Annotated in this window: 54 protein-coding genes (2 of these 54 running past the window's edge); 42 read left to right on the top strand and 12 right to left on the bottom strand. The window is 64.4% G+C overall.

Translation table 11 applies throughout. The annotated features are described in order from the left end of the window. From AC1TXO_RS25920 to AC1TXO_RS25815, 22 genes are all read left to right on the top strand, one after another. Nucleotides 1–864, top strand: the 3' portion of a protein-coding gene (locus AC1TXO_RS25920) for a polyamine ABC transporter substrate-binding protein (protein WP_486404355.1). The gene continues 231 nt to the left of window position 1, outside the view; the window shows 864 of its 1,095 coding nt (coding positions 232–1,095); its start codon lies off the left edge, out of view; its stop codon occupies nt 862–864. A 69-nt stretch (nt 865–933) separates the two neighbouring features. Then, entirely contained in the window at nt 934–2,076 is a 1,143-nt protein-coding gene (gene potA, locus AC1TXO_RS25915; protein WP_486404354.1) for a polyamine ABC transporter ATP-binding protein, read from the top strand. Then, nucleotides 2,073–2,993: an ABC transporter permease subunit gene (locus tag AC1TXO_RS25910; RefSeq protein ID WP_486404353.1), complete on the top strand. Its 921-nt coding sequence runs from the start codon at nt 2,073–2,075 to the stop codon at nt 2,991–2,993. The genes potA and AC1TXO_RS25910 overlap by 4 nt, the downstream gene beginning before the upstream one ends. Then, nucleotides 2,990–3,883 carry an ABC transporter permease subunit gene (locus tag AC1TXO_RS25905; protein ID WP_486404352.1) on the top strand — a complete coding sequence of 298 codons (894 nt, stop codon included), beginning with the start codon at nt 2,990–2,992 and terminating at the stop codon, nt 3,881–3,883. Before AC1TXO_RS25910 ends, AC1TXO_RS25905 begins: the two co-directional genes overlap by 4 nt. Nucleotides 3,884–4,101: 218 nt before the next feature. Beyond that, nucleotides 4,102–5,190: an efflux RND transporter periplasmic adaptor subunit gene (locus AC1TXO_RS25900; RefSeq protein WP_486404351.1), complete on the top strand. Its 1,089-nt coding sequence runs from the start codon at nt 4,102–4,104 to the stop codon at nt 5,188–5,190. Then, nucleotides 5,187–6,254 carry an efflux RND transporter periplasmic adaptor subunit gene (locus AC1TXO_RS25895; RefSeq protein ID WP_486404350.1) on the top strand — a complete coding sequence of 356 codons (1,068 nt, stop codon included), beginning with the start codon at nt 5,187–5,189 and terminating at the stop codon, nt 6,252–6,254. Before AC1TXO_RS25900 ends, AC1TXO_RS25895 begins: the two co-directional genes overlap by 4 nt. After that, nucleotides 6,251–9,301: an efflux RND transporter permease subunit gene (locus tag AC1TXO_RS25890; RefSeq protein WP_486404349.1), complete on the top strand. Its 3,051-nt coding sequence runs from the start codon at nt 6,251–6,253 to the stop codon at nt 9,299–9,301. The genes AC1TXO_RS25895 and AC1TXO_RS25890 overlap by 4 nt, the downstream gene beginning before the upstream one ends. A 229-nt stretch (nt 9,302–9,530) precedes the next feature. Then, on the top strand, nt 9,531–9,713 hold the full coding sequence (gene oscA / locus AC1TXO_RS25885; RefSeq protein ID WP_016489716.1) for a sulfur starvation response protein OscA: 183 nt from the start codon (nt 9,531–9,533) through the stop codon (nt 9,711–9,713). 46 nt (nt 9,714–9,759) lie between these two features. Beyond that, nucleotides 9,760–10,767 (top strand): sulfate ABC transporter substrate-binding protein, encoded by a 1,008-nt coding sequence (locus AC1TXO_RS25880; RefSeq protein WP_486404348.1) that lies wholly within the window; start codon nt 9,760–9,762, stop codon nt 10,765–10,767. A 155-nt stretch (nt 10,768–10,922) separates the two neighbouring features. Further along, entirely contained in the window at nt 10,923–11,741 is an 819-nt protein-coding gene (gene cysT, locus AC1TXO_RS25875) for a sulfate ABC transporter permease subunit CysT (RefSeq protein WP_186665492.1), read from the top strand. Between the two features lie 13 nt (nt 11,742–11,754). Next, the gene (cysW, locus tag AC1TXO_RS25870; protein WP_486404347.1) at nt 11,755–12,627 is read left to right on the top strand and encodes a sulfate ABC transporter permease subunit CysW; all 873 of its coding nucleotides are present in this window, start codon (nt 11,755–11,757) and stop codon (nt 12,625–12,627) included. A gap of 3 nt (nt 12,628–12,630) precedes the next feature. Beyond that, nucleotides 12,631–13,620: a sulfate/molybdate ABC transporter ATP-binding protein gene (locus AC1TXO_RS25865; protein WP_486404346.1), complete on the top strand. Its 990-nt coding sequence runs from the start codon at nt 12,631–12,633 to the stop codon at nt 13,618–13,620. A 401-nt stretch (nt 13,621–14,021) separates the two neighbouring features. After that, nucleotides 14,022–14,819: an energy transducer TonB gene (locus tag AC1TXO_RS25860; protein WP_486404345.1), complete on the top strand. Its 798-nt coding sequence runs from the start codon at nt 14,022–14,024 to the stop codon at nt 14,817–14,819. Between the two features lie 36 nt (nt 14,820–14,855). After that, entirely contained in the window at nt 14,856–15,578 is a 723-nt protein-coding gene (locus tag AC1TXO_RS25855; RefSeq protein WP_486404344.1) for a MotA/TolQ/ExbB proton channel family protein, read from the top strand. Between the two features lies 1 nt (nt 15,579). Beyond that, nucleotides 15,580–15,981 carry an ExbD/TolR family protein gene (locus tag AC1TXO_RS25850; protein WP_486404343.1) on the top strand — a complete coding sequence of 134 codons (402 nt, stop codon included), beginning with the start codon at nt 15,580–15,582 and terminating at the stop codon, nt 15,979–15,981. 216 nt (nt 15,982–16,197) lie between these two features. Next, nucleotides 16,198–16,779 carry an alpha/beta hydrolase gene (locus AC1TXO_RS25845; protein WP_486404342.1) on the top strand — a complete coding sequence of 194 codons (582 nt, stop codon included), beginning with the start codon at nt 16,198–16,200 and terminating at the stop codon, nt 16,777–16,779. A 60-nt stretch (nt 16,780–16,839) separates the two neighbouring features. Continuing rightward, complete coding sequence (locus tag AC1TXO_RS25840; RefSeq protein ID WP_486404341.1) at nt 16,840–17,787, top strand: sigma 54-interacting transcriptional regulator; 948 nt, start codon at nt 16,840–16,842, stop codon at nt 17,785–17,787. A gap of 186 nt (nt 17,788–17,973) precedes the next feature. Continuing rightward, nucleotides 17,974–18,759, top strand: a complete 786-nt coding sequence (locus AC1TXO_RS25835) for a MetQ/NlpA family ABC transporter substrate-binding protein (protein ID WP_486404340.1) — start codon at nt 17,974–17,976, stop codon at nt 18,757–18,759. A gap of 479 nt (nt 18,760–19,238) precedes the next feature. Continuing rightward, complete coding sequence (locus AC1TXO_RS25830) at nt 19,239–19,904, top strand: amino acid ABC transporter permease (RefSeq protein WP_486404339.1); 666 nt, start codon at nt 19,239–19,241, stop codon at nt 19,902–19,904. After that, nucleotides 19,885–20,544, top strand: a complete 660-nt coding sequence (locus AC1TXO_RS25825) for an amino acid ABC transporter permease (protein ID WP_486404338.1) — start codon at nt 19,885–19,887, stop codon at nt 20,542–20,544. The genes AC1TXO_RS25830 and AC1TXO_RS25825 overlap by 20 nt, the downstream gene beginning before the upstream one ends. Continuing rightward, nucleotides 20,541–21,314, top strand: coding sequence for an amino acid ABC transporter ATP-binding protein (locus tag AC1TXO_RS25820; RefSeq protein ID WP_486404337.1), 774 nt, complete (start codon nt 20,541–20,543; stop codon nt 21,312–21,314). The genes AC1TXO_RS25825 and AC1TXO_RS25820 overlap by 4 nt, the downstream gene beginning before the upstream one ends. Then, nucleotides 21,311–22,189, top strand: coding sequence for a transporter substrate-binding domain-containing protein (locus AC1TXO_RS25815; protein ID WP_486404336.1), 879 nt, complete (start codon nt 21,311–21,313; stop codon nt 22,187–22,189). The genes AC1TXO_RS25820 and AC1TXO_RS25815 overlap by 4 nt, the downstream gene beginning before the upstream one ends. Nucleotides 22,190–22,225: 36 nt before the next feature. Here the strand turns inward: AC1TXO_RS25815 and AC1TXO_RS25810 are convergent, their stop codons facing one another. From AC1TXO_RS25810 to AC1TXO_RS25800, 3 genes are all read right to left on the bottom strand, one after another. Further along, complete coding sequence (locus AC1TXO_RS25810; protein ID WP_486404335.1) at nt 22,226–23,044, bottom strand: alpha/beta fold hydrolase; 819 nt, start codon at nt 23,042–23,044, stop codon at nt 22,226–22,228. Nucleotides 23,045–23,153: 109 nt separating this feature from the next. After that, nucleotides 23,154–25,520: a penicillin acylase family protein gene (locus AC1TXO_RS25805; RefSeq protein WP_486404334.1), complete on the bottom strand. Its 2,367-nt coding sequence runs from the start codon at nt 25,518–25,520 to the stop codon at nt 23,154–23,156. Nucleotides 25,521–25,613: 93 nt separating this feature from the next. After that, nucleotides 25,614–26,177 (bottom strand): DUF6436 domain-containing protein, encoded by a 564-nt coding sequence (locus AC1TXO_RS25800; RefSeq protein WP_486404333.1) that lies wholly within the window; start codon nt 26,175–26,177, stop codon nt 25,614–25,616. Between the two features lie 112 nt (nt 26,178–26,289). Here AC1TXO_RS25800 and bipL point away from each other — a divergent pair, with 112 nt between their 5' ends. Further along, complete coding sequence (gene bipL, locus AC1TXO_RS25795) at nt 26,290–27,219, top strand: phospholipase BipL (RefSeq protein WP_486404332.1); 930 nt, start codon at nt 26,290–26,292, stop codon at nt 27,217–27,219. Here bipL and AC1TXO_RS25790 read toward each other — a convergent pair. Then, nucleotides 27,212–27,964 (bottom strand): DUF2059 domain-containing protein, encoded by a 753-nt coding sequence (locus tag AC1TXO_RS25790; protein ID WP_486404331.1) that lies wholly within the window; start codon nt 27,962–27,964, stop codon nt 27,212–27,214. The two genes, bipL and AC1TXO_RS25790, sit on opposite strands and share 8 nt — an antisense overlap. 113 nt (nt 27,965–28,077) lie before the next feature. Between AC1TXO_RS25790 and AC1TXO_RS25785 the strand changes: the two genes are divergently transcribed. Together AC1TXO_RS25785 and AC1TXO_RS25780 are read left to right on the top strand one after the other, a co-directional pair. Next, complete coding sequence (locus AC1TXO_RS25785; protein ID WP_486406918.1) at nt 28,078–28,710, top strand: 2OG-Fe(II) oxygenase; 633 nt, start codon at nt 28,078–28,080, stop codon at nt 28,708–28,710. After that, nucleotides 28,697–29,188: a 2-thiouracil desulfurase family protein gene (locus tag AC1TXO_RS25780; protein ID WP_486404330.1), complete on the top strand. Its 492-nt coding sequence runs from the start codon at nt 28,697–28,699 to the stop codon at nt 29,186–29,188. The genes AC1TXO_RS25785 and AC1TXO_RS25780 overlap by 14 nt, the downstream gene beginning before the upstream one ends. Nucleotides 29,189–29,255: 67 nt before the next feature. Here the strand turns inward: AC1TXO_RS25780 and AC1TXO_RS25775 are convergent, their stop codons facing one another. Then, nucleotides 29,256–29,735, bottom strand: a complete 480-nt coding sequence (locus AC1TXO_RS25775) for a substrate-binding periplasmic protein (protein WP_486404329.1) — start codon at nt 29,733–29,735, stop codon at nt 29,256–29,258. 228 nt (nt 29,736–29,963) lie between these two features. Here AC1TXO_RS25775 and AC1TXO_RS25770 point away from each other — a divergent pair, with 228 nt between their 5' ends. After that, entirely contained in the window at nt 29,964–30,440 is a 477-nt protein-coding gene (locus AC1TXO_RS25770; RefSeq protein ID WP_486404328.1) for a DUF4399 domain-containing protein, read from the top strand. 25 nt (nt 30,441–30,465) lie between these two features. Here the strand turns inward: AC1TXO_RS25770 and AC1TXO_RS25765 are convergent, their stop codons facing one another. Continuing rightward, on the bottom strand, nt 30,466–30,861 hold the full coding sequence (locus AC1TXO_RS25765; RefSeq protein WP_486404327.1) for a helix-turn-helix domain-containing protein: 396 nt from the start codon (nt 30,859–30,861) through the stop codon (nt 30,466–30,468). 70 nt (nt 30,862–30,931) lie between these two features. Between AC1TXO_RS25765 and AC1TXO_RS25760 the strand changes: the two genes are divergently transcribed. Further along, nucleotides 30,932–32,170 carry an MFS transporter gene (locus AC1TXO_RS25760; RefSeq protein WP_486404326.1) on the top strand — a complete coding sequence of 413 codons (1,239 nt, stop codon included), beginning with the start codon at nt 30,932–30,934 and terminating at the stop codon, nt 32,168–32,170. 58 nt (nt 32,171–32,228) lie between these two features. Here AC1TXO_RS25760 and AC1TXO_RS25755 read toward each other — a convergent pair. Together AC1TXO_RS25755 and serA are read right to left on the bottom strand one after the other, a co-directional pair. Next, nucleotides 32,229–33,448 (bottom strand): IS3 family transposase gene (locus tag AC1TXO_RS25755; RefSeq protein ID WP_486404325.1). Its coding sequence is split into 2 segments (ribosomal slippage): nt 32,229–33,100 and nt 33,100–33,448, totalling 1,221 coding nucleotides; the frame shifts between segments, so codons are not numbered across the junction. 110 nt (nt 33,449–33,558) lie between these two features. Then, the gene (gene serA / locus AC1TXO_RS25750; RefSeq protein WP_486404324.1) at nt 33,559–34,788 is read right to left on the bottom strand and encodes a phosphoglycerate dehydrogenase; all 1,230 of its coding nucleotides are present in this window, start codon (nt 34,786–34,788) and stop codon (nt 33,559–33,561) included. A gap of 172 nt (nt 34,789–34,960) precedes the next feature. Here serA and AC1TXO_RS25745 point away from each other — a divergent pair, with 172 nt between their 5' ends. The 4 genes from AC1TXO_RS25745 to AC1TXO_RS25730 all read left to right on the top strand — a co-directional run bounded on the left by AC1TXO_RS25745 (nt 34,961) and on the right by AC1TXO_RS25730 (nt 39,132). Beyond that, nucleotides 34,961–36,358 (top strand): FAD-binding oxidoreductase, encoded by a 1,398-nt coding sequence (locus tag AC1TXO_RS25745; protein ID WP_486406917.1) that lies wholly within the window; start codon nt 34,961–34,963, stop codon nt 36,356–36,358. 27 nt (nt 36,359–36,385) lie between these two features. Continuing rightward, nucleotides 36,386–37,051 (top strand): fumarylacetoacetate hydrolase family protein, encoded by a 666-nt coding sequence (locus AC1TXO_RS25740; RefSeq protein WP_486404323.1) that lies wholly within the window; start codon nt 36,386–36,388, stop codon nt 37,049–37,051. Nucleotides 37,052–37,217: 166 nt separating this feature from the next. After that, complete coding sequence (locus AC1TXO_RS25735) at nt 37,218–38,138, top strand: SdiA-regulated domain-containing protein (RefSeq protein ID WP_486404322.1); 921 nt, start codon at nt 37,218–37,220, stop codon at nt 38,136–38,138. Nucleotides 38,139–38,226: 88 nt separating this feature from the next. Further along, entirely contained in the window at nt 38,227–39,132 is a 906-nt protein-coding gene (locus AC1TXO_RS25730; RefSeq protein WP_486404321.1) for an SdiA-regulated domain-containing protein, read from the top strand. 258 nt (nt 39,133–39,390) lie between these two features. On the opposite strand, the gene rpiA is transcribed toward AC1TXO_RS25730, so the two are convergent. After that, nucleotides 39,391–40,065 carry a ribose-5-phosphate isomerase RpiA gene (rpiA, locus tag AC1TXO_RS25725; protein ID WP_008093229.1) on the bottom strand — a complete coding sequence of 225 codons (675 nt, stop codon included), beginning with the start codon at nt 40,063–40,065 and terminating at the stop codon, nt 39,391–39,393. 134 nt (nt 40,066–40,199) lie between these two features. On the opposite strand from rpiA, the gene ilvA reads away from it, so the two are divergent. Together ilvA and AC1TXO_RS25715 are read left to right on the top strand one after the other, a co-directional pair. Next, nucleotides 40,200–41,714, top strand: coding sequence for a threonine ammonia-lyase, biosynthetic (ilvA, locus tag AC1TXO_RS25720; RefSeq protein WP_486404320.1), 1,515 nt, complete (start codon nt 40,200–40,202; stop codon nt 41,712–41,714). Between the two features lie 91 nt (nt 41,715–41,805). After that, nucleotides 41,806–42,231: a DUF2269 domain-containing protein gene (locus tag AC1TXO_RS25715; RefSeq protein ID WP_486404319.1), complete on the top strand. Its 426-nt coding sequence runs from the start codon at nt 41,806–41,808 to the stop codon at nt 42,229–42,231. 27 nt (nt 42,232–42,258) lie between these two features. Here the strand turns inward: AC1TXO_RS25715 and AC1TXO_RS25710 are convergent, their stop codons facing one another. Continuing rightward, nucleotides 42,259–42,915, bottom strand: a complete 657-nt coding sequence (locus AC1TXO_RS25710; RefSeq protein ID WP_486404318.1) for a histidinol-phosphatase — start codon at nt 42,913–42,915, stop codon at nt 42,259–42,261. A 145-nt stretch (nt 42,916–43,060) separates the two neighbouring features. On the opposite strand from AC1TXO_RS25710, the gene AC1TXO_RS25705 reads away from it, so the two are divergent. Together AC1TXO_RS25705 and ptsP are read left to right on the top strand one after the other, a co-directional pair. Next, nucleotides 43,061–43,540 carry an RNA pyrophosphohydrolase gene (locus AC1TXO_RS25705; protein WP_029614755.1) on the top strand — a complete coding sequence of 160 codons (480 nt, stop codon included), beginning with the start codon at nt 43,061–43,063 and terminating at the stop codon, nt 43,538–43,540. Nucleotides 43,541–43,562: 22 nt separating this feature from the next. Further along, on the top strand, nt 43,563–45,836 hold the full coding sequence (gene ptsP / locus AC1TXO_RS25700) for a phosphoenolpyruvate--protein phosphotransferase (RefSeq protein ID WP_486404317.1): 2,274 nt from the start codon (nt 43,563–43,565) through the stop codon (nt 45,834–45,836). A gap of 47 nt (nt 45,837–45,883) precedes the next feature. On the opposite strand, the gene AC1TXO_RS25695 is transcribed toward ptsP, so the two are convergent. After that, entirely contained in the window at nt 45,884–46,633 is a 750-nt protein-coding gene (locus AC1TXO_RS25695; protein ID WP_486404316.1) for an NRDE family protein, read from the bottom strand. A 130-nt stretch (nt 46,634–46,763) separates the two neighbouring features. Between AC1TXO_RS25695 and AC1TXO_RS25690 the strand changes: the two genes are divergently transcribed. Genes AC1TXO_RS25690 through AC1TXO_RS25680 form a run of 3 tightly spaced genes read left to right on the top strand, consistent with a single transcriptional unit; the run spans nt 46,764 to nt 49,388 of the window. Next, a complete protein-coding gene (locus AC1TXO_RS25690; protein WP_486404315.1) occupies nt 46,764–47,546 on the top strand; it encodes a sulfite exporter TauE/SafE family protein in 783 nt (260 codons plus the stop codon). Nucleotides 47,547–47,556: 10 nt separating this feature from the next. After that, entirely contained in the window at nt 47,557–48,366 is an 810-nt protein-coding gene (lgt, locus tag AC1TXO_RS25685) for a prolipoprotein diacylglyceryl transferase (protein WP_054891132.1), read from the top strand. A gap of 50 nt (nt 48,367–48,416) precedes the next feature. Beyond that, nucleotides 48,417–49,388 carry a thymidylate synthase gene (locus tag AC1TXO_RS25680; protein WP_486404314.1) on the top strand — a complete coding sequence of 324 codons (972 nt, stop codon included), beginning with the start codon at nt 48,417–48,419 and terminating at the stop codon, nt 49,386–49,388. Between the two features lie 46 nt (nt 49,389–49,434). On the opposite strand, the gene cadR is transcribed toward AC1TXO_RS25680, so the two are convergent. Further along, nucleotides 49,435–49,878: a Cd(II)/Pb(II)-responsive transcriptional regulator gene (gene cadR / locus AC1TXO_RS25675; protein WP_486404313.1), complete on the bottom strand. Its 444-nt coding sequence runs from the start codon at nt 49,876–49,878 to the stop codon at nt 49,435–49,437. A gap of 100 nt (nt 49,879–49,978) precedes the next feature. On the opposite strand from cadR, the gene AC1TXO_RS25670 reads away from it, so the two are divergent. The 4 genes from AC1TXO_RS25670 to AC1TXO_RS25655 form a co-directional block, all read left to right on the top strand. Further along, on the top strand, nt 49,979–52,252 hold the full coding sequence (locus AC1TXO_RS25670; RefSeq protein WP_486404312.1) for a heavy metal translocating P-type ATPase: 2,274 nt from the start codon (nt 49,979–49,981) through the stop codon (nt 52,250–52,252). A 9-nt stretch (nt 52,253–52,261) separates the two neighbouring features. Continuing rightward, nucleotides 52,262–53,131, top strand: coding sequence for a LysR family transcriptional regulator (locus AC1TXO_RS25665; RefSeq protein ID WP_486404311.1), 870 nt, complete (start codon nt 52,262–52,264; stop codon nt 53,129–53,131). Between the two features lie 295 nt (nt 53,132–53,426). Beyond that, entirely contained in the window at nt 53,427–54,485 is a 1,059-nt protein-coding gene (locus tag AC1TXO_RS25660) for a putative 2-aminoethylphosphonate ABC transporter ATP-binding protein (protein ID WP_486404310.1), read from the top strand. Nucleotide 54,486: 1 nt separating this feature from the next. Beyond that, a protein-coding gene (locus AC1TXO_RS25655) for a putative 2-aminoethylphosphonate ABC transporter permease subunit (RefSeq protein ID WP_486404309.1) crosses the window boundary here: on the top strand, nt 54,487–54,973 show its 5' end (the start). It continues 1,238 nt past the right edge of the window; the window shows 487 of its 1,725 coding nt (coding positions 1–487); it begins with the start codon at nt 54,487–54,489; the stop codon falls past the right edge of the window.

The raw sequence follows: 54,973 nt of genomic DNA, 5'->3' as shown, positions 1-54,973 counted from the left end.
GTGGTGCCGTCCAACCATTTCCTCGGCAAGCAGATCAAGGCGGGCGCGTTCCAGAAGCTCGACAGGAGCCTGCTGCCCAATTATTCCAACCTGGACCCGGCGCTGATGAAGCGCCTGGAAAAGAACGATCCGGGTAACCAGTACGCCGTCCCCTACCTGTGGGGCACCAACGGCATCGGCTACAACGTCGACAAGGTCAAGGCCGCGCTGGGCGTGGACAAGATCGACTCCTGGGCGGTGCTGTTCGAGCCCGAGAACATGAAGAAGCTCTCCAAGTGCGGTGTGGCCTTCCTCGACTCGGCGGACGAAATGCTCCCGGCGGTGCTCAACTACATGGGGCTCGATCCCAACAGCACCGACCCCAAGGACTACGCCAAGGCCGAGAAGAAGCTGCTGGCGGTACGCCCGTACGTGACCTACTTCCATTCCTCCAAGTACATCACCGACCTGGCCAACGGCGACATCTGCGTCGCGGCAGGTTTCTCCGGTGATGTGTTCCAGGCCAAGGCCCGCGCTGAAGAAGCCAAGAAGGGTGTGAACCTGGCCTACGCCATTCCCAAGGAAGGCGGCAACCTCTGGTTCGACGTGCTGGCGATCCCCAAGGACGCCAAGAACGTGAAAGAGGCCCACGCCTTCATCAACTATTTGCTGAAGCCTGAGGTTATCGCCCAGGTCAGTGATTATGTCGGTTATGCCAACCCCAACCCCAAGGCTGGCGACCTGATGGACCAGGCTGTGAGAACTGACGCCGCGGTTTACCCACCGCAGGAAGTGCTGGACAAGATGTTCGTCAACGCGGAGTTGCCCCCCAAGGTGCAACGTCTGATGACCCGCAGCTGGACCAAGGTCAAGTCGGGCAAGTAAAAATCCAGACCCGACGCGGCCCTGCACACAGGCCGCCCGGGCACAAAAATCTTGTTGGGAGTTTCACTCATGGCAGTTGCCTCCGGTGCCTATAAGAAAGCCCTCGAGGGTGACCAGCAGCCCAAGCAGGTGCTGGTCAAGATCGAGCGGGTCACGAAGAAGTTCGACGAAACCATCGCCGTGGACGATGTGTCCCTGGAGATCCGCAAGGGCGAGATTTTCGCCCTGCTGGGCGGCTCCGGCTCCGGCAAGTCCACCTTGCTGCGGATGCTCGCAGGCTTCGAGCGTCCGACCGAAGGGCGGATCTTGCTCGATGGTGTCGACATCACCGACATGCCGCCCTACGAGCGGCCGATCAACATGATGTTCCAATCCTACGCGCTGTTCCCGCACATGACCGTGGCGCAGAACATCGCCTTCGGCCTGCAGCAGGACAAGATGCCCAAGGCCGACATCGAAGCCCGCGTGGCCGAGATGCTCAAGCTGGTGCACATGACCCAGTACGCCAAGCGCAAGCCGCACCAGCTCTCCGGTGGCCAGCGCCAGCGGGTGGCCCTGGCCCGCTCGCTGGCCAAGCGTCCGAAGCTGCTGCTGCTCGACGAGCCGATGGGTGCACTGGACAAGAAACTGCGCTCGCAGATGCAGCTGGAGCTGGTCGAGATCATCGAGCGGGTCGGCGTGACCTGCGTGATGGTGACCCACGACCAGGAAGAGGCCATGACCATGGCCCAGCGCATCGCCATCATGCACCTGGGCTGGATCGCCCAGATCGGCTCGCCTGTGGATATCTACGAGACGCCCACCAGCCGCCTGGTGTGCGAGTTCATCGGCAACGTCAACCTGTTCGAAGGTGAAGTGATCGACGACGCCGAAGGCCACGCGCTGATCGCCTCGCCGGAGCTGGAGCGCAAGATCTACGTCGGCCACGGGGTCACCACCTCGGTGGAAGACAAGAGCATCACCTATGCGCTGCGTCCCGAAAAGCTGCTGGTCACCACCAAGCAGCCCGAGTTCGAGCACAACTGGTCGCGCGGCAAGGTCCACGACATCGCCTACCTGGGCGGTCACTCGGTGTTCTACGTCGAGCTGCCCAGCGGCAAGATCGTCCAGTCGTTCGTCGCCAACGCCGAGCGCCAGGGCGCGCGCCCGACCTGGGGCGATGAAGTCTACGTGTGGTGGGAAGACGACAGCGGCGTGGTGCTGCGCTCATGAAACCGCGAAAGCTCAAACGAGCCCTCCAGCGCATCACCCCCGAGGGACGCCATCTGGTGATCGGCGTGCCGTTCATCTGGCTGTTCCTGTTCTTCATGCTGCCGTTCTTCATCGTGCTGAAGATCAGCTTCGCCGAAGCCGACGTGGCGATCCCGCCGTATACGGAGATCTACACCTACGTCGAAGACAAGATCCAGCTGGTGCTGAACCTGGCCAACTACGGCCTGCTCACCGAGGATGACCTGTACATCTCGGCCTATCTCGGCTCGCTCAAGGTCGCCTTCTTCAGCACCCTGCTGTGCCTGCTGATCGGCTACCCGATGGCCTATGCCATCTCCAAGGCCGAGAAGTCGCTGCAGACCGTCCTGCTGCTGCTGATCATGATGCCGACCTGGACCGCGATCCTGATCCGCGTCTATGCCTGGATGGGTATCCTCAGCAACAACGGGCTGCTCAACAGCTTCCTGCTGTGGACCGGGCTGATCGACCAGCCGCTGCAGATCCTCAACACCAACCTGGCGGTGTACATCGGCGTGGTCTACTCGTACCTGCCGTTCATGATCCTGCCGCTGTACGCCAACCTGGTGAAGCATGACCAGAGCCTGCTGGAAGCTGCGAGCGACCTGGGATCGAGCACCTTCAACAGCTTCTGGAAGATCACCGTGCCGCTGTCGAAGAACGGCATCATCGCCGGCTGCATGCTGGTGTTCATCCCGGTGGTGGGCGAGTTCGTGATCCCTGAACTGCTCGGTGGCCCGGAAACCCTGATGATCGGTAAAGTGCTGTGGCAGGAATTCTTCAACAACCGTGACTGGCCGGTGGCGTCCGCGCTGGCGGTGGTGATGCTGGCGATCCTGATCGTCCCGATCCTGCTGTTCAACCGCAGCCAGGCCAAAGAGATGGAGGGCAGGGCATGAAGCGCTTCGGTTTCTCCAAGCTGATGCTGGTGCTCGGCTTACTGTTCATCTACCTGCCGATGCTGATCCTGGTGATCTACTCGTTCAACGCCTCGAAGCTGGTGACGGTGTGGGGCGGCTGGTCGGTGAAGTGGTACGTCGGCCTGCTCGACAACACCCAGCTGATGGGTTCGGTGATGCGCTCGCTGGAGATCGCCTGCTACACGGCGGTGGCGGCGGTGGCGCTGGGCACCCTGGCGGCGTTCGTGCTGACCCGGGTCACCCGCTTCAAGGGCCGCACGCTGTTCGGTGGCCTGGTCACCGCGCCGCTGGTCATGCCCGAGGTGATCACCGGTCTGTCGCTGTTGCTGCTGTTCGTGGCCATGGCGCAGATGATCGGCTGGCCGCAGGAGCGCGGTATCGTCACCATCTGGATCGCCCACACCACCTTCTGCGCAGCCTATGTGGCGGTGGTGGTGTCGGCGCGCCTGCGCGAGCTGGACCTGTCGATCGAGGAAGCGGCGATGGACCTGGGCGCCAAGCCGTGGAAGGTGTTCTTCCTGATCACCATCCCGATGATCGCGCCGTCGCTGGCAGCGGGCGGCATGATGTCGTTCGCCCTGTCTCTGGATGACCTGGTCCTGGCCAGCTTCGTGTCCGGTCCGGGCTCGACCACCTTGCCGATGGAAGTGTTCTCGGCCGTGCGCCTGGGCGTGAAGCCCGAGATCAACGCCGTGGCCAGCCTGATCCTGCTGTCGGTCTCGCTGGTGACCTTCATGGTCTGGTACTTCAGCCGCCGCGCCGAAGAGCGCCGCCGCCGGGCGATCCAGCAAGCCATCGAGGAAGGTGCTGCAGCGAACGTCGGCCAGCCGCAGGTGCGGCGTCCGGCGCAGGCTGCTGCGTCGGCCTGACCGGCCTTTTCGCGGGCAAGTCGGAGCGCCGAACCGCCGCCCCCACAGGAATGGTGCAATGTGCACTGGACCTGTAGGGGCGGCGGTTCGGCGCTCCGACTTGCCCGCGAACGCTTCACCCCCGATTCAGAGCCAACCCCCCTGTGCCGTTTATTGAACCCTGAACTACGCTGACAGTCGCATCCCACGAATCATTTGCGCGCAAGCAAGGAGCCCGCATGACGTGCACGCGTCCGCTGTTGGTCGTTTGCCTGGGGTTGCTGACCCTGCTTTCAGGCTGCAAGGAAAAGGCTGCCAGCCCCGAACTGCCACGGGTGGGGGTCGCACGGGTTGAGTCCACCGACTTCGCCGCCAATGTCACCCTGACCGGCGACGTACAGGCGCGGGTGCAGACCGACCTGTCGTTCCGTGTGGGCGGCAAGATCATCGCCCGCAACGTCGATGTGGGCGACCACGTCAAGGCCAACCAGGTACTCGCCCGCCTGGACCCCAAGGACCTGCAGAACAACGTCGACTCGGCCAAGGCCGCGGTGTTCGCCGAACAGGCAAGGGTCACCCAGACCCGTGCGGCGTTCGTGCGCCAGCAGAAACTGCTGCCCAAGGGCTACACCAGCCAGAGCGAGTACGACTCGGCCGAAGCTGCCCTGCGCAGCAGCCAGAGCGCGCTCAAGGCGGCCCAGGCACAGCTGGCCAATGCCCGCGAGCAATTGGGCTACACCGACCTGGTATCCGAGGCGGACGGGGTGATCACCGCGCGCCAGGCCGAGGTCGGGCAGGTGGTGCAGGCGACCATGCCGATCTTCAGCCTGGCCACCGACGGCGATCGCGATGCCGTATTCAATGTCTATGAATCGCTGCTGGTGTCGCCCCCCAGCGACGAAGGCGTGATCGTCCAGCTTGTGGATAACCCCAAGGTGCAGGCCGAAGGCCGGGTCCGCGAGATCACCCCCACGGTGTCCGCCGAGAGCGGCACGGTGCAGGTCAAGGTGGCGTTGCGCAACGTGCCGCCGGCCATGCAGCTCGGTTCACCGGTGACCGCCACTGCACGTGCCCAGGGGAGGCCCAGTATCGAACTGCCGTGGTCGGCCCTGACCAAGGCGCTGCACACCCCCGCGGTGTGGGTGGTCGGCGAAGGTGACAAGGTCGAACTGCGCGAGGTGCAGGTCGCGCGTTATCTCACCGGGCGCGTCGTGGTCAGTGATGGCGTCAAGGGTGGTGAAACCGTGGTGGTCAGCGGTGGCCAGTTGCTGCATCCGGGGATGCAGGTCGAGAAGGTCGATGCCACGACCCCGGAGGGACAGCCATGAAACCGGTATTGATCCTGGCGGGCGCGCTGGCGTTGCTGGTCGGCTGCCAAAGCGATGAAGACACGCCTGAGCCGGTGCGCCCGGTGTTGTCGGTAGTGGTCGAGCCGCAGTTGCAGAACCAGCTCGGACGCTTCGCCGGCAGCATCCAGGCGCGCTACGAAAGCACGCTGGGCTTTCGTGTCTCCGGGCGCATTGCCCGCCGCTGGGTCGATGTCGGTGCCCAGGTCAAGGCGGGCGATACCCTGGCGACCCTCGACCCCACCGACCAGCAGAACCAGTTGCGCGCCGCCGAGGGCGACCTGGCACGGGTCCAGGCGCAGTGGATCAACGCCCAGGCCAATGCCCGGCGCCAGCAGCAGCTCTACGACCGTGGCGTTGGCGCCCAGGCCCAGCTGGACATCGCCCAGACCGACCTGAAGACCACCGGTGCCTCGCTCGAGCAGGCCCGCTCGTCGGTCAGCCAGGCACGCGACCAGCTCGGCTACAGCACGCTCAAGGCCGACCATGGCGCCGTGGTCACGGCCTGGCGCGCCGAAGCCGGGCAGACGGTCAGTGCCGGCCAGGAAGTGGTCACGCTGGCGCGCCCGGACGTCAAGGAAGCGGTGATCGACCTGCCGATCCAGGTCGCCGAGCAGTTGACCCCGTCGCTGGTGTTCACCGTGGCATCGCAACTGGAGCCGGCCATCAGCACCACCGCCACGCTGCGCGAGCTCGAGCCGCAGGCCGATGCCACCACCCGCACCCGACGTGCGCGGCTGAGCCTGGCCAGTACCCCGCAGGTGTTCCACCTCGGCACCGCCATCAGCGTCACGCTCAGCTCGGCGATCGCGCCGCGCACCGAGCTGCCAGCCACCGCACTGCTGGAGCGAGACGGCAAGACCCAGGTCTGGGTGGTCGATCCACAGCACAAGACCGTGGCCACCCGTGAGGTCACACTCGTGGAGCGCAGCGAACGGCGCGTCGTACTGGGCGCCGGTGTGCAGCCGGGCGAACGGGTGGTGACGGCGGGTGTGAACAGCCTGAAGCAGGGCCAGCAGGTCAAACTCGACGAGGACGGACGATGAAAGGAAGCTTCAACCTGTCGGACTGGGCCCTCAAGCACCAGTCCTTCGTGTGGTACCTGATGTTCGTCGCCTTGCTGATGGGCGTGTTCTCCTACATGAACCTGGGCCGCGAAGAAGACCCGTCCTTCACCATCAAGACCATGGTGATCCAGACTCGCTGGCCCGGCGCGACCCAGGATGAAACCCTGTACCAGGTGACCGACCGGATCGAGAAGAAGCTCGAGGAGCTGGACTCGCTCGACTACGTAAAGAGCTACACCCGGCCCGGCGAGTCGACGGTTTTCGTCTATCTGCGCGATACCACCCAGGCCGAGGATATCCCGCAGATCTGGTACCAGGTGCGCAAGAAGATCCAGGACATCCGCGGTGAGTTCCCCCAGGGCCTGCAAGGGCCGGGATTCAACGACGAGTTCGGTGATGTGTTCGGCTCGATCTACGCCTTCACCACCGATGGCCTGGACCTGCGCCAGTTGCGCGATTACGTCGAGCAGGTGCGCGCCGAGGTGCGCGAGGTGCCGAATATCGGCAAGGTCGAAACCATCGGCGTGCAGGACGAAGTGCTGTACCTGAACTTCTCCACCCGCAAGCTGGCGGCGCTGGGCATCGACCAGCGCCAGGTGATGCAGGCGCTGCAATCGCAGAATGCGGTGACCCCGGCCGGGGTGATCGAAGCCGGACCTGAGCGCATCTCGGTGCGCACCACCGGCCAGTTCGCCTCGGAGAAGGACCTGCAGGTGGTCAACTTGAGGATCAACGACCGCTTCTTCCGCCTGGCCGACATCGCCGATATCGAGCGCGGTTTCCAGGACCCGCCCGCCCCCATGTTCCGCTACAACGGCCAGTCGGCCATCGGCCTGGCGATTGGCATGAAGAAGGGGGGCAACATCCAGGAGTTCGGCAAGGCACTGCGCGACAAGATGGACAGCATCACCGCCGAGCTGCCGGTAGGGGTGGGCGTGCACACCGTGTCGAACCAGGCCGTGGTGGTCGAGGACGCCGTGGGCGGCTTCACCAGTGCGCTGTTCGAAGCGGTGATCATCGTGCTGGTGGTCAGTTTCATCAGCCTGGGCATACGCGCAGGCCTGGTGGTGGCCTGTTCGATCCCGCTGGTGCTGGCGATGGTGTTCGTGTTCATGGAGTACAGCGGAATCACCATGCAGCGTATCTCGCTGGGCGCATTGATCATCGCCCTGGGCCTGCTGGTCGATGATGCGATGATCACCGTGGAGATGATGGTCACGCGCCTGGAGATGGGCGAGAGCAAGCATGACGCGGCGACCTACGCCTATACCTCGACGGCGTTCCCCATGCTCACCGGCACCCTGGTCACCGTTGCCGGCTTCGTGCCCATCGGCCTGAATGCCAGCTCTGCGGGCGAGTACACCTTCACCCTGTTCGCGGTGATCGCGGTGGCGCTGCTGGTGTCGTGGGTGGTGGCGGTGTTCTTCGCGCCGGTGCTGGGCGTGCATATCCTCAGCAGCAAGGTCAAACCCCATGATGAGGAACCCGGACGCATCGGCCGCGCCTTCGAAGGCGGCCTGTTGTGGTGCATGCGCCACCGCTGGCTGACCATCGTCGGCACCGTGGTGCTGTTCGCCCTGGCGCTGTTGAGCATGCGTTTCGTGCAGAACCAGTTCTTCCCGTCGTCGGATCGCCCGGAAATCCTGCTGGAACTGAACCTGCCGCAGAACGCGTCGATCCAGGAAACCCGCCGCGCGGTCGATCGCCTCGAAGCCACCCTCAAGGACGATCCGGACATCGACCACTGGAGCACCTACATCGGTCAGGGCGCAGTGCGTTTCTACCTGCCGCTCGACCAGCAGCTGCAGAACCCGTACTACGCGCAGCTGGTCATCGTCAGCAAGGGGCTGGAGCAGCGCAACACGCTGATTCCGAAGCTGCAGGAGCGGCTGCGCAAGGATTTCGTCGGCATCGGCACCAATGTGCAATCGCTGGAGATGGGCCCGCCGGTGGGGCGCCCGATCCAGTATCGGGTCAGCGGCAAGGATATCGACCAGGTGCGCAAGCACGCCATCGACCTGGCGACCCTGCTCGACCAGAACCCCAACATCGGCGAGATGATGTACGACTGGAACGAGCCCGGCAAAGTCCTGCGGGTCGAGATCGCCCAGGACAAGGCGCGCCAGCTGGGCCTGTCGTCCGAAGACGTCGCCAACGTGATGAACAGCATCGTCACCGGTGCGCCGGTGACCCAGGTCAACGACCAGATCTACCTGGTGGACGTGGTCGCGCGCGCCAAGGACAGTGAGCGCGGCTCGCCCGATACCCTGCAGGACCTGCAGATCGTCAGCCCCAGCGGTACCTCGATCCCCTTGCTGTCGTTCGCCACGGTGCGCTACGAACTCGAGCAGCCGTTGGTATGGCGGCGTGACCGCAAGCCGACGATCACCATCAAGGCGTCGGTCAACGGCGAGATCCAGCCCACCGACCTGGTGGCTCAGCTCAAACCGAAGATCGAAGAGTTCGCCGCCTCGCTGCCGGCCGGTTACGAGGTAGCCACCGGCGGCACCGTGGAGGAGAGCGGCAAGGCGCAGGGTCCGATCGCCAAGGTGATTCCGCTGATGCTGTTCCTGATGGCGACTTTCCTGATGATCCAGCTGCACAGCGTGCAGAAGCTGTTCCTGGTGGTCAGCGTGGCGCCGCTGGGGCTGATCGGCGTGGTGCTGGCGCTGGTGCCGACCGGCACGCCGATGGGCTTCGTGGCGATTCTCGGGATACTCGCGCTGATCGGTATCATCATCCGCAACTCGGTGATCCTGGTGACCCAGATCGACGCGTTCGAGGCCCAGGGCTATTCGCCCTGGGACGCGGTAGTGGAGGCGACCAACCACCGGCGCAGGCCGATCCTGCTCACGGCGGCTGCAGCCAGCCTGGGGATGATCCCCATTGCCCGTGAGGTGTTCTGGGGGCCGATGGCCTACGCCATGATCGGCGGGATCATCAGTGCAACGCTGCTGACCTTGCTGTTCCTGCCGGCGCTGTACGTGGCCTGGTACAAGATCCACGAGCCGAAGGCGCAGAACTGAAGCCTCGCCCCCTGTAAAAGCGGGCTTGCCCGCGAATGCAACAGTGGCCGCACCACCGCATTCGCCGGCAAGCCCGCTCCCACATGCATCTGCTGACCTGCTCGGTAATTCGGTTATATAAACATTCTTAAACAGTATTTTTAAGAATATCCCGCCCTCTCTAAGATTGCCCTCAAGCCAGGCGCAATCCCCATACCCTGCCCGGCACCCAACTCAATGGAGAACGAGCATGAGTGCATCTCTGCGTAGCATCGACGGTCAGGACGAAGCCACCATCCTGCGTGAGATCCAGAGCGCCCTGCGCGACCTGCGCTTTGGCGCCGTGGAGATCACCGTGCACAACGCTCAGGTCGTGCAGATCGAGCGCAAGGAGAAATTCCGCCTGCAGCAGCCCGGCAACAAGTCCGGCTGATACCGAACACAACCAACTAGAAAAAATGCCAATCGGGAGCTTCACCATGTCCATCCGCCGTTATGCGCTCGCCGTCCTGGCCAGTGCCGTTTTTGCCGGCTCCGCCGTCGCCAAGGACTACGAACTGCTCAACGTGTCCTACGACCCGACCCGTGAGCTGTACCAGCAGTACAACGCCGAGTTCATCAAGCACTGGCAGCAGACGCACCCGGACGACAAGGTGAAGATCCAGCAATCCCACGGCGGCTCCGGCAAGCAGGGCCGTGCAGTGATCGACGGCCTGCGCGCCGACGTGGTGACCCTGGCCCTGGCCGGCGACATCGACGAGATCGCCAAGCTCGGCAAGACCCTGCCGGAGAACTGGCAGACCCGCCTGCCCGACGCCAGCACCCCCTACACCTCGACCATCGTGTTCCTGGTGCGCAAGGGCAACCCCAAAGGCATCAAGGACTGGGGCGATCTGGTCAAGAAGGACGTCTCGGTCATCACCCCGAACCCGAAAACCTCCGGCGGCGCCCGCTGGAACTTCCTCGCGGCCTGGGCCTACGGCCTGAAATCCGGTGGCAGCGAAGCCAAGGCCAAAGAGTACGTGCAGGAGCTGTTCAAGCACGTACCTGTACTGGACACCGGCGCGCGCGGCTCGACCATCACCTTCGTCAACAACGGCCAGGGCGATGTCCTGCTGGCCTGGGAAAACGAAGCCTTCCTGGCGCTGAAGGAAGACGGCGGCAGCGACAAGTTCGAGATCGTCGTGCCTTCGCTGTCGATCCTGGCCGAGCCGCCTGTGGCAGTGGTCGACAAGAACGCCGAGAAGAAAGGCAACACCGAGATCGCCACCGAATACCTGAAACACCTGTACAGCCCTGCCGGGCAGAAGATCGCTGCGGAAAACTTCTATCGTCCGCGTGACGAGAAAGTCGCCGCCGAATTCGCCAAGCAGTTCCCGAAACTTGACCTGGTGACTATCGACAAGGACTTCGGTGGCTGGAAGACTGCGCAGCCGAAGTTCTTCAACGACGGCGGTGTGTTCGACCAGATCTACCAGGCGCAGTAAGGCCCGAGGACAGCGCGGGCCGCTCCTGCAGGGGAACGCGATCCCTGCAGGAGCGGCCTTGCGCCGCGAATGGGCTGCGCAGCAGCCCCAGGATTCAAAAGTCTGCACCGGCCCGGGATCTGTTCCGGGCCAAGTGCGTTCAACCAGGGATATTTATGTCACGTCGCATCTCCCCCGTCATACCCGGCTTCGGGCTGACGCTGGGCTACACCTTGGTGTACCTCAGCCTGATCGTGCTGATACCGCTGGCGGCCATGTTCATTCATGCCTCGCAGCTGACCTGGGAGCAGTTCTGGAACATCATCAGTGCACCGCGGGTCATCGCGGCGCTCAAGCTGAGTTTCGGTACCGCCCTGTTCGCCGCCATCATCAATGGCGTGATCGGCACCCTGCTGGCCTGGGTGCTGGTGCGCTACACCTTCCCCGGCCGCAAGATCATCGATGCGATGATCGATCTGCCGTTCGCCCTGCCCACCGCCGTTGCCGGTATCGCCCTGACTGCCCTGTACGCGCCTGCGGGCTGGGTCGGCCAGTTCGCCACCGACCTGGGCTTCAAGATCGCCTACACGCCGCTGGGCATCACCCTGGCGCTGACCTTCGTCACCTTGCCGTTCGTGGTGCGTACGGTGCAGCCGGTGTTGGCGGATATCCCGCGTGAGGTCGAGGAAGCTGCGGCCTGCCTGGGCGCCAAGCCGTTGCAGGTGTTCCGCCATGTGCTGGCGCCGGCACTGCTGCCAGCCTGGCTGACCGGCTTTGCCCTGGCCTTCGCCCGGGGCGTGGGCGAGTACGGTTCGGTGATCTTCATCGCCGGCAACATGCCGATGAAGACCGAGATCCTGCCGTTGCTGATCATGGTCAAGCTCGACCAATACGACTACACCGGCGCCACGGCCATCGGCGTCTTGATGCTGGTGGTTTCCTTCATCCTGCTGCTGCTGATCAACCTGCTTCAGCGGCGCATCGAAACCCCTTGAAGGAGGCCAGGTCATGTCTTCGTCATCCCTGAGTGCAAGCTCCGCCGCCAACGCCGCCCGCCGTGGCAGCGCCACCTCGCGGCGCATACTGATCGGCCTCGGCTGGCTGGTGTTCGCGCTGTTCCTGCTGCTGCCGCTGGTGATCGTGGTCTCCCAGGCGCTGAAGAACGGTTTCGGCACCTTCTTCGAGGCGATCTTCGAGCCCGATGCGCTTTCGGCGCTCAAGCTGACCCTGCTTGCGGTGGTCATCTCGGTGCCGCTGAACCTGGTGTTTGGCGTCAGCGCCGCCTGGTGCGTGAGCAAGTACAGCTTTCGCGGCAAGAGCGTGCTGGTCACCCTGATCGACCTGCCGTTCTCGGTCTCGCCGGTCATCGCCGGCCTGGTCTACGTGCTGATGTTCGGCGCCCAGGGCCTGCTCGGACCGTGGCTGCAGGACCACGACATCCAGATCGTCTTCGCCCTGCCGGGCATCGTGCTGGCGACCATCTTCGTCACCGTGCCGTTCGTTGCCCGTGAACTGATCCCGCTGATGCAGGAGCAGGGCACGCAGGAGGAGGAGGCTGCGCGCCTGCTCGGTGCCAGCGGCTGGCAGATGTTCTGGCATGTCACCCTGCCGAACATCAAGTGGGGCCTGATCTACGGCGTGGTGCTGTGTACCGCGCGGGCCATGGGCGAGTTCGGTGCGGTGTCGGTGGTCTCCGGCCATATCCGCGGCGTCACCAACACCTTGCCGCTGCACGTGGAGATCCTCTACAACGAGTACAACCATGTCGCGGCCTTCAGCGTGGCCAGCCTGTTGCTGATCCTGGCGCTCTTCATCCTGCTGCTCAAGCAGTGGAGCGAGAACCGTATTAACCGCCTGCGCCATAGCGCAGCGGAGGAATAAGTCATGTCGATCGAAGTTCGTAACGTCAGCAAGCGCTTCAACAGTTTCCAGGCCCTGAACAACATCAACCTGGATATCCACAGCGGTGAGCTGGTGGCGTTGCTCGGCCCCTCCGGCTGCGGCAAGACCACCCTGCTGCGCATCATTGCCGGCCTCGAAACGCCGGACGACGGCAGCATCGTGTTCCACGGCGAAGACGTGTCCGGCCACGATGTGCGTGATCGCAACGTCGGGTTCGTGTTCCAGCACTACGCGCTGTTCCGTCACATGAGCGTGTTCGACAACGTCGCCTTCGGCCTGCGCATGAAGCCCAAGGGCGAGCGCCCGAGCGAGAGCAGGATTGCCGAGAAGGTCCATGAGCTGTTGAACATGGTCCAGCTCGACTGGCTTGCCGACCGCTATCCCGAGCAGCTGTCGGGGGGGCAGCGCCAGCGTATCGCCCTGGCCCGTGCCCTGGCGGTGGAGCCCAAGGTGCTGCTGCTCGACGAACCCTTCGGCGCCCTCGATGCCAAGGTGCGCAAGGAGCTGCGCCGCTGGCTGGCGCGCCTGCACGAAGACATCAACCTGACCTCGGTGTTCGTCACCCACGACCAGGAAGAGGCGATGGAAGTCGCCGATCGCATCGTGGTGATGAACAAGGGCGTGATCGAGCAGATCGGCTCGCCGGGCGAGGTGTACGAGAAGCCGGCCAACGACTTCGTCTACCACTTCCTTGGCGATTCCAACCGCCTGGCCCTGAGCGAGGGCAACCATGTGTTGTTCCGCCCGCACGAGGTGTCGCTGTCGCGCCACGAGACCGAAGGTCATCACGCTGCCGAGGTGCGCGACATCCGTCCGCTGGGGGCGACCACGCGGGTGACCCTGAAGGTGGAAGGGCAGAGCGAGCTGATCGAGGCCGAAGTGGTCAAGGATCACGACAGCCTGACCGGGCTGGCGCGCGGCGAGACCCTGTTCTTCCGGCCGAAGGTCTGGCAGAAGGTGGCGGATATCTGAGCTGCCGTGTGCATGAAGAACCCGGGTTTGCAGCCCGGGTTTTTTTATGCCTGGGCGAAGGTCAGGGCTGCTGCGCAGCCCTTCGCGGGTAAACCCGCTCCCACAGGCTCCCCGTCGGCTTCAAGGGCGGCGCTGTGCCTGTAGGAGCGGGCTTGCCCCGCGATCGAGGGCGCAGCCCTCGCCGGATTTCGATACCTTCCACGAATATTTCTCATGCCGCACGTGCATGTCATTTTGCCTCCGGCGCTACAGCCCTTGCCCCGCGCGGCTTTACGCTAATCGCTCAAATCATATATTCGATAAAGTTCTATTTTTAATTTTAAACATTACTTTAAGAGATAAGCCTCTGGCACCGATGATTCAGCCACAGACCTGAATCAACACCCCAGGAGTTTCGATCAATGGGTAATGTCCAGTCGGCCGCCAGGGCCTACGACCAGCCATGGCGCCCGGCCCCGGGTGACCTGGTCGAGCTTGGACGCACGCTTCGCCTGCCGTTGGCGCAGTTGCGCCTGCAACGTACTCCGGTCAGTGGCCTCAAGCGCCGTGACAAGCTGGTGCTGGGCCTGCTGGTGCTGGTCCTGCACGGCGCTGCGGCCTACTGGGTCAGCCAGCGGCCAACCCCCGAACTGCCGGTGATCCCGCCGGAGATTCCACCGATGACCATCGAGTTCGCGGCCCCGGCGCCGCCGGTTGTCGAGCCGCCACCGCCTGTGCCTGTGGTCGAGCCGCCACCGCCGCCTCCTGTGGTCGATGAGCTGGCCGCCAAACCGGCGCCGAAACCGGTACCCAAGCCAAAACCTGTGCCCAAGCCCGTACCCAAGCCGCAGCCCAAGCCGGTCGAAGCGCCGCCGCCGGCCCCGACGCCGGCACCTGCACCGCCTGCTCCGGCGCCTGCTCCACCGGCGCCGGCACCGGTCACGCCCGCTTCGGCCAATGCCGCGTACCTGAAGAACCCTGCGCCGGAATACCCGCAGCTGGCCCAGCGCCGTGGATGGGAAGGCACCGTGCTGCTGCGCGTCGAGGTACTGCCCAGCGGCAAGCCGGGGCAGATCCAGATCCAGAAGAGCAGCGGCCGCGATGCCCTGGACGCCGCCGCACTGGCGGCAGTGAAGCGCTGGAGCTTCGTGCCGGCCAAGCAGGGCGAGGTGGCCCAGGTCGGCTGGGTCAGCGTCCCGATCGATTTCAAGCTTCGTTAAACCGTGCCATCGAACCGAACATAGGAAGACTTCATCATGAGCCTGTTGGCATCTCCCCTCGAATCCGTTGAAAGCGCAGTCATCTGGCTGCTGGTCGGTTTTTCCGTGGTCACCTGGGCGCTGGCCCTGGTCAAGGTCGTGCAGTTCGTACGGCTGAAGAACCAGGACAAGCGCTTCCATGCCCAGTTCTGGGCCGCTTCAAGCCTCGACTCGGCGGCCGAACTCAGCCATGAGCAGCCTGGCCCTGCTGCCCGCGTCGCCCAGGCCGGTTATGCCGCCATAGCCGTGGGCGAGCCGGGCCAGGCAGCCGACCTGAGCCATGCGATCAACCATCAGGACCGCCTCGAGCGCGCCTTGCGCCAGCAGATCGTGCGTGAGCGTCGCTCGCTGGAAACCGGCCTGGCGGTGGTTGCCAGTATTGGCAGCACCTCGCCGTTCATCGGTCTGTTCGGCACCGTGTGGGGCATCATGGAAGCGCTCAAGGGCATCAGCGCTGCCGGCTCCGCCAGCCTGGAAACCGTGGCCGGCCCGATCGGTGCGGCGCTGGTCGCCACGGGCGTGGGTATCGCCGTCGCGGTCCCGGCGGTGCTGGTCTACAACTACTTCCTGCGCCGCCTCAAGCTGACTGCGGCCGACCTCGACGACTTCGCCCACGACTTCTACAGCCTGGCGCAGAAGAGTGCCTTCCGTGTGCTGGTGCACCCGACCCTGCAAAAAGCCCAGGCCGGTTTCGCCCAGCCAGTGAAGGAGGCGTCCTGACATGGCGTTCTCGACCCAGGACAGCGACGAAGTCCTCAGTGAAATCAACGTCACGCCGCTGGTGGACGTCATGCTGGTGCTGCTGGTGGTGTTCATCGTCACCGCGCCACTGCTGACCAACGCCATCCCGATCAACCTGCCCAAGACCGAGGCCGTGGCGCCAGTGGAGCAGAAAGACCCACTGGTGGTGAGCATCGATGGCGGCGGCAAGCTGTTCATCAACAAGGACGAGATCCAGCCCGATCTGCTGGAGAGCAACCTCAAGGCGGCCAGGGAGAAGGACGCCGATGTACGTGTACAGCTGCAGGCTGACGATGGCGTCAACTACGGCGAAGTGGCGCGGGCGATGGCCGCCATCGAGCGCGCCGGGATCAGCAAGCTGGCGGTGATTACCGCGCGCTGACCGGCAATACCCTCTTCAGGCAAGTGCTTCAGGGCCATTTCTCTTGGCAGGGGATGGCCCTTTTTTTATGCCTGTGGGAGCGGGCTTGCCCGCGAAGGAGTCAGGCCAGATGTGCAGCAATTATGGTTATTAATAAATAGCTTCTTATTCCTTTACGAATATAACCGTCTCCCTATACTGGTCCCCAAGCACGCAAACTTCCAAGGAGGCGTCCCCATGCGCAATGAGTCGATTCGTTACCTGATTGTGCCGGGCTGGCAAGGATCGCCAGACAACCATTGGCAGAGTCACTGGCAGCGCAGCCTGCCCAACAGCGCCCGGGTCGAGCAGCAGGACTGGCTCACTCCGCAGCGTAACGATTGGGTACAGGCGCTCGAGCAGGCAATTGCCGCCGAAACCTCGCCGGTGATTCTCATCGCCCACAGCCTGGGCTGCGTCACCGTCGCCCATTGGGCGGCGCAAGCCAGCCCGGCGCTGCTGCGCAGGGTGCGGGGCGCCTTGCTGGTGGCGCCGGCGGATGTCGAACGCCCGACCTGCGCAGAAGCCCTGCGCAACTTCGCGCCGATCCCGCTGCAGACGCTGCCGTTCCCCAGCCAGGTGGTCAGCTCGGACAACGATCCGGCCGTCAGCGTGCCGCGCGCGCTCTACCTGGCCAAGGCCTGGGGGGCCGAGGCGGGGCTGTTGAGCGACGCCGGGCATATCAACGTCAAGTCCGGCCATGAGCGCTGGGAGCAGGGTTTCGCCTATCTTTACCGCCTGCAAGGCCGAGTCGAGCAACGGTCACTGCGCCGCGCCTGATCCGTCTTCAGTCGATTGACCTCAATCCTCGGTCGCATGCGCTCGGGGCGGGAGTTTTCCATGAGTTTCAACAACCCCTTCGGCCAGCCGTTGCTGACCTTTCCCGAACTGGACAAGAGCCCGCTGAGCATTCGTGCCAAGGCGCTGGTATTCGTCGATGCGCGTTCGCAGCAGTTGCGCGAGGCACTCGAACGCCTGGCGCCGCAACCGCTGCCGGTGCTGATCCGTGGCGAAACCGGCACCGGCAAGGAGCTGCTGGCAAGGCAGATCCACCGCGCCAGCGACCGCGCCGGGCTGTTCGTCTCGGTCAACTGCGCAGGCATCAGCCACACCTACGCCGATGCCGAGCTGTTCGGCTACAGCGCCGGTACCCATGGCGGTACGGCCAGCAGTCGTGCCGGCTGGTTCGGCTCGGCCAATGGCGGCACCTTGTACCTGGACGAGATCGCCGACCTGCCGCTGGCGATCCAGGGCAAGTTGTTGGCGGCGCTGGAGAACCGCGAGGTGACCCGGGTCGGTGCACAGCAGCCACAGGCGGTCGATGTCCGCCTGGTCGCCGCCTCCAGTATCGACCTGGCCCAGGCCGTGCGGGCCGGACGCTTCAACGAAAGGCTGTACCTCTACCTGCGCGAGGGTGAGCTGGAGCTGCCGGCACTGCGCGAGCGGGTCGGGGATATCCTGCCGCTGGCCGAGTACTTCGTCGGTATCTACAGCGTGCGTCTGGAGCGCAGCGTGCCGTTGATCAGCGACGCCGCGCAACAGGCGCTGGAGGCCCATGCATGGCCGGGCAATACCCGCGAGCTGGAGAACGTCATCCACTTTGCCCTGCTGGTGGCCGAGGGTGATGAAATCCAGGCGCAGCACCTGGACCTGCCCGACCGCTCGCCGCTGACCACCCTTGCCGGGCAACTGGCCCAGTTGGGTCGCAGCCGTGAGCCGGGTACTTTGTCGGCGCTGCGCGCGGTGCTGGAAAAGAGCCTTGCCGAACTCGGGGGAGCCTCGGCCTAGAGCGCTTGCCTGTCGCTCATAAACAAAGAGCGTGATGGCTTTTTGTTTTTGGAATAAGCAGCGAATCAAAAGATATTGTTAGGGCATAAAAAATCCCGGTATCGTCCGCTCCACGCCCACCGTCGCGACGGCGGGGCACCTGACTTCGCCATCGTCGATGGCTCCAGCTTGATAACAAGGATCACCATGAAAAAGACCCTGCTGACGACTGCCCTCGCTGCTGCCCTGTCGCTGTCCGGCCTGGCCAACGCCGCCGAGAAACTGGTGGTGGCCGCCACGCCGGTGCCGCACGCCGAAATCCTCGAGCTGATCAAGCCGACCCTGGCCAAGGAAGGTGTGGACCTGCAGATCAAGGTCTTCACCGACTATGTGCAGCCGAACGTGCAGGTCGACCAGAAGCGTCTGGACGCCAACTACTTCCAGACCCTGCCATACCTGAAGAACTTCAACGAAGGTAAGGGCACCCACCTGGAAACCGTGGTCGGCGTGCATGTCGAGCCGTTCGGTGGCTACTCGAAGAAGGTCAAGAGCCTGTCGGAGCTCAAGGAAGGCGCCACCGTGGCCATCCCGAACGAGGGCAGCAACAGCGGTCGTGCCCTGCTGCTGCTGCAGAAGGCCGGGCTGATCACCCTGAAGGATCCGAAGAACGCCCTGGCCACGCCCAAGGATATCGCCGAGAACCCGAAGAAGCTGAAGTTCCGCGAGCTCGAATCGGCCATGCTGCCGCGCGTGCTGGACCAGGTCGACCTGGACCTGATCAACACCAACTATGCACTGGAGGCGGGCCTGAACCCGGCCAAGGATGCGCTGGTGATCGAGGGCAGCGATTCGCCTTACGTGAACTTCCTGGTTGCGCGTCCTGACAACAAGGACAGCGATGCCATCCAGAAGCTGGCCAAGGCCCTGACCAGCCCTGAGGTGAAAGCCTTCATCGAGAAGAAGTACCAGGGTGCGGTGCTGCCAGCGTTCTGATTTGCCGGGTCAGTGCTTCACAGGAAAACGCCGACACAGTTGTGTCGGCGTTTTTGTTTGGGCGCTGCGATGTTCTTTTCGCGGGCAAGCCGACGCGGAACCGCCCACAGGAGGCTCACCGCTGCCCGGCAAGGGCCTTGCGCAAGGCCAGCAGCCACTGGAGTTGTTCGTTCGAAACAGGCGTGCTCGGGCTATTCATCGTTGTCATCCCTGGGCCTTGCCGGCCGGTCAGTCTGAAGTCCATTTGAGAGGTATTTCGAGGGAAAGATCCCAAGGCGATGTATGAAATTTCCGGTTAGCCCGTCGGGTGATATCAATATGCAATAAAGGTATTTAGAGAAAGTTTTTTATACCTTTAGAGTCTACCTATCGTGCTTACCAGCACACCTTTTCATCGTCCACGACGCGAGCGACCCCCGCGCCGACCCTGGAATCTTCCCCATGCCGTACCCCTGTGACCTGGTGTCGAGGCGCTATCCATGACCTTCGACACTGCCTTCATGCTTAGCACACTCCCGGCATTCCTCAAGGCGGTCGGCGTCACCCTGCAGGTCGGGCTGATCGCCATCGTCACCTCGCTGCTGGTCGCCGTGCTCAATGCCGCCATCCTGGTGTTTCGTACCCCGTACCTGTGGCGTCTGGTCAAGGGTTATGTGGAGCTGGCGCGCAACACCCCACTGCTGATCCAGCTGTTCTTCGTCTACTTCGCGCTGCCGACCCTGGGCCTGAAGGTCTCCGGTTTCGCTGCAGCGATCATCACCATGACCTTCATGGGCGGCGCCTACCTCACCGAGGTGCTGCGCGCCGGGGTCGAGGCGGTGCCGCGGGCACAGCTCGAGTCCGGGCGCTCCATCGGTTTGTCCGAAGGCCAGTTGCTGCGCCATGTGATCCTGCCCCAGGCCGGCATCCTCAGCCTGCCAGCGCTGTTCGCCAACTTCATCTTCCTGCTCAAGGAAACCACTGTGGTGTCGGCGGTGGCGGTGCCGGAGATTCTCTACACCACCAAGAACTACATCGCCCTGTACTACAAGACCTACGAAATGCTCGCCGTGCTGACGCTGCTGTGCGTATTGCTGTTCCTGCCGCTGTCGCTGCTGCTGCGCTACCTGGAAAGGAGGTTGCAACATGGCCAGTTCGGCAATTGAGCTGCTGCTGGTGTCCTTGCCGCAACTGGCCAAGGGCGCCGGGCAGACCCTGGCGATCTCGGCGCTGGGCATTGTCTTCGCCACCCTGGGCGGCGTGCTCTATGGCGTGCTGGCAACGCTGGGCAAGCGCGCGGTGAACATCGCCTTGCAGGTCTATCTCGAGCTTTTTCGCGCCATTCCGGTGTTGGTCTGGCTGTATCTGGTGTTCTTCGGGTTGCCGATCTTCTTCTCGCTGAGTATTCCCAGCTTCTGGTGCGCGGTGCTGGTGCTGGGCCTGTGGGGGGCGAGCGAGGTTGGTGAGGTGGTGCGTGGCGCGCTGACCTCGCTGCCACGCGGCCAGCGCGAGGCGGGGCTGTCGATCGGCCTTTCCGACCTGCAGTTGTACGGCCATGTGCTGTTGCCGCAGGCGCTCAAGCGCATGACGCCACCGACCATCAACATCTACACGCGCATCGTCAAGACCAGCTCGCTGGCGGTGCTGATCGGCGTGGTCGAGGTCATCAAGGCCGGCCAGCAGATCATCGAGCGCACCTACGAGTCGGTGCTGATCTACGGCGTGCTGTTCCTGTTCTTCTTCTTCGTCTGCTATCCGCTTTCCGCCGCCTCGCGCGCGCTGGAACGCCGCTGGGCCCACTCATGAGCGCATTGATCGAATTCCAGGGTTTCAACAAGTTCTTCGGCGAGCACCAGGTGCTCAAGGATGTCGACCTGCAGGTGCGGGCCGGCGAAGTGGTGGTGATCCTCGGCCCCAGTGGCTGCGGCAAGAGTACCCTGCTGCGCTGCCTCAATGGCCTGGAGCAGGCCCACGGCGGCAGCCTGCGCCTCGATGGCCAGGAGCTGCTGCAGGCGGGCACCGACTGGCGCCAGGTGCGCCAGCGGGTCGGCATGGTGTTCCAGAGCTATCACCTGTTCGGCCACATGACCGTGATCGACAACCTGCTGCTCGGCCCGCTGAAGGTGCAGAAGCGCGAGCGCGCCGAAGCCCAGGCACAGGCCGAGGCTCTGCTGGCGAGGGTAGGGTTGCTGGACAAGCGCGACGCTTTCCCCCGGCAGTTGTCCGGCGGCCAGCAGCAGCGTATCGCCATCGTTCGCTCGTTGTGCATGAACCCGCAGGTGATGCTGTTCGACGAGGTCACCGCCGCCCTGGACCCGGAGATGGTCAAGGAAGTGCTGCAGGTGATCCAGGGCCTGGCCCGCGACGGCATGACCCTGCTCATCGTCACCCACGAAATGGCCTTCGCCCGCGCGGTGGCCGACCGCATCGTGTTCATGGAGGCCGGCAGGATCCTTGAACAGAGCGACCCCGAGAGCTTCTTCAGCCAACCGCGAACCGCACGCGCGCAGCAGTTCCTGGACAAATTCTCCTTTGTCGAAAGCCTGCCGAAGACATCACAAAAGGAACTGTCATGAAAACTGCCCACTTCACCAAACTGCTGGCGCCGCTGTTCGGCCTGGCCCTGCTGGCCGGCTGCGACAAACCGGCGGAGCCCGGCAAGTCGGCGGCCGCGACGCCGACCCCTTCGAGCAGCTACCTGGAAACCATCAAGGCCCGCGACAAGCTGATCGTCGGCGTGTTCACCGACAAGCCGCCGTTCGGCTTCGTCGACGAGAGCGGTCGTTACGTCGGCTTCGACACCGACATTGGGCGGCGCTTCGCCAAGGACCTGCTGGGCGACGAGAACAAGGTCGAGTTCGTGGCCGTGGAGCCGGCCAGTCGCATTCCCTTCCTGCAAAGCGACAAGGTCGACCTGATCCTCGCCAACATGACCGTCACCCCGGAGCGCAAGGAAGCGGTGGACTTCACCAACCCCAACCTGCGTGTGGCGGTGCAGGCCATCGTGGCCGATGGCAGCCCGGTAAAAGCCCTCGATGACCTGGCCGACAAGACCATCATCGTCACCACCGGCACCACCGCCGATATCTGGCTGACCAAAAACCACCCGGACTGGAAGCTGCTCAAGTTCGAGAAGAACAGCGAGTCGCTTCAGGCCCTGGCCAATGGCCGCGGCGACGCCTACGCCCAGGACAACCTGATTCTGTTCAGCTGGGCCAAGCAGAACCCGGGCTACCGTGTGCTGCCGCAATTGCTGGGCGACGAGGCACCGATCGCCCCGGCGGTGAAAAAGGGTAATACCGAGCTGCGTGACTGGGTCAATGCCGAACTGGCCAAGCTGGGCGAAGAGAAGTTCCTGCTCAAGCTGTATGACCAGTATGTGCGCAAGGAACTGAGCGACGACACACCGCCTGAGAGCGTGATCGTCGAAGGCGGCAAGTGGCAGGGGTGAGCCCCGCGACAGGGCTGCCTGGCAGCCCTGGCGATATCAGCGGTTGCGCGGCAGCCAGTTCAACAGGAAGTCATTCACCACCTTGGGGTTCTCCAGGCTGGAGATATGCCCCGTGAACGGAATCTGCGCGGCCAGGCAGCCAATGATCCGTGCCATTTCGTTGCTCTCCGCCGGTGGACGCGGAATGTCCTGGTCGCCGCAGATCACGATGGTCCGCTCGGCCGGCAGTTCGCCCAGCCGATCCAGCAGGTCAGGGCGTCCGAAGATCACGCGGCCCATCGGGTCGAGGCTGTGGCGGATGGTTTCGGCGCTGCTGGCCTTGAGGTCGGCGCGGAACTGCTCGCGAATCTCGGGCACCGTCTGGCCGCCGGCATGGAAGAAGATCGGCACCACGATATCGAGCAGTGGGTCAGGGAAGAACCCGGCAGCGCTGGCGGCGTCGAGCAGGGCGAAGTACTTCTCGCGGGTCGCATCGGGTTCGGCGCCGAGGTAGGTGTCCATCAGCACGATGCGGTCGACCCGTTCCGGGTGCTCGACGGCCAGTTCAGCACCCCACATGCCACCGACCGACAGGCCGACCAGATGGCATTTATCGATGCCCAGGGCGTCGAGGAACGCCAGGTGCTGGCGCGCCAGCGCGCTCATGTCGGTAGTGGTGGCCGGTGGCGCGTCGGAGTCGCCATGGCCCCAGAGCTCGGGCACCAGCACGCGGAAGTGTTTCGACAGCGCCTCGATCTGCGGCTGCCACATCGCTGCAGACCAGAGGTAGCTGTGGCCCAGCAGCACAGGGAAGCCCTGGCCCTGGTCGACGTAGCTCATGCGGGCGCCGTCGATTTCGATGAACTGCTTTTGCATGAGAAAGGCTCTTTGAAGAAAGGGGCGGACAGGTTACCTGTTCGGGGCGTGAAGGGTTGTGAAACCGGTCATGCCGTTGTCAGTGATTTTGTTTCCGGCAGGCCAAGGGTCAGCGTTTCTCGGGCACCAGGCGCAAGGTGCTGCGCGCCGGAATCACCCCCATCTGCGCCTTGTGATAGCGCCCCTGCACATAATCCTCGGCCTGATCCGAATAGTGCCGGTCGAACGGCACGCCACTCTGGCCCACGGGGTTGATGGTCAGCGCCTGCCCGGCGTCGGCGAAGTCGATCAGGCGGCGGGTCGAAGGCCCGTAGGTCACCGGCCACGGCGCCGGGCCGATCTTCGCCGACAGATTGTTCGGCACCTCGTGCGTGCCGGGCGCGGCGAAGGGGCCGACATTGAACAGCAGGTTCAAGGGCTTCTGCTGCCCCAGCGGATGATTGTGGGTGAGGGTATGGGCCTTGCCCCACTGCCACTCGGCCGGGTCGCTGCCGTACAGCTCGCGCAGGTGCGTGAGGCTGCGTTGCCAGGCCTGTCGGACGATGGCGGTGCGGTCGGTACGATCATGTCCGCCGCGCAGGTTCCACCAGGGCGAATCGGCATCGGCCGCCAGGCGCGGTAGCGCGGCGTCGATGACGCGGGTGCTGATCAGCACCTGGAACCAGGTATCGCCCAGTTCGTCGTGCAGGGCGGCGTACGCCAGTTCGTAGAGGAACTGGTTGAACAGCGTGGCGCTGGTCGAGTCCAGCGGGTAGTCGCCACGCCAGGCCGCCAGTTGCTCGACCAGCTCCTTCTGCTCGTCGCCCTCGGCAATCGCGCGCAGGGTTGCCAGCAGCGGCGCCAACGTGCGTGGGCCATAGTCGGTGCTGGTGTCCAGTTGCAAGGCCTGGCTGTTCTGTACGTCCCACTTGACCTGCGGGTCGGCCAGTTGCCGATCCAGTTGGCGGCCACGGTCCGGCAGGTTGTAGTAGCCGGGGATCGGCATCGCGGCCGGGGGCTGGTAGTTGGCCGAGACGATGTAGCCGCTGGCCGGGTTCTCCTGCTGCGGGTTGAGGCTGAAGGGGTAGAAACCCAGCTTGTCGGCCTGGTGGGTGCTGCCGTCGAGGATGAACGACGGGTCGACGCCCTGCGGGCGGATCGGCAACTGTGCGGCCGCCCACCAGCCGATATCGCCACGGGCATTGGCCCAGACCAGGTTCAGGCCGGGCGCCTGGATCTTCGCGGCGGCCTCGCGCATCTTGCCCAGGGTGTCGGCGCGGTTGACCTGGTAGAAGGCGTCGAGAATGGGGTTTTCGGTTTCCAGGAAGGCCCACCACATGGCGATCGGCGTCTGGCCGGCGGCCTCGCCCAACACGGTGTTGACAATCGGGCCGTGGGGCGAGCGGCGCAAGCTTATGGTTACCGGCGCCTCGCCCTTGACCGCGATCTGTTGCTCGGTCTTTTCCAGCGTGTGCCACTGGCCATCGACCATGACCTGGTCGGGGTTGGCGGGGTTGGTCTTCTCCGCGACGAGGTCGACGTCGTCGTTCTGGAACATGGTCAGGCTCCAGCCGAAATCGCGGTTGTGGCCGAGCAGGGCGAAGGGGTTCAGCGCCTGGAAGTAGCCGTAGAGGTTGAAGCCCGGCGCCGACAGTTCGGCCTCGTACCACACCGCCGGTACTGCGAAACCGATGTGCGGGTCGCCGGCCAGAAGGGGGCGGCCACTGCGGGTGCGGCTGCCGGCCACGGCCCAGGCGTTGCTGCCTTCGAACTGCGCGATGCCGGCATCACCGAGTGCCTGGTGGCTGAGCTGGGCAAGGTTTTCGAGGGCTCGCCAGTCGCTGGCGGCCAGGGCCGGGCGCAGGGCGCCGTCTGGTTGCCAGTCGAGGTCGAAGAGCTTGAGGTAGTCGGCGCCGAGCTGGTCGCGGATATAGGTCAGCGCAGGTTCGGTGCGGAACGCGGCGGCAAAGCTGTAGGCCAGGTAGCCGGCGATGCTCAGGGTGTCCTCGGCGGTGAAGGGGCGTTCAGGGATGCCCAGCACGTCGAACTCCACTGGCTTGGGATGGCTGGCCTGCCAGCTGTTCACGCCGTCCAGATAGGCCTGCAATGCGAGCCAGGACGGTGACTGGTGATCCAGGCGCTCGACCATCCGCGCCGCCTGCTCGCGGATCCGCAGGCTGCGGAACAGGGTATCGGTGGGCACCAGCTTGCTGCCCAGCACTTCGGCCAGTTCACCCCGTGCCAGGCGTCGCACCAGTTCCATCTGGAACAGCCGGTCCTGGGCATGCACATAGCCCAGGGCGCGGTACAGGTCCTGCTCGTTCTGTGCTTGCAGGTGAGGCACGCCACGGTCGTCGTAACGTACGCTGACCGGTGCACCGAGGCCGGCGATAGCCACCTCGCCCTCGCGCTGCGGCAGCTTGCCGTGCACATACCAGTAACCGGCACCGGCGGCCACAGCCACGACGAGGGCCAGCAGAGTGAGGCTGCGCTTCATGGAATTCCTTGTGCCGTTGATGAAGGGGCGAGCGTCCGACGAACGCGGCAAAACGCGTTGAGAATAGCCTTCCCGACGTGACAGGTCTGCCGTTTACGGCGCATTTTTCTGCCAGGGGCAATAGCAGCCGCTGGCCAGGGCGTTGGAGGCCTGCACCTGGCGACCCTGCAGCAGTGCCTGGATGACCGGCTCGATGAAGCTGTTGCCGGCGTTGCACACCGCGCCTTCGCTGTAAGGGCCGAAATAGGCGAGCTGGCCCTTGTTATCCCAGATCGCCACGGCCGGGGACGCCGGCAGGTGTTCGCTGCCGGGCAGGTCGCTGACTGGCTGCAAGGCGCCGAGGTTGGCGGGTAACTGACCGTGGCTGCCAGGTTTTTGCAGCACGTGGAAGGTCACGCCTTGCGCGGCGAAGTGCTCGATCAGCTCGGCCAGGTGCTGCTGGTTGCCGACGTTGCAGGGGCAGGCCGGGTCCCAGAAGTGCACGACACGGATCGGCCCGGGGCCGGCGAGTTCGGCAGGCAGCTGCAGCTGGCTGCCGTCGAACAGCGTGGCCTGGCTGTCGAAGGTGCGCAGGTAGCGTGACTGGAAACTGTCGTAGGCCCACCACAGCAGGGCGGCGCAGAGCAGGGTGGTCAGCAGTGTGGTGAAAATTCGCATGGTGATTCCGTAGAAAACGATACGACCGCTTCCGCAAGGGACGCCAGCTTGCCATGACCGGGCGCAGAGCTGAATATCGCAGATCAATACTCGCGCCATTCTGGATGTACCCATGCCGTCACCCTTTCACCCCGACCTGCTGCGCACCAGCCTTGCCCCGCTGACGGCGCACCAGCCACTGTCGACCCAGGCCCTCGACTACCAGCGTTTCTACGGGCTGGACTTGCCGGTACAGCGCTGGCTGGGTGGCTTCGGGGTGGCTGGCTTCGATGTGGTGGGGCAGGTGTGGCAGCCGCAGGCGCCGGTGGCGACGCTGTTTCTGCTGCATGGCTACTACGACCACATGGGCCTGTACCGCCATGTGATCGCCTGGGCACTGCGGCAGGGGTTCGCGGTAATCAGCTGCGACCTGCCCGGCCACGGGCTGTCCAGCGGCGAGCGTGCCAGCATCGCTGATTTCGCTATCTACCAGCAGGTGCTCGATGCCCTGTTCGAGCAGGCCCATGCTTTGGACCTGCCACGGCCCTGGCACCTGTGCGGGCAAAGCACAGGTGGCGCCATCGTGGTCGATCACCTGCTGCATCGCGGCGCGCAGAGCCCGGCCGACGGCGAGGTGATCCTGCTGGCGCCGCTGGTGCGGCCACGGGCCTGGCACTGGTCGAAGCTGAGCTATCGGGTGCTGCGCCATTTCGTCGATGGCATCGAGCGACGCTTCAGTGCCAACACCAACGATCCGGCGTTTCTCGCCTTCCTCGAAGCCGACCCGCTGCAGCCACGTCGCCTGCCGACGGCCTGGGTGGGGGCGCTGATGGCCTGGGTCAAGCGCATCGAGGCGGCGCCGCGAAGCCCGCGTCAGCCGCTGATCGTGCAGGGCGAGGCGGACGGCACGGTGGACTGGCCGTACAACCTCAAGGTGCTGCAGGAGAAATTCGCCGAGCCGCAGATTCTCCTGCTGCCCGAAGCGCGGCATCACCTGGCCAATGAACTGCCGGCCATCCGCCAGCGCTACTTCGCGTTCATCGACCAGCGTCTGGTCACTTGAGGTTGGCGCTGCTCTGACCCACTGCCAGCCCTGCCCGTACCGCCGCCAGCGCAGCGTCGTAGTAGGCCTTGCCCTCGGCGGATTCGGCGAAGGTGGCGAAGGCTTCCAGTTCGTCGTCGGACAGGTCGCGGTAGACATACAACAGCGTGTTGTTCAGGTCTTCGCCGATCTCGTTCATCAAGCGCTGGCGCTGGCCATCGAGCAGGCCCTGGGCCTGACCGCTGCCGAACAGTCCGGGGATCATCGAACTGAGGCTGTCGGCGGCAACGCCGGCGATCGCCAGGCTGACCTCGGCGCCGGCCTCGCGTGCAGGCAGGGCCTGGGCCAGGTGACCGATGGCCAGCAGACGGTTGTCGCTGGCCTGGATTTTCGGCAGGCCCTTGGCATTCTTGGCCAGTTGGTCCTTGCGCGTGGCCAGCAGCTCGGCGGCGACCACCTTGCGCCCCAGCGGCGACTGGAAGAATGCCAGCGCCGGGCCCGGGTTCTTCAGGTTGGCGCGCAACTGGGCCAGGGCGCGCTGGTCCATCGCCTGCGCCTGGAAGCGCTGGTTGCTGTTGTTGACCAGTGCCTGGTAAACCGCAGGCGGCAGGCTGTTGCGGTAGCGCTGCTGGGCGGCACCGATGGCGTCATTGAAGTGGGCGCGCTGGTCGGGCCAGCCGGCGGCCTTGTACAACTGGTCGAGGCTGTCTGCCCAGACAGGCATGGTGCAGATCATCAGCACAAGCAGGGAAAACAAACGGCGCATTCAGGACTCCTGTCGGCAGGCCGCTATTGTCCGTGGCACGACAGGCCTTTGTCGAGATATCAGCGCGCTTCTCGGCCAAGTGGCGCTGTCCGCGCCCAGGGCTAATGGATATGATGCGCGCCATGCACATATCTCCTGAACATCCGCTGCTGTCGCCCATCGTCGACGACCTGGCCACCCGTGGCTGGTCGCAGCAGGCGCTATTCCTCCCGGGCGAGCTGGCGCGCGCGTTGGCTGCCGAATGCCGGCGCCGGCACGTCGAAGGCGAACTGAACCCCGCCGGTGTCGGCCGGGGTGCGGCCCAGGAGGTGCGCGAGGCGATCCGCGGCGACCAGATCCAGTGGATCGACCCGGGCCAGGCCGAGGCCTGCGACCGCTATCTGGCGGTCATGGACAGCTTGCGCCAGGCGATCAACCGGGGGTTGTTCCTGGGGCTCGAGGACTTCGAGTGCCATTTTGCCCTGTATCCGCCGGGCGCCTTCTACCGTCGCCATCTGGACCGTTTTCGCGACGACGACCGGCGCATGGTGTCGGTGGTGCTCTACCTCAATGAGCGCTGGCAGCCGGAAGAAGGTGGGCAGTTGCGCATGTTCCTCGCCGGCGATGTCGAGCATGACGTCCAGCCCGAGGCGGGCAGCCTGGTGGTGTTCCTGTCTGGCGAGGTGCCCCACGAAGTCCTTCCTGCCCATCGCGAACGCCTGTCGCTGACGGGCTGGTTTCGGCGCCGTGGCAATGATCCCTTCTGAGTCATCCAGGATACTGGTCAGCGCCTGCCTGCTGGGGCAGCCGGTGCGTTACGACGGGCGCGACAGTGGCCATCCCGATCTGCTCAAGCGCTGGCAGGCCGAAGGGCGCGTGGTGCCCTTGTGCCCGGAGGTGGCCGGTGGCTTGCCGACGCCGCGACCGGCCGCCGAGATCCAGGGCGGGCAGGGTGGCCAGGTGCTCGATGGCCAGGTGCAGGTACTCACGGTAACGGGCGAGGACGTCAGTGCGGCGTTTCTGAGCGGCGCTCGGCAGGCCTTGGCGCTGGTGCGCCGGCACGGGATCCGGGTTGCGGTGCTCAAGTCCGGCAGCCCGTCGTGCGGTAACCGACTGACCTACGATGGCAGTTTCAGCGGGGTGAAGGTGCCGGGGGAGGGCGTCGTTGCTGCGCTGTTGCGTCGGGAAGGGGTACTGGTGTTCAGCGAGCTGGAGCTGGACGAGGCGCAGCGGGCACTCGGGTAGTTCGGTGTCGTCCTTTTCGCGGGCAAGTTCGGCGCTCCGACTTGCCCGCGAAAAGAACAACGCGTTATCACTGCTGCGCCGCAGTCTTCTCGAACCATTTCTGCTCGAGCTCCGCCATCCGCCCGCTGTCCTTGAGCCGCTGCAGGGCATTGTTCAGCGTGCTTTCGAATGCCGGGTTATCTTTCTGGAACGGAATTACCAGCTTCTTCTCGCCAAACGCCTGGCTGGCATCCAGCGTGCTTTCGGTCGCAGATCGTTCGCTCGCCGGTGTCAATGCGATGTCGTACGTGCCGCTTTCCACGCCTGTCAGCACTTCGTCTGCAGGTGCTTCGATGAATTCGGCACGCAGGTCCATCTCTCGCGCCAGTTCCTGGCCGAACTCGATGTCGAAACCGGTGAGGTGTTCGTCATCCTTGAAGGCGTAGGGCGCATTGTCGGCTTGCACGGCGATGCGCAGCTCACCCCGGTCGTTGATTTCGTCGATCAGCTCGGCCTGGGCCAGGGGGCTGATGAGTACTGCCAGCAGTAGGCCAATGGTCAAACGCATGAATATCCCTTTATTTCCCGGCAGATGAATGTCATTCGCCGTGGCTTTCTGATTTGCCGCGGTCGAACGCAGCCTATGACCCCGACATCGTGCGGATGTTTGAGTCGGGGCCGAAATTTTCATGCTGGCATTCCGGAACCCCAGGCGCGGCCAGTGGACTATGGTGAAGTACCGCCTCGCTTCGTTTAAGTGATAGCGGTCAATTGAAGTGAATGACAGGAGAAGTGAATGAAAAGCCCAGTTGCGCACGCTGCCCTTGCCGCTCTGCTGATGGGGGCCTCGCTGTTTGCCAGTGCCGCGGATGCCCTGAAAAGCCAGGAACCACCCAAGGACGCCAAGGTGTTCATCGTTTCCCCGGCCGACGGCGCCACGGTCGACAAGACCTTCACCGTCAAGTTCGGCATCGAGGGCATGGCGCTCAAGCCAGCCGGTGACCAGACCCCGCACTCCGGGCACCACCACCTGCTGGTGGATGTCGACAAGGCCCCTGTGGCCGACCAGCCGCTGCCCACCAGCCTGATGCCCGAGGGCAACCAGCCGCTGCCGGCGGGGCCGCAGGTGCTGCACTTCGGCAAGGCGCAGACCGAGGCGACCATCACCCTGACCCCGGGCAAGCACACCCTGCAACTGGTGCTGGGCGATCAGTACCACGTGCCGTTCAAGCCGAGCGTCGAGTCGAAGACCATTACCGTGCATGTGAAGTGATGCCTCGGGCCTGCCACGCAGCCCGTCACTCCTGGCGCTGTGCCTGACGCAGCAGCTTCCTGAACTTGGGGCATTGCATATGGCTGGGTGCCGGGCACTCGGCCACATGCCGCAATGTGTCGCGCAGCGCGGCCAGGCGCGCGATCTGCTGGTCCAGCGCGTCGGCCCGTGCCAGCAGCGTTGGGCGTGGCAGCTCCGGCGCGCCATGCTCGCCGAACATGCCCTTGATCTCCTCCAGCGAGAACCCCGCCGCCTTGCCCAGGGCGATCAGTGCCAGCTGGGTGGGCGTCTCCTCGCCGTATTGCCGACGCAGCCCGTGCCGAGCGCGTGAGCGGATCAACCCTACTGCCTCGTAGTAGCGCAGCGCCGATGCCGGGACGCCACTGAGCCTGGACAGCTCGCCAATATCGATGAGTGACATGGCTTGACCTCAAGTTGACTTCAAGTTGCATAGTAGGTGCCACCCCGTATTTCCGGCAAGGGAGCACGCTATGGCCACCTCGTTGCAACACACCTCCTCAACCGCCCTGGGCGCATTGGCAGCGGCGACGTTGCTGGCGGCCTTGGGCATCAGCATCGTCACAGTCACCCTGCCGACCCTGGCGCAGGCGTTCGGCGCACCGGTCGCCTCCGTGCAGTGGGTGGTGCTGGCGTACCTGGTGTCGATCACCGTCACCATCGTGCTTGCCGGTCGGCTCGGCGACGTGCATGGCCACCGCCGGGTGCTGCTGGCCGGCCTGGCGCTGTTCGGCCTCGCCTCGCTGCTGTGCGCGACGGCGACGACGCTGGGCGTATTGATCGCCGGTCGCGCGGTGCAGGGTGTTGGCGGCGCGATCCTGATGGCCCTGCCGCTGTCGATGGCGCGGGAGGTGGTCGGTCAGGCGCGGATCGGTTCGGCGATGGGGCTGTTCGCCACGATGTCGGCCTTGGGCACCGCATTGGGCCCTTCGCTGGGCGGCCTGTTGATCGAGGGGCTGGGCTGGCGGGCGGCGTTCGTGCTGCTGGGCGCTCTGGCGGTCGGCGGCGGGCTGCTGGTGGCCTGGGCTGTACCGGTCGCCACGCGTCAGGCAGCGCCTGGGTCGTTGTTGTCCCTGGCGCCGTTGCGCGATGGACACATACGCACGTCGCTGACCATGAACCTGTTGCTGTCGACGGTGATGATGAGCACCTTGGTGGTGGGGCCGTTCTTCCTGACGTTCGGGCTGGGCCTGAACGTCGCCCTGGTCGGGCTGGTGATGGCGGTGGGGCCGTTGGTCGCGGCGCTGTCAGGGGTGCCGGCGGGACGCCTGGTGGACCGCCTTGGTGCCCGTCGTGCGCTGCTGTTGGGCCTGGTGCAGACGATCATCGGCCTGGTGTGCCTGGCCAGCCTGCCGCGTGGGTTCGGGGTGGCGGGTTATGTGCTCGGGCTGGTGCTGCTGACGCCAGGGTTCCAGCTGTTCCTGGCGGCGAACAACACGGCGGTGATGCTGGGTGCGGCGGATGCCCAGCGGGGCGTGCTGTCGGGGTTGCTGGGGTTGTCGCGCAACCTAGGATTCATGGCGGGGGCGTCGTTGATGCCCTGGCTGTTCGCTCGCGCGTCAGGCACGCCGGATGTAGCGCAGGCGGGTCATGGGCAGGTGGCGTGGGCGTTCAGCCTGACGTTCCTGGTCGCGGCGGGGTTGGTGGTCGTGACTATCGGGCTGGCGGGCTGGGGTGGGGTTCGGCGTAAAACCGCCGGGGTCTGGAGGTAATCACCGGCCTGTCTAGTCCTGAAATAGGTTTACACCTGTTCAGGTAGGCCGACAGGCCTCAAAACGCCCGATGCACCGCATCGGGCGTTTTGTTTTTTAGGGCCATATGGGGCCGTTCTGTGTTGTAGATCTGCACTGCCTCATCAACCATCTTCCTCGCCTGCTCAAGATCTTCAGGGCTCCTCAACAGCAGCTCCGTCTTGAGGATTCCGTTGATGCGCTCCGCCAGCGCGTTCTGATAGCAGTCATACCCATCAGTCATGGAGCACTGAACGTCGTGCCGCTGGTGCAGTGACTGGTACAGCGTCGAGCAGTATTGGATGCCTCGATCCGAATGGTGGACCAATGGCTGGCGACGACGTCGCTTTCGTAAGGCCTGCTTGAAGGCTTGCGCCACTGACTCGGCATGCAGGCTTTCATGGACGTGGTGGCCAACAATTTTCCTGGAGTACGCATCCGTTACCAGGCTCAGATACAGCGGGCCGTTACGGGCGGGCAGATAAGTAATGTCGGCAACCCAGACGTGTTCCGGCCTTGTCGGAACAATCTGGCTTGGCCCGGGCTTGAGTAAGTTGGGGTGACGATAGAAGCGATGAAAGCTCTGCGTTGTCTTGTGATACGCCCGCTTAGGGAGCACTAGCAAGCGGCGCTCACCCAAGACCTGGAAAAGTCTGTCTCGGCCGACCTGGACTCGTCTGTCAGGTTGGCAATGCAGCAGATAGTGCAGCTTGCGTGTACCCAGACGAGGCTGACGCATCCGGATTTGCTGTACGAACTCAACCACTCGATCCGTCTGGCGCTCTTTGTCATCAGCGGCTTGGTTGCGCTTGTAGTATGCCTGTCGACTGATGCCTAGAAACTGACAAGCCCTGGCAATGCTCAGTCCTGCGACTTGACCTTGCGTGAGGACTTGCCGGATCGCTTTTTTACGACCGATACACCGTAGTCATTTTTCAGAACATCAACGACCGTCTCAAAGAACTGAGCCTTCTGACTCATCAGCTCAAGCTGCTGCTCAAGCTCTTTGATTCGCTGCTCTGGAGTGAGCGTTTTGGGGTCAGACATCGCGTAGCTCCTCTCGTCGCGGATCGAGGCCCCCTGGCTCCAATCCTGCCGACCGTGCTTACGCAACCATACCAGAACCGTAGATTTTCCTTGGATGCCGTACCGCTCCCGGGCCTGGGTGCAGGTCAGCTCGCCTTTTTCGACCTGATCGACCACTGCCAATTTAAAAGACAGCGAGTAATCACGCTGTGTGCGCTTTACACCTTGATCCATCTGACTCTCCGGAAATTCGGGATGGGAGGTGTAAACCTTATTTAGGACGGGACAGCCAGACAAAAAAAGGGAGGCCACCCGGGCCCCCCTCCTTCACACCGCAATCAAGCTCAGAACAGCACGCGCGAGCGGATGGTGCCCTTGACGTGCTGCAGCTTCTCTTGCGCCAGGTCCGAGTACTCGGCGTCGACGTCGATCACCACGTAGCCCACTTTCTCGTCGGTCTGCAGGAACTGACCGGAGATGTTGATGCCGTTCTCGGCGAAGACCTTGTTGATCTCGCTGAGCACGCCCGGGATGTTTTCGTGGATGTGCAGCAGGCGGTGCTTGCCCGGGTGCGCCGGCAGCGCCACTTCAGGGAAGTTGACCGACGACACGGAGGTGCCGTTGTCGCTGTACTTGACCAGCTTCTCGGCCACTTCCAGGCCGATGTTGGCCTGGGCTTCGGCGGTCGAACCACCGATGTGCGGGGTCAGGATCACGTTGTCCAGGCCACGCAGCGGGCTTTCGAACTCGTCGTCGTTCGAGCGTGGCTCGACCGGGAACACGTCGATGGCGGCGCCGATCAAGTGCTTGTCCTTGATCGCGTTGGCCAGGTGGTCCAGCTCGACCACGGTACCGCGGGCGGCGTTGATCAGGATCGAGCCCTTCTTCATCGCGCGGATTTCCTTCTCGCCGATCATCCACTGGGTGGACGGCAGCTCAGGCACATGCAGCGAAACGATGTCGGCCAGGCCCAGCAGTTCGTTGAGGCTGGTGACCTGGGTGGCGTTGCCCAGCGGCAGCTTGGTCAGCGGGTCGTAGAAGTAGACCTGCATGCCCAGGCTCTCGGCCAGGACCGACAGCTGCGTGCCGATCGAGCCGTAGCCGACGATGCCGAGCTTCTTGCCGCGGATCTCGAAGGAGTTGGCCGCGCTCTTGATCCAGCCGCCACGGTGGCAGGAAGCGTTCTTCTCGGGGATGCCGCGCAGCAGCAGGATGGCTTCGGCCAGCACCAGTTCGGCCACCGAACGGGTGTTGGAGTACGGTGCGTTGAACACAGCGATGCCGCGCTCGCGGGCCGCGCCCAGGTCGACCTGGTTGGTACCGATGCAGAAGCAGCCGACCGCGACCAGTTTCTTCGCACAGTCAAAGACCTCTTCGGTCAGCTGGGTGCGCGAGCGGATGCCGATGAAGTGGGCATCGGCGATCTTTTCCTTCAGCTGTGCATCCGGCAGTGAGCCAGTGAGGTACTCGATGTTGGTGTACCCGGCAGCCTTGAGGGTGTCCACAGCATTCTGGTGGACGCCTTCGAGAAGAAGGAACCTGATCTTGCTCTTGTCGAGAGAAGTCTTGCTCATCTGCGTAAACCTGTATCCCGGAGAAAAAATGGCGAGGGGGGCAAAGCGGCGCGGCGACGGGCCTTAGCACGATCGACGGGAGGGCTATGCTAGCATACGCGACACCGTCTGAGCTTATCCCGACAGGTGAAGAGTGCTCAGGGTGACCATGAATCATTCGAGAGTTCTGCCGATGATCCACGTTGCGGTATTAGATGAGCTGAAGACCCTGGTCGACCCTGGCAAGGTCCTGACCGACGCCGCCTCGCTCGAGGCCTACGGCAAGGACTGGACCAAGCACTACCCGCCGGCGCCGAGCGCGATCGTGCTGCCCAAGAGCGTCGAACAGGTCCAGGCCATCGTGCGCTGGGCCAACCGTCACAAGATAGCGCTGGTGCCCTCGGGCGGGCGTACCGGGCTTTCGGGTGCTGCGGTGGCGGCCAATGGCGAGGTCGTGGTGGCCTTCGACCAGATGAACCAGATTCTCGGCTTCAACGCCTTCGACCGCACCGTGGTCTGTCAGCCGGGCGTGATCACCCGCCAGTTGCAACAGTTCGCCGAAGAACAGGGCCTGTACTATCCAGTGGACTTCGCTTCCAGCGGCTCCAGCCAGATTGGCGGCAACATCGGCACCAATGCCGGCGGGATCAAGGTCATTCGCTACGGCATGACCCGCAACTGGGTGGCCGGGCTGAAGGTCGTCACCGGCAAGGGCGAGCTGCTCGAACTGAACCGTGACCTGATCAAGAATGCCACCGGCTATGACCTGCGCCAGCTGTTCATCGGCGCCGAGGGCACCCTGGGCTTCGTGGTCGAGGCGACCATGCGCCTGGACCGCGCGCCGCGCAACCTCACGGCAATGGTGCTCGGCACGCCGGACTTCGATTCGATCATGCCGGTGCTGCACGCCTTCCAGGGCAAGCTCGACCTCACGGCTTTCGAGTTCTTCTCCGACAAGGGCCTGGCCAGGATCATGGGGCGCGGCGACGTGCCGGCGCCGTTCGCCACGCAATGCCCCTTCTATGCGCTGCTGGAGTTCGAGGCCAGCACCGAGGACGTGGCCAACGAAGCCCTGGCCACCTTCGAGCACTGCGTGGAGCAGGGCTGGGTGCTCGATGGGGTGATGAGCCAGAGCGAGACGCAGCTGAAGAACCTGTGGAAGCTGCGCGAGTACCTGTCCGAGACCATCTCGCACTGGACGCCCTACAAGAACGACATTTCCGTCACCGTCTCCAAGGTGCCGGCGTTCCTGCGCGACATCGACGCGGTGGTCGGCGAGCACTACCCGGACTACGAAGTGGTCTGGTACGGCCATATCGGCGATGGCAACCTGCACCTGAACATCCTCAAGCCCGACCACATGAGCAAGGACGACTTCTTCGCCTCCTGCACCAAGGTCAACAAGTGGGTGTTCGAGATCGTCGAGCGCTACAACGGCTCGATTTCCGCCGAGCACGGCGTGGGCATGACCAAGCGCGACTACTTGGGCTACAGCCGCTCGGCGGATGAAATTGCCTGCATGAAAGCGATAAAGGCGGTGTTCGACCCGAACGGCATCATGAATCCGGGTAAGATCTTCGCTCCTGAATAAAAAAGCAGTATCCAGAGGAGTCGGCCCATGAGTTACCAGCACCAGTACGTAGACGGTACGCGCATCCACTTCCCGATGGGCAAGGTGGTGTGCATCGGCCGCAACTACGCCGAGCATGCCAAGGAACTGGACAACCCCATCCCCAGCGAGCCGCTGTTGTTCATCAAGCCCGGCAGCTGCGTGGTGCCCCTGGAAGGCGGCTTCAAGATCCCGACCGAGCGCGGTTCGGTGCACTACGAAGCCGAGATCGCGGTGCTGCTGGGCAAGCCGCTGTCGACCAAGCCGACCGTCGAGGAGGTGCTGGACGCGATTTCCGGCTACGCCCCGGCGCTGGACCTGACCCTGCGCGACGTGCAGGCCAAGCTCAAGGAGAAGGGCCTGCCCTGGGAGCTGGCCAAGAGCTTCGATGGCGCCTGCGTGCTGCCGCCGTTCGTTGCCGCCTCCAGCTTTGCCGACGTCACCGACATCCCGGTGCGCCTGACCATCAACGGTGAAGTGCGCCAGGACGGCAACAGCGCGATGATGCTCAACCCCATCGTGCCGATCATCCAGCACATTGCCGCACACTTCTCCCTGCAGCCGGGTGATGTGATTCTCACCGGCACGCCTGCCGGCGTGGGGCCGTTCACTGTCGGGGACGAGCTGGTGCTCGAGCTGCCGGGTGTCAGCCGCTTCGAAAGCCGGGTGCTTTGATCTGAGCGCGCGTCACCCTTTTCGCGGGTGATCGCCGCTCCCGCAGAGCTTGTCAATGTTCTGCGGGAGCGGGGGTTACCGGCTAAGAGGGCCACGCGTTTTACCGTTTTTTTCACACCTCATCTGGATAATGCGCGAACCCCGCCCATTGACCCAGGACCCCCGCATGTCAGCACCCTCCAGCGCCCCAGCTTCCCCCAAGCGCCATTTCTACCGACGCTGGCCGTTGGCCCTGGCCGTCGCGGCAGTCATCGGCTATGGCGTGGCGGTGGCGATGCACTGGGACGACCGTGGCCTGCTGTGGGTCAAGGAGCGCTTCGAAAGCAGCGCCGAGCGCATGGAAAGCGTGTGGCTGCCCGACTATATGGTCGACATCGACGCCAAGCCGCTGCCCGGCATGGACGACGACGAAGCCTCCGACCTGTCGTTCAACCCGCAGACCCGCACGTTGTTCGCCGTGATGGGCAAGAATCCGTTCCTCGTCGAGCTCACGCTCGATGGCGATGTACTGCGCCAGATCCCCCTGGTGGGCTGGGAGAATCCTGAAGGCCTGAGCGTGCTCGAGGACGGCCTGATCGCGATCGTCGACGAGCGCAATCACGACCTGACCCTGGTGAAGGTCGACAAGAGCACGACATCGCTCAATCACGCGGACTTCCCCAGCTACGACCTGGGCGAGTCGGTGAAGAGCAACAAAGGCTTCGAGGCAATCGCCTGGGACCCGATGCGCCAGCGCCTGGTCATCGGCGAAGAACGTCCGCCACGCCTGTACACCTGGGCCACCGACGGCCGCGGGCCGCTCAGGGGCAGCAAGCAGGCGCTGCCCAGCGACGAGCTGGATCTGCGCAACCTTTCGGCCCTGGCCGTCGATCCGCGGACAGGCCATCTGCTGGTGCTGTCGGCCGACTCCAACATGCTGCTGGAACTGGACGAGAAGGGCGAGCAGGTCAGCTTCATGACCCTGCTGGGCGCCTTCAACGGCCTGGGCAGCCGCATTCCCAGGGCCGAGGGCGTGACCATGGACGATCAGGGCAACCTGTACATGGTCAGCGAGCCTGCACTGTTCTATCGCTTCAAGAAGCACTGACAGGAACGTCGGCGTCCAGCGGTGATGGCCTTAAGCTTTATTTCAGCTATGCATGATTAGATCCGGCATCCTTCGTCGAGACTTGCTCATGCGCCGTCACCTTCGTTCCTTTCTGTTTCTCCTGATGTTCTGCGCACTGGCGATGTTCGGCGTGGCGGCCCACGAGTTCCGCCTGTTCGAGCGCGGCTGGTTCAACCTCAAGAGCTGGTGGCAGCCGGTGGAGCAGGGCATCGGCCTGGACCGCTACCAGGTGATGATCGAGGCGCAGCCCATCGAAGGCCTGGACGACGACGTCTCGGCGCTGACCTACGACCCTGACCGCAAGACCCTGTTCACCGTTACCAATGCCCGCTCCGAGCTCATCGAGCTGTCGCTGGACGGGCGCATCCTGCGCCGCGTACCGCTGACCGGTTTCGGCGACCCCGAGGCCGTGGAATATGTCGGGCCGAACAGCTACGTGATTACCGACGAGCGACAGCAGCGCCTGATCCGTGTGCGCCTGGACGACGACACGCTGTTTCTCGATGCCAACGACGCCGAACAGCTCACCCTGGGCATTGGCCTGAACGGCAACAAGGGCTTCGAGGGCCTGGCCTACGACTCGGCCGGCAAGCGCCTGTTCGTCGCCAAGGAGCGTGACCCGATGCTGATCTACGAGGTTCACGGCTTCCCCCATGACAATCCGGAGCAGCCCTATGCCGTGCATGTGGTGCAGGACCGCAAGCGCGATTCACGGTTGTTCGTGCGCGACCTGTCGAGCCTGCAGTTCGATGAACGCAGCGGGCATCTGCTGGCGCTGTCGGACGAATCACGGCTGGTGCTGGAGCTGGATGTGAAGGGGCGACCGCTGAGCACCCTGTCGTTGCGCAAGGGCTATCAGGGCCTGAAGAAGACGGTGCCGCAGGCGGAAGGGATCGCCATGGACGATGCCGGGACCATCTACCTGGTGAGTGAGCCGAACCTGTTCTATGTGTTCAGGCAGCCGGCGGAGTAGGTGAAGTTCAGGGCACTGTGGGGACAGTCGTCTTTGTTGTGTCAGTGCTGGCCTGGTCCGCTCTCACAGGTTTCCCGATGTCCTCCAGAACATCGGGGTACTTTGTGAGGGCAACTGTCTTGCTCAAAATCTGAAGGCCAGCCCAATTCCTGTGGGAGCGGCGGTTCGGCGCCCCGACTTGCCCCGCGAACACGGGCGCAGCCCGTGCCAGGCAGCGCGGTGTCTTTTTCGCGGGCAAGCCCGCTCCTGCAGGCCTGCCTACTCGGCCTTCAGGCTCTTCACGCCTTCGGAAGTCCCCAGCAGCAGCAGATCCGCCGGACGCGCCGCGAACAGGCCGTTGGTCACCACGCCGACGATGGCGTTGATCTGTGCTTCCAGCTCCACCGGGTTGGTGATCTGCAGGTTGTACACGTCGAGGATGACGTTGCCGTTGTCGGTCACCACGCCTTCGCGGTACACCGGGTCGCCGCCCAGCTTCACCAGTTGGCGGGCCACGTGGCTGCGGGCCATCGGGATCACCTCGACCGGCAGCGGGAAGGCGCCGAGCACTGGCACCAGCTTGCTCGCGTCGGCGATGCAGATGAAGGTCTTGGCCACTGCCGCGACGATCTTCTCGCGGGTCAGGGCCGCGCCGCCGCCTTTGATCAGGTTCAGGTGCGCATCGCTTTCGTCGGCGCCATCGACGTAGAACTCCAGCTCGCTGACGCTGTTCAGCTCGTAGACCGGGATACCATGGCCCTTCAGACGCTGTGCGGTGGCTTCGGAGCTGGCGACGGCGCCGTCGAAGGCGGTCTTGTGCTGGGCCAGGGCGTCGATGAAGAAGTTGGCGGTCGAACCGGTGCCGACGCCGACGACGCTCTTTTCATCCAGCTTGGGCAGAATGAAGTCGACAGCGGCCTGGGCGACGGCCTGTTTGAGTTGGTCCTGGGTCATGCGGGCTCCGAGAGGGGCGGGAGGTTTTCTGAAGGCGCCTAGTATAACGAGTCCGGCGGCTTTGCTGTGGTCGCCCGACAGGGCGCTGGGGTAGACTTCCAGCCCTTGTCCCGCGGCCCAGTGATGTTTCCAAGATGCTCGAACAGTACGTCAAGAAGATCCTCACCTCGCGCGTCTACGACGTCGCCGTCGAAACCCCGCTGCACAGCGCCGGGCAGCTGAGCAAGCGCCTGGGCAACCAGATCCTGCTCAAGCGCGAGGACCTGCAGCCGGTGTTCTCCTTCAAGATCCGCGGGGCGTACAACAAGCTGGCGCAGCTGAGCGCCGAGGAACTGGCACGCGGCGTGGTCACCGCTTCGGCCGGCAACCACGCCCAGGGCGTGGCCCTGGCCGCCCGCGAGCTGGGCATAAAGGCCACCATCGTGATGCCCAAGACCACCCCGGAGATCAAGGTCGAGGGCGTGCGTTCGCGCGGTGGCAAGGTGGTGCTGCATGGCGACTCCTTCCCCGAGGCGTTGGCCTATTCGCTGAAGCTCGTCGAGGAAAAGGGCTTCGTCTACATCCACCCTTACGACGACCCGCACACCATCGCCGGGCAGGGCACCGTGGCCATGGAGATCCTGCGCCAGCACCAGGGCCGCCTGGACGCGATCTTCGTACCGGTTGGCGGCGGCGGCCTGATCGCCGGCATCGCGGCCTACGTGAAGTACCTGCGTCCCGAGATCAAGGTGATCGGCGTCGAGCCGGACGACTCCAACTGCCTGCAGGCGGCCATGGCTGCGGGCGAGCGAGTGGTGCTGCCGCAGGTGGGGCTGTTCGCGGATGGTGTCGCGGTGGCGCAGATCGGCCAGCACACGTTCGATATCTGCAGGCTCCATGTCGATGAGGTGATCACCGTCAGCACCGACGAGATCTGCGCGGCAATCAAGGATATCTACGACGATACCCGCTCGATCACCGAACCTGCCGGTGCGCTTGGCGTGGCAGGCATCAAGAAGTACGTCGAAACGACCGGCGTCTCGGGGCAGACCCTGGTGGCCATCGACTCGGGGGCCAACGTCAACTTCGACCGCCTGCGTCACGTGGCCGAGCGCGCCGAACTGGGCGAGAAGCGCGAGGCGATCATCGCCGTGACCATCCCGGAGCGCCCGGGCAGCTTCAAGGCGTTCTGCGAGGCCATCGGCAAGCGCCAGATCACCGAGTTCAACTACCGCTACCATGCCGACAAGGAAGCGCACATCTTCGTCGGCGTGCAGACCCACCCGGAGACCGACCCGCGCGCTGCGCTGGTCCGGCACCTGACCGAGCAGGGCTTCCCGGTGACCGACCTGACCGACAACGAGCTGGCCAAGCTGCATATCCGACACATGGTCGGCGGCCATTCGGCGGCAGCCAGCGGCGAACGGGTGCTGCGCTTCGAGTTCCCCGAGCGGCCGGGCGCGCTGTTCAACTTCCTCAACAAGCTGGGCGGGCGCTGGAACATCTCGATGTTCCACTACCGCAACCACGGCGCCGCCGACGGCCGCGTGGTAGCCGGGCTGCAGGTACCGGAAGACGAACGCCACCTGTTGCCCGAGGCGCTGGCCAAGATCGGCTATCCGTACTGGGACGAAACCGACAACCCGGCGTACAAGCTGTTCATGGGTTGAGCGGCTACGCTTGGCAGGAATGCAACAGCGTACCTGCAGACGCGGGCTTGTCCCGCGCTGAGGCCGAAAAAGTCTTTCAAGGACCCGCGCGATGGAACATCTGACCACCCTCAAGACCCTGCACATCCTCGCCACCGCCCTGCTGTTGCTGGGCGCCCTGGGCCTGGCGACCTGGACTCTGCGCGCCCGCCGCCGGGGCGACACCGAGGCCTATGCCAAGCTGCTGCGCCGACCGCTGGTGTTCGTCTGGCTGGTGATGGGCCTGTGCCTGTTGAGCATGCCATTCACCGGCTGGTGGCTGGTGCACCTGGTCGGCTGGCCGCTGGGCCAGACCTGGGTGCTTGGCTCCAGCATCCTCTACACCCTTGGTGCTTTCGCCGTGTGGTGGCTGCTGGTGCGGCTGAACCGCCTGCGCAAGGCCGAACCTGCCGGGCTGCGCCTGACCCTGGCGCTGGCGGTGTTCAGCGGGGTGTGCTTCCTGTCGATTGCAGGATTGATGGGCGCCAAGCCGGTCTGATGCACCTGCGAGGCCCTCGCCAGGGCCTCAGTCGCGCAGTGAAACCACCGGCCAGCCGCGCCGCTCGGCCTCTTCGCGCAGCTTCGGATCCGGGTCCACCGCCACCGGGTGGGTCACCTGCTCCAGCAGCGGCAGGTCATTCAGCGAGTCGCTGTAGAAGTAGCTGTCTTCCAGGTCGTAGCCGTTCTCCAGCATCCAGCGCTTCAGGCGCGTCACCTTGCCTTCACGGAAACAGGGTATATCGGTGCTACGCCCGGTGTAGCGCTCGCCATCGCGCTCGCATTCGGTGGCCAGCAGCGTGCGCACGCCCAGGCGGCGGGCGATGGGCGCGGTGACGAAGCGGTTGGTGGCGGTGATGATCACCAGCTTGTCGCCGGCGTCGCGGTGTTGCTGCAGCAGGGCGAGCGCCTTGGGCAGGATGATCGGCTCGATGCAGTCGCGCATGAATTCGCGGTGCCACTGCTCGAGCTGGGCAGGTTCGCTGGCGGCGAAGATCTCCATGGAGAAGGCCAGGTAGGCCTGCAGGTCGAGGGTGCCGTTCAGGTAGTCCTGGTAGAAGGCGTCGTTGCGGTTTTTGTAGGCGATGGGGTCGAGGATGCCCCGTTCACACAGGTAGTCACCCCAGGCGTGATCGCTGTCACCGCCGAGGAGGGTATTGTCCAGGTCGAATAAAGCCAGGCGCATGGGGTTATCTCGCAGAAGCCTCCGGGAAGAAGTCCCGCAGAATACGGAGTTTTCACCTCGCTGCACATAAGCTGTGGCGGGTGCGTTGCTGCGCTCGCAAGCTTTGTGGAACAATGCGGTGACATGCGTTTTCGAGGTTGCTGCCGTGATCGACCCGGATGGTTTTCGCCCCAATGTCGGGATCATTCTGACGAATGATGCCGGGCAGGTGCTATGGGCTCGGCGGATCAACCAGGATGCCTGGCAGTTTCCCCAGGGTGGCATCAACCCTGACGAAACCCCAGAAGATGCCCTGTACCGCGAGCTGAACGAAGAAGTTGGCCTGGAACGCGAGGATGTGGAAATTCTTGCCTGCACCCGAGGCTGGTTGCGTTATCGTTTACCCCAGCGCCTGGTCCGTACGCACAGCCAGCCGCTGTGCATCGGCCAGAAGCAGAAGTGGTTCCTGCTGCGCCTGGTGAGCAACGAACAGCGGGTGCGGATGGACCTGACCGGAAAACCGGAATTCGATGGCTGGCGCTGGGTCAGCTACTGGTATCCGCTCGGTCAGGTGGTGACATTCAAGCGCGAGGTGTATCGCCGCGCCCTGAAAGAGCTAGCCCCGCGCCTGCTGACGCGCGACTGACGACGGAGTCCGACCCCGAGCCATGCTCAATACGCTGCGCAAGATCGTCCAGGAAGTGAACTCCGCCAAAGATCTCAAGACGGCGTTGGGTATCATTGTCTTGCGCGTCAAGGAAGCCATGGGCAGCCAGGTCTGCTCGGTCTACCTGCTCGACCCGGAGACCAACCGCTTCGTGCTGATGGCCACCGAAGGCCTGAACAAGCGCTCGATCGGCAAGGTCAGCATGGCCCCCAACGAGGGCCTGGTCGGCCTGGTCGGGACCCGCGAAGAACCGCTGAACCTGGAAAACGCCGCCGACCACCCGCGCTACCGCTACTTCGCCGAAACCGGCGAGGAACGCTTCGCGTCCTTCCTCGGCGCACCGATCATCCACCACCGTCGCGTGGTCGGGGTGCTGGTCATCCAGCAGAAGGAACGGCGCCAGTTCGATGAAGGCGAGGAAGCCTTCCTGGTGACCATGAGCGCCCAGCTCGCCGGGGTCATCGCCCATGCCGAGGCCACCGGCTCGATCCGTGGCCTGGGGCGCCAGGGCAAGGGTATCCAGGAGGCGCGCTTCGTCGGCGTGCCGGGCTCGCCTGGCGCTGCCGTGGGTCGCGCCGTGGTCATGCTGCCGCCGGCCGACCTGGAAGTGGTCCCGGACAAGACCGTCGAAGACATCGACGGCGAACTCAAGCTGTTCAACAACGCCCTCGAAGGCGTGCGCGCCGACATGCGCAAGCTGTCCGCGAAGCTGGCGACCCAGTTGCGCCCCGAAGAGCGCGCGTTGTTCGACGTGTACCTGATGATGCTCGAAGACGCCGCCCTCGGTGGTGAAGTGGCCGAAGTCATCAAGACCGGACAGTGGGCCCAGGGCGCGCTGCGCCAGGTGGTCGGCGAACACGTCAACCGCTTCGAACTGATGGACGACGACTACCTGCGCGAGCGTGCCTCCGACGTCAAGGACCTCGGTCGGCGCCTGCTGGCGTACCTGCAGGAGGCTCGCTCGCAGACGCTGGTCTACCCCGACAACACCATCCTGGTCAGCGAGGAGCTGACCCCGGCGATGCTCGGCGAAGTGCCGGAAGGCAAGCTGGTCGGCCTGGTGTCGGTACTGGGCTCGGGCAACTCGCACGTGGCGATCCTGGCCCGGGCCATGGGTATCCCGACGGTAATGGGCCTGGTCGACCTGCCGTACTCGAAGGTCGATGGCATCGAGATGATCCTCGATGGCTACAAGGGCGAGGCCTACACCAACCCCAGCGATGTGCTGCGCAAGCAGTACAGCGACGTGGTCGAGGAAGAGCGCCAGCTGGCCCAGGGGCTCGATGCCCTGCGCGAGCTGCCGTGCATCACCCCGGATGGCCACCGCATGCCGCTGTGGGTCAACACCGGGCTGCTGGCCGATGTGGCCCGTGCCCAGCAGCGCGGGGCCGAAGGCGTCGGCCTGTACCGCACCGAAGTGCCGTTCATGATCAACCAGCGCTTCCCCAGCGAAAAGGAGCAGCTGGCCATCTACCGCGAGCAGTTGGCGGCCTTCCACCCGCTGCCGGTGACCATGCGCACGCTGGACATCGGCGGTGACAAGGCGCTGTCCTACTTCCCGATCAAGGAAGAAAACCCCTTCCTCGGCTGGCGCGGCATTCGCGTCACCCTCGACCACCCGGAAATCTTCCTGGTGCAGACCCGCGCCATGCTCAAGGCCAGCGAGGGCCTGAACAACCTGCGTATCCTGCTGCCGATGATCTCCGGTATTCACGAGCTGGAAGAGGCCCTGCACCTGATCCACCGCGCCTGGGGCGAAGTGCGTGACGAAGGCACCGACGTGCCGATGCCTCCGGTTGGCGTGATGGTGGAGATTCCGGCTGCCGTCTACCAGACCAAGGAACTGGCGCGTCAGGTCGACTTCCTCTCGGTCGGCTCCAACGACCTCACCCAGTACCTGCTGGCGGTCGATCGCAACAACCCGCGGGTCGCCGACCTCTACGACTACCTCCATCCGGCAGTGCTGCAAGCCTTGCAGACCGTGGTGCGCGACGCCCACGCCGAAGGCAAGCCGGTGAGTATCTGCGGCGAGATGGCCGGTGATCCGGCTGCGGCGATCCTGCTCATGGCGATGGGCTTCGACAGCCTGTCGATGAACGCCACCAACTTGCCGAAAGTGAAGTGGATGCTGCGTCAGGTCAACCTGAGCAAGGCCAGCGAACTGCTGAACGAAGCCATGACCCACGACAATCCGCAGGTTATCCACAGCTCGCTGCAACTGGCCCTGAAAAACCTCGGGCTGGCGCGGATGATCGGGCCGAACAAGAGCCTCTGATCGTTCACAGGCTCTTCGCGGCAAATGCCCGCGAAGAGCCTGCACAGTCATTCGAGGTTCAGTTCCACTTCACCCAGATGCCCGCCAAAAGGCCCGAAACTGCGCTCGATCATCTGTCTTCTGCCCCGATCATCCACGATCAGCACGGTGCTCGCCCGGGTGCCGTAATTCTGGCTGGCAATGAACACGCTCGACAGCAAGCGTTCGGTCGCCAGCCCGACGCCGGTCTCCGGCAGTTCGCCGTCCTGCGCAGGCTGACCGTCGGCCAGCAGCGCCAGGAGTTGCTGCGGATCCGCTGATTCCAGTACCTCGTTTAGCGCCGAGCGTGCCTTCACCAGCTTCGGCCAAGGCGTGTCCAGCCCGGCGTTGGACAGTCCGTACACGCCGGGCAGCAGCAGCCGTGGCGCCGGATCTCGGGCGTGCAGGTAGCCCAGCCGCTCGCCATCGCCCACCAGCAGGTTGAACCCCGAGTAGTGCGCGCTGCGGCTGGCGACCTGGTCCAGGTACGCTTCCACGCCCAGTTCGCCTTGCAGGAAGGCGGCCACCAGTTCTCCGCGCGAGCGTGGCCCGGGCGGCTGGCGAGGGTCGCGGATGTTGGTCAGCGCTGCGAAGCGCCCGGCCGGGCCGATACCCAGCCAGGTGCCGCCGGCTTCGAGGTCGCGTCCGGCATGCACGCCCGGGGCATCCTCCCAGGTGGCCAGCGCCTCGGTCGGGCGGGCGTAGAACTCGTCACGGTTGGCCGCGACGATCAGCGGCAGGGCATGCCCGGGCCGCCAGGCAAATACGATCAGGCACATGGGTTGGCCTCTGTGTTTTGTGCCACTCTACCCACAGCCTGTCGCCACTGCCATCACCTGACACAGAGTTCACTAGAGACCCGGCCCCGGCTTCCGTTACCATGCCGGATCGTATTCACGGGGCCTGCGAATGGAATTCGTACTCTATCTGCTGTTGGGCGCCTGCGCCGGCGTACTGGCCGGGCTGTTCGGCGTGGGCGGCGGCATCATCATCGTGCCGGTGCTGGTGTTCAGTTTCACCCTGCAGGGTTTCGATGCCTCGATCCTCACGCACCTGGCGGTCGGGACTTCGCTGGCGACCATCGTCTTCACCTCGATCAATGCCGTGCTCGAGCACCACCGCAAGGGCGCCGTGCAATGGCCGGTGTTCATGTGGATGACCGTCGGCATCCTGATCGGTGCCGGTATCGGCGCCAAGACCGCCTCGCTGATCCAGGGCCCGATGCTGCAGAAGATCATCGGCGTGTTCGCCCTGCTGGTGTCGCTGCAGATGGCCCTCGATCTCAAACCCAAGGCCAGCCGCGGCATTCCCGGCAAGCCGGGGCTGATTGGCGCAGGTGGGGTGATCGGCTGGGCTTCGGCGATCTTCGGCATCGGTGGCGGCTCGCTGACCGTGCCCTTTCTCACCTGGCGCAGCCTGCCCATGCAGAAGGCGGTGGCCACTTCGTCGGCCTGTGGCCTGCCGATCGCCCTGGCCAGCGCCCTGAGCTTCATGATCCTGGGCTGGAACGAAACACATCTGCCCGCGCACAGCGTGGGCTACGTGTACCTGCCTGCATTGGTCGGGATTGCCGTCACCAGCATGTTTTTCGCCCGCTTCGGCGCGCGCCTGGCACACAAGCTGTCGCCGCGCCTGCTCAAGCGTCTGTTCGCCGCGCTGCTGTTCTGCGTCGGCCTTAGCTTTTTGATCTAGAGGAACCCTCATGCTGCCTTACCCGCAGATCGACCCCGTGGCCGTGGCCCTCGGGCCGCTGAAAATCCACTGGTACGGCCTGATGTACCTGATCGGCATCGGCGGCGCCTGGCTGCTCGCCTCGCGCCGGCTGAACCGCTTCGACCCGACCTGGAACCGCGAGAAGCTCTCCGACCTGGTGTTCTGGCTGTCGATGGGCGTGATCGTCGGCGGACGCCTGGGCTACGTGCTGTTCTACGACCTGCACCAGTACCTGGCCAACCCGACGCTGATCTTCGAGGTGTGGAAGGGGGGCATGTCGTTCCACGGCGGCTTCATCGGCGTGATGCTGGCGGCGCTGTGGTTCGGCAAGCGCAACAACAAGTCGTTCTTCGAACTGATGGACTTCGTTGCGCCGCTGGTGCCGATCGGCCTGGGCGCTGGGCGTATCGGCAACTTCATCAACGCCGAGCTGTGGGGCAAACCCACCGACGTGCCGTGGGCGATGATCTTCCCACCGTTCAGCGACCCGGCGCAGTTGCCGCGTCACCCTTCGCAGCTGTACCAGTTTGCGCTGGAGGGTGTGGCACTGTTCCTGATCCTCTGGCTGTTCTCGCGCAAACCGCGCCCGACCATGGCGGTGTCCGGCATGTTCGCGCTGTTCTACGGGATCTTCCGCTTCATCGTCGAGTTCGTCCGCGTGCCGGACGCCCAGCTTGGCTACCTGGCCTGGGGCTGGCTGACCATGGGTCAGATTCTCTGCATACCAATGATCGTCGCTGGCCTCGCCCTGATCTGGTGGGCTTATAATCGCAAACCCACGGCGACACCCGCCCACTGAAAATCCCACGGCAGGGGCGATCCCCCTGCCGTGCTTGCCACAGGTAGGCCATGAAACAGTATCTAGACTTGGTCCGCGACGTCATCGAGAACGGCACGCTGCAGGGCAACCGCACCGGTATCCGCACCATCAGCCTGCCGGGCGCCATGCTGCGTTTCGACCTGCAGAAAGGCTTTCCGGCCATCACCACGCGCAAGCTGGCGTTCAAGTCGGCGATCGGCGAGATGGTCGGCTTCCTGCGTGGCGTGAAGAACGCCGGAGAATTCCGCGAGCTGGGCTGCAAGGTCTGGGACCAGAACGCCAACGAGAACGCACAGTGGCTGGCCAACCCGTTCCGCCAGGGCCATGACGACCTCGGTGAGATCTATGGGGTGCAATGGCGCCAGTGGCCAGGCTACAAGCGCATCCCGCTGAGCAACCCGGCCGCCATCGAAATGGCGGAAAAGGCAGGCTTCTGCCAGATCGCCAAGGACGAAGAAGACGGCCAGGCGTTCGTCATCCTGTACAAGGCCATCGACCAGGTGCGCCAGTGCCTGGACACCATCGCCAACGACCCGGGCAGCCGGCGTATCCTGTTCCACGGCTGGAACTGCGCCCAGCTCGATGAAATGGCCCTGCCGCCGTGCCACCTGCTGTACCAGTTCCACCCCAATGTCGAGACGAAGGAAATTTCCCTCACGCTCTACATCCGCTCCAACGACCTGGGCCTGGGCACGCCGTTCAACCTCACCGAAGGCGCAGCGCTGCTGTCGCTGTTCGGCCGCCTGACCGGCTACACCCCGCGCTGGTTCACCTACTTCATCGGCGATGCCCATGTGTACGAGAACCACCTGGACATGCTCAACGAGCAGCTCAAGCGCGAGCCGCTGGAAGCACCGAAGCTGGTGATCAGCGAGCGTGTGCCTGCGTTTGCCGAGACCGGGGTGTATGAGCCTGAGTGGCTGGAGAAGATCGAGCCGAGTGATTTCTGGCTGGAAGGGTATGAGCATCATGCGCCGATGACGGCGCCGATGGCGGTCTGATTCAGGATCGCGTCGTTCTTTTCGCGGGCAGAGGCCTTTACCGGCCTCAATGCCCGTGGCTGCGCCCCACATGCGAGTGCTCGGTCTCCGGCACCGACACCGCGCCATTGACCTCCAACTGCTGCAGGATCGCGCACTCATCGCCCTGGGTGCTGCATTGCCTGCGCAATTCCACCAGCTGCGTCTGCAGCGCCATCAACCCGTCGATCCTCGCCTGGACGTGCTCGATGTGCTCATCGATCAGCGCATTGACGCTGCCGCAGGCGCCCTCGTGGCTGTCGCGCAGGCTCAGCAGGCTGCGGATCTCGTCCAGGGTCATGTCCAGGGTACGGCAGTTGCGGATGAAGGTCAGGCGCTCCACGTGCGCCTGGGTGTACAGCCGGTAGTTGCCGTCGGTGCGGGCAGGCTCGGGCAGCAACTGCTCGCGCTCGTAGTAGCGGATGGTTTCCACGGCGCAGTCGGTCGCCTTGGCCAGTTCTCCGATCTTCATGAGGAAATCTCCAGGGAATCGCTTGACCCTATAGTGGCTACAGGGTGTTCACTTGGCAACAACCCCCCGTCAGCGGGCACTCTTCGATCAGGGCGAACCTATGAACCAGCCTGTCAGCCACGACCACAAGCACGATCATGATCATGGACACGATCATCACGGCCACGATCATGGCGCCAAGTCTCACTGCCACGACCACCAGGCACACAGCTGCTGTGCCAGCAAGGCTGCGCCGAGCTTCGTGCAACTGACCGAAAAGGCCAGTGACCAGGCGCGCCTGAGCCGTTTTCGCATCCAGGCGATGGACTGCCCGACCGAGCAGACCCTGATCCAGGACAAGCTGGGCAAGCTGGCTGGCATCGAGCAACTGGAGTTCAACCTGATCAACCGCATCCTCGGCGTGCGCCATACCCTCGACGGTACGGCGCAGATCGAGCGCGCCATCGACAGCCTGGGCATGAAGGCCGAGCCGCTGGCTGCAGACGATGATGGCAGCACCAGCGCCCCTGTTGCCCACAAGACCCGCTGGTGGCCATTGGCGTTGTCGGGTATTGCGGCGATTGGCGCCGAAATTGTGCACTTCTCCGGGCTGGCGCCGGAGTGGGTGGTTGCCCTGCTGGCACTGGCCGCCATCCTCGGCTGCGGTCTGGGCACCTACAAGAAGGGCTGGATCGCCCTGAAGAACCGTAATCTGAACATCAATGCGCTGATGAGCATCGCCGTGACCGGTGCGGTGCTGATCGGGCAGTGGCCGGAAGCGGCGATGGTCATGGTGCTGTTCACCATCGCCGAACTGATCGAGGCGCGCTCGCTGGACCGGGCGCGCAATGCCATCAGCGGCCTGATGCAACTGACTCCGGACATGGCCACCGTGCAGCAGGCGGACGGTCAGTGGCGTGAAGTCGAGGTGCGCGAGGTGGCCATCGGTGCGCGGGTGCGGGTGCGCCCGGGCGAGCGCATCGGCCTGGACGGCGAGGTGGTCAGTGGGCAATCGAGCGTCGATCAGGCACCGATCACTGGCGAAAGCCTGCCCGTCGAGAAGGGCCTGGGCGACAAGCTGTTCGCCGGCACCATCAACCAGGCCGGCGCGCTTGAATACCGCGTGACCGCTGGCGCCGGGCAATCGACCCTGGCGCGCATCATCAAGGCCGTGGAAGAAGCGCAAGGCGCACGCGCGCCGACCCAGCGCTTCGTCGACCAGTTCTCGCGCATCTATACCCCGGCGGTGTTCGCCGTGGCCCTGGCCGTGGCGATCATCCCGCCGCTGTTCATGGCCGGCGCCTGGTTCGACTGGGTCTACCGCGCCCTGGTGCTGCTGGTGGTGGCCTGCCCGTGCGCGCTGGTGATCTCGACTCCGGTGACCATCGTCAGTGGCCTTGCCGCAGCCGCGCGCAAGGGCATCCTGATCAAGGGCGGCGTCTACCTCGAAGGCGGTCGCAAGCTGGACTTCCTGGCGCTGGACAAGACCGGCACCATCACCCACGGCAAGCCGGTGCAGACCGATTTCAAGGTGCTCGATCCGGTGTTCGAGGGCCGGGCCCAGGCACTGGCTGCCAGCCTCGGCGAGCGCTCTGACCATCCTGTGTCGCGAGCCATCGCCCAACATGCCAAAGAGCAGGGCATCGTCCTCGACGAAGTGACGGAGTTCGCGGCGCTGGCCGGACGCGGCGTGCGCGGCGAGATCGACGGCCAGGCCTATCACCTGGGCAACCATCGGCTGGTCGAGGAACTGGGCCTGTGCTCCCCGCAGCTGGAAGCCGAACTCGATCAGCTCGAACGCCAGGGCAAGACCGTGGTGCTGTTGCTCGATCGCTCCGGCCCGCTGGCATTGTTCGCCGTGGCCGACACGGTCAAGGACAGCAGCCGCCAGGCGATTGCCGAGCTGCACGAGCTGGGCATCCGTACGGTCATGCTGACCGGCGACAACCCGCACACCGCCCAGGCCATCGCCGCGCAGGTGGGCATCGACCGGGCCGAGGGCAACCTGCTGCCGGCCGACAAGCTCAAGACCATCGAAGACCTGTACGCCCAGGGGCATCGCGTCGGCATGGTCGGTGACGGCATCAACGACGCCCCGGCCCTGGCCCGCGCCGAGATCGGCTTCGCCATGGCGGCGGCCGGTACCGACACGGCCATCGAGACCGCCGATGTGGCGCTGATGGACGACGACTTGCGCAAAATCCCGGCGTTCGTCAGGCTGTCGCGCCAGAGTGCTGCGATCCTCATCCAGAACATTGTCCTGGCACTGGGGGTCAAGGCGATATTCCTGGCGATCACCTTTGCCGGCATGGCCACCCTGTGGATGGCGGTGTTCGCCGACATGGGCGTGAGCCTGCTGGTGGTGTTCAACGGCCTGCGCCTGCTGCGCAAATAACGAGGTGCCATGCTCGGATCGGAGCTCAAAGCCTTCTACATGGTGGCCCGCCTGGGCAGCATTACGCTGGCGGCAAAGAAGCTTGGGCTCAGCCAGCCCACGGTGACCACGCAGATCCGCAACCTGGAGAGCCAGTACGCGGTCGAGCTGTTCTACCGGGGTGGCCGGCGCTTGGTGCTGAGCGAGGAGGGCGCCAGGCTCCTGCCACGGGTCAAGGCCTTGCTGCAGCAAGAGGCGGACATCGAGTTCGAACTGCGCAACAGCGGCCAGGCCCAGGGCAGCCTGCGGGTGGCCGCCACCGCCCCTTACTACATTCTCGACCTGGTGAAGGTGTTCCGCGAGCGCCTGCCGCAGGTCGAAGTGGCAGTGGAGATCGGCAACTCGCAGCAGGTGCTGGAGATGCTCGAGGACTACCGGGTGGATATCGCCGCCTCTTCGCAACTGGTGGAGGATGCGCGCCTGGTGCGTCGGGTGCTGGGCACCGATCCGCTGGTGGTGGCGGTGCACCGCAGTCATCCGCTGGCCGGGCGTCAGTCGGTGGGCATCGAGGCTTTGGCCGGGCATTGCCTGCTGATGCGTGAACCAGGGTCGACCACGCGCAAGCTGACCGAGCAGATGATCCAGGAGGCAGGCGTGAAGACCGCTGCGCTGCTGGAGATCGGCAGCCGCGAGTCGATCCGCGAAGCGGTACTGCGCAACATCGGCATCAGCGTCATTGCCCGCCATGAAGTGCCCCTGACCCCGGAGCTGCGGGTGCTGGCGCTCGAGGGTGCGCCGGTGATGCACGAGTATCTGTACTGCCTGAAGGAGCGGCGCCAGGCGCGCTTGCCGGCGGCGTTTCTCGGGGTAGCGCAGGAAGTGGCGGGGGCTCGGTTCTAGGCTCTGTGTGAAAAGCCTTGATACTCGTTCATGCTGCGTTGAAAACAGCCTCGGAATGCTCATTTACAACCCGTAAACTCCGCTTCCTCGGCTGTTTTCGCCTTGCCTGACCTTCGTCTCAAGACTTTTCACACAGACCCTAGATTTCCTGTGGCTTCTTCGCGGTGCCACGCCCGTGTTCACAGGCCCCAACCAAAATCCGCCAATACCACTATCACCCGCTTTGCCCTAATCGCCACAGAACCTTCGCACAGCCTTCCTAGCATGGCCCTCATCTCTTCGATGAGGCCCAGCCATGAACAACAGCACCCCGGGCGCGCAGATGAAAGTGCGCGGCATCCACAAGCGTTTCGGCGCCTTCACCGCGTTGAACGACGTTTCCCTGGACATCGCCGCCGGCGAGCTGGTCTGCCTGCTCGGCCCCTCGGGCTGCGGCAAGACCACACTGTTGCGCTGCATCGCAGGCCTTGAACGCCAGGACCGGGGCACGCTGTACATCGGCGACCGGGACATTTCCGAACTGCCGCCCCAGGCGCGAGACTACGGCATCCTGTTCCAGTCCTACGCGCTGTTTCCCAACCTTAGCGTCGAAGCCAACATCGCCTATGGCCTGAACGGCGCCAGTCGTGAGCAGGCCCGCCAGCGGGTGGCGGAGATGCTCGAGCTGGTCGGCCTGGGCGGCAGCGAGAAAAAGTACCCTGGCCAGCTTTCCGGCGGCCAGCAGCAGCGCGTGGCCCTGGCCCGGGCGCTGGCGCCGGCGCCGTCACTGCTGTTGCTCGACGAGCCGATGTCGGCGCTCGATGCGCGGGTTCGCGAGCACCTGTGCACCGAGCTGCGCCAACTGCAGCGCCAGCTGGGCATCACCACGCTGATGGTCACCCACAACCAGGACGAAGCCATGCTGATGGCCGACCGCATCGCGGTGATGAACAACGGCCAGGTCGAGCAGTACGCCACCCCGCAAGACATCTACGACCGGCCTGCCACGCCTTTCGTCGCCGAATTCGTCGGCCAGGGCAACTGGCTGCCGTTCCAGCGCCAGGACGACACCCATGCCCAGGTCGGCAGCATGAACATGCGTCTGGCACCGGGGGTGGCGAGTGCGCGCAGCGGCCGGTTGTTCTGCCGTCCGGAGGCGATCACGGTCAATCCGGTGGTGCACGAGGAAAACCTGTTCCCGGCCAAGGTGCGCGAGATCACCTTCCTTGGCAACCGCTGCCGCATGAGCTTCGAACTCAAGGCCCTGCCGGGCCATGCGCTGCTCGCCGAGCTTGCCCCTGAAGCCATGCCACGCCTGGGCTCGCAGGATATCTGGGTGGCCCTGCCACCGCAGAGCCTGCAGGTGTTCGCCTGAAATGGCCGCGCCCATGAGTGTGTCGCTGACACCAGGCAAGGCCGCCTCGCGCGGTGGCGTCGGCCTGGGTGACCGGCTGTTCGTCGTCGGTGGCAAGAGCCTGTTGCTGGTGCTTCTGCTGCTGGCGGTGCTGATGCCGCTTCTGGCCATCTTCTGGCGTGGTTTCAGCGGCGAGGCGGGGCAGGGTGGTGGCCTGCAGGCGGCCGCCGAACTGTTCGCCAGCGACAACTTCCGCTGGCTGCTCGGCAACAGCCTGTCGGTGGCCTTCAGCGTGGCGCTGATCGTCGTGCCGCTGGCCTACCTGTTCGCCTATGCCCTGCAACGCACGCTGATCCCGGCCAAGGGCCTGTGGCGCGGTATTTCGCTGCTGCCGCTGTTGGCGCCGTCGATGCTGCCGGCCATCGCGCTGGTCTACCTGTTCGGCAACCAGGGCCTGCTGCGCGGGCTGCTGAGCGACAACATCTACGGGTTCTGGGGGATCGTGCTCG

Source organism: Pseudomonas sp. FA117, from assembly GCF_057370475.1.
The sequence above is the reverse complement of the archived record's forward strand: the minus strand, read 5'-3'. Positions and strand labels throughout refer to the sequence as shown.

Bases quoted from the DNA above. Each gene is read 5' to 3' on its own strand.
- potA (WP_486404354.1), top strand. From the start codon at position 934: ATGGCAGTTGCCTCCGGTGCCTATAAGAAAGCCCTCGAGGGTGACCAG.
- AC1TXO_RS25910 (WP_486404353.1), top strand. From the start codon at position 2,073: ATGAAACCGCGAAAGCTCAAACGAGCCCTCCAGCGCATCACCCCCGAG.
- AC1TXO_RS25905 (WP_486404352.1), top strand. From the start codon at position 2,990: ATGAAGCGCTTCGGTTTCTCCAAGCTGATGCTGGTGCTCGGCTTACTG.
- AC1TXO_RS25900 (WP_486404351.1), top strand. From the start codon at position 4,102: ATGACGTGCACGCGTCCGCTGTTGGTCGTTTGCCTGGGGTTGCTGACC.
- AC1TXO_RS25895 (WP_486404350.1), top strand. From the start codon at position 5,187: ATGAAACCGGTATTGATCCTGGCGGGCGCGCTGGCGTTGCTGGTCGGC.
- AC1TXO_RS25890 (WP_486404349.1), top strand. From the start codon at position 6,251: ATGAAAGGAAGCTTCAACCTGTCGGACTGGGCCCTCAAGCACCAGTCC.
- oscA (WP_016489716.1), top strand. From the start codon at position 9,531: ATGAGTGCATCTCTGCGTAGCATCGACGGTCAGGACGAAGCCACCATC.
- AC1TXO_RS25880 (WP_486404348.1), top strand. From the start codon at position 9,760: ATGTCCATCCGCCGTTATGCGCTCGCCGTCCTGGCCAGTGCCGTTTTT.
- cysT (WP_186665492.1), top strand. From the start codon at position 10,923: ATGTCACGTCGCATCTCCCCCGTCATACCCGGCTTCGGGCTGACGCTG.
- cysW (WP_486404347.1), top strand. From the start codon at position 11,755: ATGTCTTCGTCATCCCTGAGTGCAAGCTCCGCCGCCAACGCCGCCCGC.
- AC1TXO_RS25865 (WP_486404346.1), top strand. From the start codon at position 12,631: ATGTCGATCGAAGTTCGTAACGTCAGCAAGCGCTTCAACAGTTTCCAG.
- AC1TXO_RS25860 (WP_486404345.1), top strand. From the start codon at position 14,022: ATGGGTAATGTCCAGTCGGCCGCCAGGGCCTACGACCAGCCATGGCGC.
- AC1TXO_RS25855 (WP_486404344.1), top strand. From the start codon at position 14,856: ATGAGCCTGTTGGCATCTCCCCTCGAATCCGTTGAAAGCGCAGTCATC.
- AC1TXO_RS25850 (WP_486404343.1), top strand. From the start codon at position 15,580: ATGGCGTTCTCGACCCAGGACAGCGACGAAGTCCTCAGTGAAATCAAC.
- AC1TXO_RS25845 (WP_486404342.1), top strand. From the start codon at position 16,198: ATGCGCAATGAGTCGATTCGTTACCTGATTGTGCCGGGCTGGCAAGGA.
- AC1TXO_RS25840 (WP_486404341.1), top strand. From the start codon at position 16,840: ATGAGTTTCAACAACCCCTTCGGCCAGCCGTTGCTGACCTTTCCCGAA.
- AC1TXO_RS25835 (WP_486404340.1), top strand. From the start codon at position 17,974: ATGAAAAAGACCCTGCTGACGACTGCCCTCGCTGCTGCCCTGTCGCTG.
- AC1TXO_RS25830 (WP_486404339.1), top strand. From the start codon at position 19,239: ATGACCTTCGACACTGCCTTCATGCTTAGCACACTCCCGGCATTCCTC.
- AC1TXO_RS25825 (WP_486404338.1), top strand. From the start codon at position 19,885: ATGGCCAGTTCGGCAATTGAGCTGCTGCTGGTGTCCTTGCCGCAACTG.
- AC1TXO_RS25820 (WP_486404337.1), top strand. From the start codon at position 20,541: ATGAGCGCATTGATCGAATTCCAGGGTTTCAACAAGTTCTTCGGCGAG.
- AC1TXO_RS25815 (WP_486404336.1), top strand. From the start codon at position 21,311: ATGAAAACTGCCCACTTCACCAAACTGCTGGCGCCGCTGTTCGGCCTG.
- AC1TXO_RS25810 (WP_486404335.1), bottom strand. From the start codon at position 23,044: ATGCAAAAGCAGTTCATCGAAATCGACGGCGCCCGCATGAGCTACGTC.
- AC1TXO_RS25805 (WP_486404334.1), bottom strand. From the start codon at position 25,520: ATGAAGCGCAGCCTCACTCTGCTGGCCCTCGTCGTGGCTGTGGCCGCC.
- AC1TXO_RS25800 (WP_486404333.1), bottom strand. From the start codon at position 26,177: ATGCGAATTTTCACCACACTGCTGACCACCCTGCTCTGCGCCGCCCTG.
- bipL (WP_486404332.1), top strand. From the start codon at position 26,290: ATGCCGTCACCCTTTCACCCCGACCTGCTGCGCACCAGCCTTGCCCCG.
- AC1TXO_RS25790 (WP_486404331.1), bottom strand. From the start codon at position 27,964: ATGCGCCGTTTGTTTTCCCTGCTTGTGCTGATGATCTGCACCATGCCT.
- AC1TXO_RS25785 (WP_486406918.1), top strand. From the start codon at position 28,078: ATGCGCGCCATGCACATATCTCCTGAACATCCGCTGCTGTCGCCCATC.
- AC1TXO_RS25780 (WP_486404330.1), top strand. From the start codon at position 28,697: ATGATCCCTTCTGAGTCATCCAGGATACTGGTCAGCGCCTGCCTGCTG.
- AC1TXO_RS25775 (WP_486404329.1), bottom strand. From the start codon at position 29,735: ATGCGTTTGACCATTGGCCTACTGCTGGCAGTACTCATCAGCCCCCTG.
- AC1TXO_RS25770 (WP_486404328.1), top strand. From the start codon at position 29,964: ATGAAAAGCCCAGTTGCGCACGCTGCCCTTGCCGCTCTGCTGATGGGG.
- AC1TXO_RS25765 (WP_486404327.1), bottom strand. From the start codon at position 30,861: ATGTCACTCATCGATATTGGCGAGCTGTCCAGGCTCAGTGGCGTCCCG.
- AC1TXO_RS25760 (WP_486404326.1), top strand. From the start codon at position 30,932: ATGGCCACCTCGTTGCAACACACCTCCTCAACCGCCCTGGGCGCATTG.
- serA (WP_486404324.1), bottom strand. From the start codon at position 34,788: ATGAGCAAGACTTCTCTCGACAAGAGCAAGATCAGGTTCCTTCTTCTC.
- AC1TXO_RS25745 (WP_486406917.1), top strand. From the start codon at position 34,961: ATGATCCACGTTGCGGTATTAGATGAGCTGAAGACCCTGGTCGACCCT.
- AC1TXO_RS25740 (WP_486404323.1), top strand. From the start codon at position 36,386: ATGAGTTACCAGCACCAGTACGTAGACGGTACGCGCATCCACTTCCCG.
- AC1TXO_RS25735 (WP_486404322.1), top strand. From the start codon at position 37,218: ATGTCAGCACCCTCCAGCGCCCCAGCTTCCCCCAAGCGCCATTTCTAC.
- AC1TXO_RS25730 (WP_486404321.1), top strand. From the start codon at position 38,227: ATGCGCCGTCACCTTCGTTCCTTTCTGTTTCTCCTGATGTTCTGCGCA.
- rpiA (WP_008093229.1), bottom strand. From the start codon at position 40,065: ATGACCCAGGACCAACTCAAACAGGCCGTCGCCCAGGCCGCTGTCGAC.
- ilvA (WP_486404320.1), top strand. From the start codon at position 40,200: ATGCTCGAACAGTACGTCAAGAAGATCCTCACCTCGCGCGTCTACGAC.
- AC1TXO_RS25715 (WP_486404319.1), top strand. From the start codon at position 41,806: ATGGAACATCTGACCACCCTCAAGACCCTGCACATCCTCGCCACCGCC.
- AC1TXO_RS25710 (WP_486404318.1), bottom strand. From the start codon at position 42,915: ATGCGCCTGGCTTTATTCGACCTGGACAATACCCTCCTCGGCGGTGAC.
- ptsP (WP_486404317.1), top strand. From the start codon at position 43,563: ATGCTCAATACGCTGCGCAAGATCGTCCAGGAAGTGAACTCCGCCAAA.
- AC1TXO_RS25695 (WP_486404316.1), bottom strand. From the start codon at position 46,633: ATGTGCCTGATCGTATTTGCCTGGCGGCCCGGGCATGCCCTGCCGCTG.
- AC1TXO_RS25690 (WP_486404315.1), top strand. From the start codon at position 46,764: ATGGAATTCGTACTCTATCTGCTGTTGGGCGCCTGCGCCGGCGTACTG.
- lgt (WP_054891132.1), top strand. From the start codon at position 47,557: ATGCTGCCTTACCCGCAGATCGACCCCGTGGCCGTGGCCCTCGGGCCG.
- AC1TXO_RS25680 (WP_486404314.1), top strand. From the start codon at position 48,417: ATGAAACAGTATCTAGACTTGGTCCGCGACGTCATCGAGAACGGCACG.
- cadR (WP_486404313.1), bottom strand. From the start codon at position 49,878: ATGAAGATCGGAGAACTGGCCAAGGCGACCGACTGCGCCGTGGAAACC.
- AC1TXO_RS25670 (WP_486404312.1), top strand. From the start codon at position 49,979: ATGAACCAGCCTGTCAGCCACGACCACAAGCACGATCATGATCATGGA.
- AC1TXO_RS25665 (WP_486404311.1), top strand. From the start codon at position 52,262: ATGCTCGGATCGGAGCTCAAAGCCTTCTACATGGTGGCCCGCCTGGGC.
- AC1TXO_RS25660 (WP_486404310.1), top strand. From the start codon at position 53,427: ATGAACAACAGCACCCCGGGCGCGCAGATGAAAGTGCGCGGCATCCAC.